The organism is Actinacidiphila glaucinigra (assembly GCF_900188405.1).
GTDB lineage: Bacteria > Actinomycetota > Actinomycetes > Streptomycetales > Streptomycetaceae > Actinacidiphila > Actinacidiphila glaucinigra.
In genome coordinates this window covers 450,141-507,811 of the sequence record NZ_FZOF01000005.1, presented here as the reverse complement: position 1 = coordinate 507,811, position 57,671 = coordinate 450,141, and the positions used below count along the sequence as shown (strand labels likewise).

Here is a 57,671-nt window from a genome sequence, read left to right as displayed (position 1 = left end):
CGCGCAGACGCGCGGCGGTCCACGAGGCCTGCCGGGCCGAACGCATCTCCTTCAACTCACTCCCCTCCCTGCCGGCGCAGCGCGCGGACCGGATCGGCCGTGCGCAGCGCCGCCACGGCCACCGCCAGCAGCGGCAGCACCGCGACCGCGGCCAGCAGTTCCAGCAGCGGCACGGCCGGCAACTCCACCCGCACCGCGGGCACCGGGCTGTCGGCCCGCGCCGTCAGCACGATCAGCGGCACGATCGAGCGGGTCAGCAGCCCGCCCAGCAGCGCCCCCACCCCGACGGCCGTGAGCACCAGCAGCCCCTGCTCCGCCGCGATGACCCGGGCCAGCGACTTCCGCGGCGCCCCCAGCGCCCGCAGCACCGCGAACTCCTCCGAGCGCTCCCGTACCGCACCCGCCGCGGCGACCGCGAAACCCACGGCGGCCAGCACCGCGGCCGCCACCACCGCCGCGGGCAGGGCCGACAGCGGACCCGCGCCCAGCGGATCACGCCGCAGCTCCGCCCGCGCCTCGTCACGGACCACGATCGTGGCGGCGTCCCCCCGGGCCCGCAGCGCCGAGGCCACCCGGGGCGCGCCGTCCGGCCCCGCGGCCAGCCACCACTCGGTGGGTTCCAGCGGACGCTGTTCCTGGAAGACGAGCGCGCGGTCGAGGCTCGCCAGGTCCAGCAGGACGGCGCCGCCACCGGTGCCGGTGGAGCCGTCCCGGCCGGTGGTGGGCAGCGCGTGGACCGACCCCGTGATGCGCAGCGACAGCCGTGTGCCGCTCAGTTCGACCGGGACGGTGCTGCCGGGCTTCGCGTCGACCGCGTCCAGGAAGGCGTCGGTGACGACCGCGGGAAGCACCGCGGGCGGCGGAGGCCCGGCCCGCAGGGTGAGGGAGGCCGCGTCGGCGCCGCCCGGTGTGTCCTTCTGGAAGGGCTCCTCGCCCGTGTCGTAGCGGACGGTCAGCGGGGCGCCGGCCGCCGAGCGCGGCGTGCCGGCGTGCGAGGGGCGGTAGCCGAGGCCGGGTGCCTCGGGGAAGTCGGGGTTGTCGATCTGCGTGCGGGCGGACCAGGTCGTCGTGGTGGGGGCGGTCACCTCGCGCGGGCCGCCGCCGGTCACCGCGCGTACGCCGGTGACGGTCAGGCTGTGCCGCTCGTTGCGCCGGGGCACCGGGTACTCGGCCCGCAGGCCCGTCAGACGCAGCGGCCCGGCCGGGCCCGCGCCGCGCGCGCGGCCGGTCACGTATCCGAAGTCGGCCTCCAGCACGTGCTGTTCGCCGTCGGCCCGGACCTCGCCCAGGGCGAGCGTGTACGGGACGCCGTACCGGTCGGTCAGCGTCGCGTACAGCTGGTCGGTGACGGTGCCCGCGACGGTGCGGTCCCCGGCCCCCAGGGACCGGAGACGGACCGCCATGCGGAGGCGGTCCGTTCCCTCGGGCAGCACGAAACCGGCGCCGCGGGCGGCGGGGCCGCCGTCCGCCCGCAGCGGACGCAAGAGGTCGGCGAGGGGCTCGGCGGACAGGTCGTCGCGCAGTCGCAGGACACGGGCGGCCGAGGTGGTGTCCACGGCCACGACGGTCGCGTCACGGTCGCGGGGCAGGGACACCGTGTCGCGGACGGCCGGGGTGACGGCCGCGATGCCGGGTACGTCGTCGTAGACGCCGCCCTGTCCGAACGCGGGCGTGGCGGAGCCGGACACGCGCAGGTCGGCGCCGACCGCGAAGTCCGCCTGGTCGGCCTGCGAGCGCGTCCAGGTGCCGTTCTCGCCGATCGCGAACATGCTGATCGACACGGCGAAGACCAGCAGCAGGGCGGGCCCCGCCCCGCGTCCCGGACGACGGGCCAGCTGCCAGCCCACCAGGGACGCCGGCAGCCCGCGGGCCTTCGCCGCGCGGCGCTCGCCGAGCCGGGCCGCCAGCGGCAGCAGCCGCAGCGCCAGCACCGCGCCCGCCAGCAGGCACAGCGCGGGCGCCCCGACCAGGACCGGGTCCAGCCCCAGCCGCCCGGAGGTGTCCGTGCTCAGCGCTCCGCTGCCCGCCTCGCGGCGGGACAACTGCCAGAAGGCCAGACCGGCCACGAGCACCAGGCCCGCGTCCGCGCCGGCCTGCGCGGCGGCGGGCAGTGCCCGCCGGCGCCGCCGTGCCGTGTACTGCTGCGCGTACGTCCCCGAGCGCCGCAGTACGGGCCCGACGACGGCGAGGGCGCAGGCGAACGCGGTGAGCGCCGCCACCCACCAGGCGGTCACCGGCGAGGGGTCCAGCCGTACCCCCGCTCTGGACAGCGCCCCGTGACCGGCGAGCAGCCGCACGAGCGGCCCGGCCAGCAGTGGGGCCAGCACCGCGGCCGGTACGGTCAGCAGCAGGGCCTCGGCCGCGGCGAGGCCGGTCATCTGGGCGCGCGAGCCGCCGCGGGCCCGCAACTGCGCGGTCTCGCCGGAACGTTCCTCCGCGAGCAGCCCGGCGACCAGGAGCAGCGACAGCGCGGCCAGCAGCATCAGCTGCAGCACGCTGATCAGCAGGGTCGACCGGCTGACCAGCAGGGTGCCGCGCAACTCGGCGAGCAGGTCGGGGAGTTCGCTGTCCGCCACGACGGAGTTCGCGGCCCGCAGGGTGTCCAGCCGCTGCACGGTCCGCCGGACACTCCCGCTGAGGTCGTCGGCGCGGGCCGTGGTCATCGCCGCGAAGTCCCCGCGCGTCTGCCACGCCATCTCCACCGCGGGGACGCCGCCGGGGCCGAAGGCCGCCGGGTCGGCGAGCATCGGCCCGTACGTGGTGAAGGAGAGGGTGCGCACGCCGCGGCCCTCCAGCGGGTCGAGCCGCCAGTACAGGGCGTACCGGTCGACCGGCCGGTACGTCCCGGTCACGCGCACCCGCAGCGTGCCGCGGTGCAGGCGGTCGGTCAGGGGGATCACCTGCCCGGTGCGCACCTTCAGCGTCGCGGAGGCCGCCTCGGGCAGTGCCACCGGGACGGGGCCCCCGTCCGCGGGCGGACCGGGCAGGGTGCCCTCGGCCATGGTCACCCGCGCCCGGTCCAGCGTCGACAGCACCGTCAGGTCCGGGTCCACGGTGCGCGGGGCACCCGGCGGGCGGAGCGCCGCCGGCAGCCCGTACGGGCCGGATCGGGTGACCCCGGCGACGGAGACCGGCAGGCCGTCGTAGGCGCCGGTCAACGTCCCGCGCACGGCCTCGTCCGCCGCGCCCGGGTCCTTGCCGTCGACGTCGGCGGTGATCTCGACCAGCGTCCGTGCGGCCGATTGCTCCTGCAGCGCCCGGCGCAGTCCTGCGTCCCCCACGGCCGAGCTGAACGCGGCGAGCGCCGCGACCGCGCAGGTGGTGAGGAGCACGGAGAGCACCGCGGCGCCGAGCAGCAGACGATGCGCGCGCAGACGCAGGAACACGAACGCCGACACCACGCCCCCCGTTCTTCATGGCCCGTGCAATGAGATGGCACAGACTAACGCCCACCCGGCGCCGGGGAGAGGGCTCGTCCGGCACCGGTTGCGGGCCCAACGCGCCCGGTCCCGGACGCCGTTGGACGAACGCCGCGAACGGCGCCTCCCGGCGGCGGCCGGGAGGCGCCGTGCGGCCGGCGCCGGCCGCTCAGCGGGTGGCGCGCCCGGCGCGCTCGTAGAGCGGCCCGGTGACGGCGGAGGTGAACTGCGGGCCCACGAGGTGGCGGGTGCAGTCCGGGGCCGGTTCCCAGGGGTCGCAGGCGTTGCCCCCGGCGTCGAGCCGGCTGCCCTCGGAGTTGTCGCCGACGACGGTGCCCACACCGGACTCCGGGTCGAGACCGGCGATCCGCGGGCCGCCGCTGGAGCCGCCGCCCATGACGCACTCGGCCCCCCACAGGCCCTTCGCGGCGGGGAACTCGGCTGTGCCGAGGACCTGTTGGGCACGGCCGATGCAGTAGGCGAGCCGCTCGCCGGTGTACTCGGGCAGGCCCTCGCGGTCCGGGTCCGAGGCCGAACGGGGGTAACCGAACTGGTGGACCGTCCGACCCCCGGGCCGGTCGAAGCCGATCCTCTGCGCCGCGCCGGCCGCGGCCTGCACGGTCCGGCCCCGCGCGTCCGTGTTGAGGACGACGAACGCCTGGTCGTAGGCGCCGTACACCTCACCGTGCTGCTGGTCGTTCTCCAGCCAGGTCGGGGCGACGACACCCAGCCGGCCGGTGAACTTCCCGTAGGGCGCACGTCCGTCGCGGTAGCCGGGCACGAACAGCACGTTCCGCGTCCACTGGTTGTCCTCACCGATGAGGTCGGTGTTGTTCACGCAGTGCCCCGCGGTGACCACGGTGCTGCCGTTGGCGCTGTCGACGACGGTGGCGGTGCAACTGGCGTCCTCGCCGTGGTCGGTGAAGAACAGCCGGCCCACCGTACGGGCGAGGGCGTTCCTCCCCGTCCACGGGGCGCCGTCGGGGCCGCTCCTGGGCGGGTTGCCGGACGACGGCTGGGTCAGCGCGGCGATCCGCTCCGGCGTCCAGTAGTCGAGCACCGCCCGCCGCTCGGCCCCGGTGACCGCCTGGTCGTGGGTGGCCACGGCGGCCGCTGCCTGCGGGACGGCCCCGGAGGCGTTTGCCGCCGGGGCCGTGACGAGCACGGCCGCGGCGGCGAGGGCGGCCGCCAGGAGCGGCCGGTGGAAGGGGGTGGAACGGGGTGGCTGATATGACGGCATGCTGCTCCTCGGGGACGCCGATCGCACGCCCGGGAGGCCCGTGCCGGGTGGCACGGGCCCTCCGGGCGGAAGGACGTGCGATACAGACGTCCGGGAGGGGCGGTCGGTTGGACGGATCGCGGGGGCGCCCGAGGCGGGCCGCGCCTCAGGCCTTCGGCTGCGTGAAGCGGATGCTGTTGCCGAAGGGGTCGCGCAGACCGCAGTCGATCCCGTACGGCCGCTCGGTCGGCTCCTCCGTGAACTCGACGCCGAGGTCGCGGAGCGTCTCGTACGTCTTGCGGCAGTCCTCCGTGCTGAAGATCAGGTGGCCGCCCATGGCGCCCTTGGTGACCAGCTCGCGGACCTGCTGCGCGATCTCCTCGGACAGCGCCGGCGGGCCCGGCTTCTCCAGCAGGATCTGGCGCTCCGGGTGGCCGGGGACGCTCACGGTGAGCCAGCGCATGAAGCCCAGGTCGACGTCGGCGTTCACCTCCAGGCCGAGCTTGCCGACGTAGAAGTCGAGGGCCTCGTCCTGGTCGAGGACGTAGATCTGCGAGTGCGTGATGGCGTTGAACATGGACATCACGCTACTGGCCGGGCCGGAGGAAAACTTATCCAAAACTGCTCGGTCCGCCGGGTCCGCCGGGTCCGCCGGGTCCGCCGGGTCCCGCCTCCGCCGGCGATCAGGCCCTCGGCCGCATCCAGGCCTTGGCGAAGCAGGTCGGCACGTCCACCGCCGTCGTCTGCTTGCGGTACGCGCGCGGTGACGTGCCCACGATGTCCCGGAAGGTGCGGCTGAAGGTCCCCGGGCTGCCGAAGCCGACCTCGAAGCAGATGTCGGTCACGCTGCGGCCGCTCTCCCGCAGCAGGAACATCGCCCGCTCCACCCGGCGGCGCTGCAGGTAGCGGTGCGGCGTCTCGCCGAAGGTGGCCCGGAAGGTGCGCGTGAAGTGCGCCTCCGACACATGGGCGATCCGCGCCAGCGCCGGTACGTCCAGCGGCTGCGCGTACGCGCGGTCCATCGCGTCCCGTGCCCGGAGCATCCGGCGGTTGGTCTCTTCTGCGGCGCGGCTCACGCAGCCCATGAGACCACAGGCGCCCGGCGGCCCGGACGGCGCGGTGGACGGCGTGCGCGACGGCCGCCCTCACACCGGATTCACCAGGACCGGCACCGGCCGGGCGAGCCGGACGGCCGAGCGGCCTGGTCGATCGCCGGGACCGATCGACGGGACGGGCAGTCGTGCGAGCCCGCCGGACGTTTCTGGCCGTCCCGGCACGGGTCGGTGCCGTAGGCGCAGTACTCGGCGGGGGTCACCGTGAGCGTCGCCTCGGCGTTCGAGGCGAAGCAGTTGACGTTGCCGTTGTACGCGGCCGTGATCGTGTGTGTCCCGCTGCTCGCGAACCTGGCCACGTAGCTGGCGAACCCGTTGGCCACGACCGGCTGCGTCGCCAGGATGTCCCCACCGTCGAAGAATGTCACGCCGAGGCCGATGCCACCGCCGGGCTCCCCGGGGCAGAACACCCTTGCGGTCAGCTGCACGGGTGACCCGGCGACGGCTGTCGTGGGGGAGACCAGGAGCGTCGTCGTCGACTGGTCGGCCGCCGCCGCCGGCGAGGTGACACCCACGACCGCGGCTATCGCGGCGAAGGCTGCGGCCGTCCATGTCTTTCGCGTATCCCAGGGCTTCACGAGACAGGCTCCTTGTTCGACTGTGAGCGGGATGTCACAGTTGGTCATGGAGCGTCACGTTACGTCGCCGCACCGGGTCCCGCACGTGGAGCGAGCCGGCCTCCGCCCTCCCGACCTGCGGTCTCCGCCTAGATCTGCGGAGCCGCGACACGCGTGTAGGGGAGCGAGTTGCTCGTACCGCCGGGTGTGGTGACGTCGACCGCGACGGTGCCCGGGGCGCCCGCCGGGGCGACGGTGGCGACGGCGGTGTCGGACAGCACGGTGAACGCCGCGGATGCGGCGCCGAAGTGCACGGCGGTCGTGGTGGTCAGCCCCGTGCCGGTGAGGGTGACGCCGCTTCCGGCGCCGGTCGGTCCCAGCGAGGGGGTGAGGAGGGTGAGGACCGGGGACCCCACATAGCTGTAGCCGACGGCGTTGCTGGTGCCGCCCGGTGTGGTGACGGTGACCGGGACGGTTCCCGTTCCTGCCGGGGCGACCGCGGTGATCTGCGTGGGGGAGTCGACGGTGAAGCCGGTCGCGGGCGTCGCGCCGAAGCCGACCGCCGTGGCCCCGCTGAGGTTCGTGCCGGTGAGGGTGACCGGCGTCCCGCCGGCACTCGGCCCCTGAGCCGGCGAGACGGAGACGAGGACGGGTGCGCTCAGATAGAAGAAGAAGACGGCGTTGCTGGTGCCGCCGGGTGTGGTGACGGTGACGGGGACGGCTCCGGTACCCGCCGGGGCGAGCGCGGTGATCTGGGTGGCCGAGTTGACCGTGTACGACGTCGCGGCGGTGGTGCCGAACCTGACGGCGGTGGCTCCGGTGAACCCGGAACCCGTCAGGGTGACCGTCGTGCCGCCGGCGGCCGGCCCCTGGCTCGGTGAGACGGAGACGAGAACGGGCTGCGCCGTGTAGGTGTACGTCACCGGGTTGCTGGTGCCGCCCGGTGTGGTGACGGTGACCGCGACGGTTTCCGTTCCTGCCGGGGCGACCGCGGTGATCTGGGTGGCCGAGTTGACCGTGTAGCCCACCGCGGCGGTGGTGCCGAACTTGACGGCGGTGGCTCCGGTGAAGCCGCTGCCGCCCAGGACGACGTTGTTGTTGCCCGCCGCGGGGCCGGTGTTGGGGACGGCCGAGGTGAGGACGGGGGCGGCGGCGACGGCGGACGGGTGTGCCGCTGCCGGGCGTGCTGTGTCTTTCACGGGATCTCCGTACGATGTCGGACCGGCCGGGGGCCTGTCGATAGTCCTTGCCCGGGGCCCGCACGGGCCGGGTGGCCGGGCCCGTGCGGGTCGTCCGGGCCGGGGCCGGGGAGGCGCGAGCGGGGTCAGATGCCCGGACCCGCGAGGTAGGTGAACGCGCCCACCACGGTGGCGGCGCCGCCGTCGGTGGTCACGGCGACGTCGACGGCACCGACTGTCCCTGGAGGAGCGATCACGGAGACCACGTTGCCGTTGATCACCGTGAAGGGCACCGGGCTGCCGTCGAAGGTGACCGCGCCGGTGCTGCTCAGTGCCGTGCCGATCAGGGTCACGGAGGTGCCGCCGGAGGCCGGGCCCTGTGCCGGGGTGACGGTCGTCAGCGTGGGGGCGTCGACGTAGGTGTACGAGAACCCGTTGTTGGTGCCGCCGGCGGTGGTGACGCTGACGCTCACCGTCCCGGCCGTACCGGGCGGTGCGAGGACCGTGATCTGACCGTCGGACACCACGGTCGGCACCGCGGTGTCGGCGCCGAAGGCGACGCCGGTCGCGGTGTACAGCCCGGTGCCGTTGATGGTGACCGTCTGCCCGCCCGCCGACGGTCCGACGGTCGGACTGAGGCTCTGCTTGAACGGCGCCCCGATGTAGTAGAACGGGAGCGGGTTGCTCGTCCCGCCCGCGGTGGTGACGGTGACGCCGACCGCCCCGCTGCCGGAGGGCGAGACGACGCTGACGCTCGTCGGGGTGTTGGCGGTGATGGTCGCGAGCCGCGTTCCGAAGTGCACGGCGGTGGCGCCCGCGAGGTTGACGCCGGTGATGGTGACCAACGTGCCGCCACCGCTTGATCCTTGGTTCGGGCTGATGGGCATGGGCTTCCTCCTCGCTGGGGAATGCGCTGCATTCCCCAGCGGCGATGAGGGCTTTCGGTCCGCACACGTACCCGGTGGTGCGAGCCGGCTCCCGAGGAGAACGACCTGTCAGGTGTGAGTTGCCGCCTGAACAGGGGCTTGCCCACGTCCGTCTGCAAAGTCGAATGCCGCTGGTACGGACACTCGAAGTAACCCATAAGGGTGATTGGACGACAAGACGTCAGTCGCGATGTCCACCTTTCAGGTGAGCGCCACGGCGTGAAGAGAGGCGCCTTTTCGGCGTATTCGCGATTGTCTTTTCATGTGCCAATCGGTTGGGACGGGAAATGGTCAGCGCCCGGCCGCCGGTGAGCCGCCCATCATGCGCAGCATGCGGCGGCCGCCCGTGGCGAGGAAGCGGCCCAGCAGGACGGCGGCGAGCGCGAGGAAGGCGATGTTGAGCCACGTCGTGTAGTCCCAGTGGACGCCACCGCTCGGGACGTGGGCGCTCGACCGGTCGGGGATCAGGCCGAGCGCGCCGAAGAGGAGCTCGACGACGTATCCGGCGACGGCCATGGCGACGTAGAAGGTGCCCAGGAGCAGCAGCGCCGTGCGGCGGCCGTAGTACTTCCGGTAGATGTTCAGGATCGGCAGGATCAGCAGGTCGGCGAAGATGAACGACACCACGCCGCCGAAGCTGATGCCCCCGGTCCACAGGACCACCGCGAGGGGCACGTTGCCGACGGAGCAGACGAACGAGGCGATGGCGACGAGCGGACCGATCAGCGGGCCCCACAGCTTCGCCGCGAGCGGATGCCCCTCGAAGAAGAAGGCCCGCCAGAAGGAGTCCGGCACCCAGGCCGCGACGGCGCCGGCGATGAGCAGCCCGAGCACGAGGTCGCGGAGGATAGCCGCCCACTCCATCACGAAGACGTGCGAGGTGGCCGTGAAGCCCTCCGGGGACAGCAGGCGCCGCAGGAACGGGCCCTCGCGGCGCACGGACATGTCCATCGCCGCGTGGCCCTCCATCGACCCGGCGAGCCCGCGGTCGGCCTGCGCGCGGGCCTCGCGCAGCAGGTCCGGCCGCAGCAGGCGCCGGAGGAGCAGGGCGAGGACGACGATCATGACGGGCCCGCCGACGAACTCCGCCACCGTGAACTGCCAGCCCATGAGCAGGGCGAGCAGGACGCCGAGTTCGACCACGAGGTTGGTGGAGGCGATCTCGAAGGCCATCGCCGCCGGGAAGCTCGCGCCCTTGCGGAAGAGCGAGCGGGCGAGGGCGACGGCGGCGTAGGAGCAGGACGAGGACGCGGCGCCCAGGCCCGCGGCGATCACCAGCGTCCGGGGCCGGTCGTCGCCGAGCAGGCCGACGACGCCCTGCTTGCGGGCCACGGCCTGGACGACCGCGGACAGCGCGAAGCCGAGGATCAGCGCCCAGGTGATGTCCCAGGCCATGGCGCCCGTGATGGACAGGGCGTGCAGCAGGATGTCCATGCCGTCAGACCGCGACCGGGTCCGGTGCGCAGGCCTCCATCAGGTGCGACGCGGTGTCCGGGGCGAAGAGCGCGGCCGCGGCCGGGGAGGGGGTGCGGTGCTCGTGGCGCGGACGGGTGAGGCCGTCCAGGAGGTCGATCAGCGTCCACGGGTCGGGGGCGAAGCGGGTCAGCCCGAGCGCGGCCATCTGGTGCGCCCCGGCCTTGCCGTGGCCCGGGATGGGGCGGTAGCCGACGACGGGCAGTCCCATGGCCAGCGCCTCCAGCGCGGTCTGCCCGGCGGCGTTGTCCACCAGTGCGTCCGCCGCGCTCATCAGCGCGGGCATGTCCCGTTCCCAGCCCAGCGCGAGCGTCCCGGGGACGCGGGAGAGGCGGGCCCGCAGCCGCCGGTTCTCGCCGCACAGCGCCACCGGCAGGAAACCGGCCCGGGCGAGCAGGGCGGCGGTGTCCGCCAGATGTGTGCCGGCTCCCCAGGCACCGGCGGAGAGCAGGACGACCGGCCGCTCCGGCGCCCGGGCGCGGAACACCCGCTGCCAGGGCCCGGCGTCCGGGGCGGGCGCCAGGAAGCGGGATGCCACCAGGGGACCGGTCGCCGCGGCCGGGCGGCCGGTGGCCTCCCGCACCCGGCGGGCGGCGCTCTCCGTGAGACAGCAGTACAGGTCGTTGCCGGGGTGCAGCCACTGGCTGTGCACGTCGAAGTCCGTGACGACCACCGCGCTCGGCACCGGGAGGGATCCACGGGCCCGCATCCCGCCGGTGAGCTGGGCGGCCAGATGGAACACCGGGACGACCAGTCCCGGCCGCTCGCGCCGGACGAGTTCGGCGAGTCCGCGCTCGGCGAGCCCGGCGAGCCCGCCGGGGCCGGGGGTGCGGCGTGCACCGCCCGGGCGCAGGAACGTCGCGTAGATGCCCGCGTAGAGCAGCGGGAGGTGCAGGACGGTGGCGCGGTAGAACCCGCGCAGCGCCGCGCCGGCGTGCGCGGGGAGGAGGTCCAGGACATCGGCCCGGCGGGCCTGTCCGCCGCGGGCGGTGAGCCGCGCGACGAGCTCGTCGGCGACCGCGTCGTGACCGGCGCCCATGGCGGCGCTGAGCACGAGGAAACGCCGGGGCGCACGGTCCGCACGCCCGGTGTGCGTCACCGCGGCACCACGTCCTGCCGGGAGGAAGCGGGCGGGGCAGCTGCGAGCACATCCGGCACGTGATCACCTCGTACACCAGTCGCGGACTACTCGGGTCTAACCGATTTGCCCCGTCTTGAAACGAAGCGCCCCTACCACCGCCCGCACGACGGCCGAGGCGCCCACCGCGGCTCCCGGGCGGGGTCGCCCACAGAGCCGGTCCGGCGATCGGACGGTTTACTGAGACCGGAGGGGGACGTGCCCCCGGGGAGCCGTACCGGCCGCCCCGGGCGGCAGCTGCAGCGGCGGCAGGGACAGAAAGCGGTGCCATGACCTCTCACCCTCCCCAAGCGGTCCCCGGCGGCAAGACGGTGCACGGCGAGCCCGTGCGCGGCCCGGCGGACGCGGCCGGCGGACCGGCCCCGGTCGCGCTGGTCACCGGCGCGTCCTCGGGCATCGGCGCCGCGATCGCCGACCGACTCGCCGCCGAGGGATGGCGGTTGCTGGTCAGCGGCCGCGACCACGAGCGCCTGCGGGCGGTGGCCGAGCGCACCTCGGCGACCGCGCTGCCGGCCGACCTGGGGGACCCCGGAGGCGCCGGCCGGCTGGTGCGCGACGCCGCGCTCGTGACGGGCGGCCGGGTCGACCTGCTGGTGGCCGGGGCGGGCGTCGGCTGGGCCGGCCCCTTCGCCTCGATGCCGCAGGGCGTCATCGAACGGATCTTCACGGTCGACGTCGTCTCGGCGATGGAGCTGGTCCGCCGGGTGCTGCCGGGCATGCTGGCCCGGCGCAGCGGCCACATCGTGCTGATCGGCTCCTTCGCGGGCAGCGTCGGCGTCCGCGAGGAGGCCGTCTACTCCGCGGCCAAGGCGGCGCTGGGCGCCTTCGCAGACTCGCTCCGCTACGAGCTGGCCGGCAGCGGGGTGCGGATGACCCACGTCGTCCCGGGCGTCGTCGACACCCCGTTCTTCGCGACGCGGGGCGTGGCGTACACCCGCTCCAGGCCCCGCCCGATGCCCGCCGAGCGGGTCGCGGGGGTGGTGACCGACGCGATCCGCCGCGGACGGGACGAGGTGTACGTCCCCCGCTGGCTGCGCATCCCGGTGGCGGTGCGCGGCGTGATGCCGTGGGTCTACCGGCGCCTCGCGGGCAAGTACGGATGACGCGGTGCCCGTCCTGACGGTCGTGCTGGCACTGCTGGCGGCCCTCGCGAACGGCGCGGCCTCCGCACTGCAGCGGCGTGCCGCCCTGCAGCAGGAGGAGGAAGAGTGCGCGGGCCACGGCCTGCGCGGGCGGCTGCGGCACCTGCTGGAACTGGTCCGGCGCCCGTTCTGGGCGGCCGGCATGGCGGCGCTCGTGGTCTCCGGGGCCCTGCAGGCCAGTGCCCTGGCGGTGGGAGCGCTGTCGGTCGTGCAGCCGCTGATGGCGACCGAGCTGCTGTTCACCCTGATGGCGGGAAGCCTCGCGTTCGCCCGGCGGCCCGACGCCGGGACCTGGCTGTGGTTCCTCGCGCTGGCCGGGGGACTGGCCCTGTTCCTCGGCACCGCGAGGCCCTCCGGAGGCGAGGCGCAGGCCCTGCCGGGCACCTGGCCGCGTACCGCCGTGCCGCTGGCGCTGCTGGTGCTCGTCCTGTGGCTCGTCGGGCGGGCGCTGAGCGGTGGTGCGCGGGCCTGCGTCCTGGGGTGCGCCACGGCCGTGTGTTTCGCCTGCACGGCGGCGCTGATCAAGGACGTCACCGGGCTCGTCCCGGACGGCCTGCCCCGGGTGTTCGCCTCCTGGCAGTTGTACGCGGCGGGCGCCGTCGGGCTGCTCAGCCTGCTGCTGCTCCAGGTGACCCTGCGGGCCGGCAGTCTCGCGGCGTCCCAGCCGGCGCTCACCATCGGGGACGCGGTGGTGAGTGTGGCGCTGGGCTGGGTGCTCTTCGAGGAACGGATCGCGCTCGGTGCACACGTGGTGCCCGAGGCGGCGGGCGTCGTCCTGATGGCCGCGGGGGCCGTCGGGCTGTCGCGCTCGCCCGCCGTGGCCGGCGGCTGGGACGTGCCGAGGGGGCACGGCCCGGGCACGGCGCGGGACCGTCACCGTCCCGTCCACGGCGGGCCGCGATGAGGCGCGGCGGCGACGCCCGTCGGGCCGCGCTGGCGGGGGGCGTCCTGGCGGCCGGCCACATCGTCCCGGCCGCCACCTGGCTCCCCGGACTGCGCCGCCGGGCCTTCCCCGCCCTGGCCGGCCTCGGGCGCCCCGACCATGTGGCCCTCACCTTCGACGACGGGCCGGATCCGGTCTCCACACCGCGCTTCCTGGACGCCCTCGACGAACTGTCGGTCCGGGCCACCTTCTTCGTCCTGGGCGCGCGGGTGGACGGACATCCCCGCGTCGTGCGCGAGGCCGTCCGGCGCGGCCACGAGATCGCCGTCCACGGCTGGACCCACGACCGCCCCTGGCTGCCGGATGCCGCGCGCGAGCGGGCCGGCCTGGCCCGCGCCGTCCGGGCGGTCCGCGAGACCTGCGGCACCGCGCCGCTGTGGTACCGGCCCCCGTACGGCATCCTCACCGGCGGCCGCTGGGCGGCGGCCCGCCGCGCCGGCCTGACCCCGGTCCTGTGGAGCGCCTGGGGACGCGACTGGACGCCCGGCGCCACCGCCCAGTCGGTGCTGGCGACCCTCCGCCCCGATCTGCGCGCGGGCGCCACCGTCCTGCTCCACGACAGCGACCACGCCTCCGCCCCGGGGTCCTGGCGCGCGACGCTCGCGGCGCTCCCCGCGCTGGTCACGGCCTGCCGGGAGGCCGGTCTGACGGTAGGCCCCCTCGTGGAGCACGGGGTCGGCGCGGGCGTTTGACGCTCGGCGGGAGCCGACGGAGACTCGATTGATAGGTGCCCGATACATATCACTCGGAGTGACATTCGCGCCGCGGAGCCGGCCAGGGCCAACCCGATCCGTGACGCAGCGGACGACGGTCGGGCACAGCTAGAGCCCGGAGGCATACGCATGTGCGGAATCGCCGGATGGATCTCGTTCCGCAGGGACCTGCGGAACGAGCAGGCAACAGTCGACGCGATGACCGAGACGATGGCCTGCCGCGGGCCCGACGACCGCGGCACCTGGGTGGACGGGCCCGCCGCGCTCGGACACCGAAGGCTCGCGATCATCGACCTGCCGGGCGGCAGGCAGCCGATGAGCGCCGAGGCACCCGAGGGCGGCGCGGTGGCGATGGTGTACTCGGGCGAGGCCTACAACTTCGCCGAACTGCGCGAGGAACTGACCGCGCGCGGCCACCGCTTCACCACCACCTCCGACACCGAAGTGGTGCTCCGCGGCTACCTGGAGTGGGGTGAGGGCGTCGCCGAACGGCTCAACGGCATGTACGCCTTCGCCATCTGGGACAGCCGTGAGCAGAAGCTCGTGATGATCCGCGACCGGATGGGGATCAAGCCGTTCTACTTCTACCCGACCGACGACGGCGTGCTGTTCGGGTCCGAGCCCAAGGCGATCCTGGCCAACCCCCTCGTCCCGCGCCGCGTCACCCTGGACGGGCTGCGGGAGCTCTTCGCCTTCGTCAAGACGCCCGGTCACGCGGTCTGGGACGGCATGCGCGAGGTCGAGCCCGGCACGGTGGTCACCGTCGGGCGCAACGGCATCCGCACCCACGTCTACTGGTCGCTGCGGACCGAGCCGCACACCGACGACAAGGAGACCTCGATCGCCCGCGTGCGCGAGCTGCTCGAGGACATCGTGCGCCGCCAGCTCGTCTCCGACGTGCCGCGCTGCACCCTGCTCTCCGGCGGCCTGGACTCCTCGGCGATGACCGCGCTCGCGGCGCGGCAGCTCGGCGAACAGGGCGAGAGGGTGCGCAGTTTCGCGGTCGACTTCGTCGGCCAGACCGAGCACTTCGTCCCCGACAGCCTGCGCGGTACGCCCGACACCCCGTTCGTCCACGACGTCGCCGAGCTGTGCGGGACCGAGCACCAGGACATCGTCCTCGACTCCGACCAGCTCGCCGATCCCGAGGTGCGGGCGAGGGTGATCCGCGCCCGCGACATCCCGGCCGGGCTCGGGGACATGGACTCCTCGCTCTACCTGCTCTTCAAGGCCATCCGGCAGCACTCCACCGTCGCGCTTTCCGGCGAGTCCGCGGACGAGGTCTTCGGCGGCTACCGCCAGTTCTTCGACGAGGAGGCCCGCAGGGCCGACACCTTCCCCTGGCTGGTGCGGTTCTCGACCGAGTTCGGCGACGACGGCAACATCCTCACCGACCAGGTGTCCAAGGCCCTGGACCTGGAGGGCTACGTCCACGACGGCTACCGGCGCGCGGTCGCCGGGGTCGACCGCCTCGACGGCGAGAGCGACTTCGAGTACCGGATGCGCGTCATCAGCCACCTGCACCTCACCCGCTTCGTGCGCATCCTCCTCGACCGCAAGGACCGGGCGAGCATGGCCAACGGGCTGGAGGTCAGGGTCCCGTTCTGCGACCACCGACTGGTCCAGTACGTCTACAACGCGCCCTGGTCGCTGAAGTCCTTCGACGGCAGGGAGAAGAGCCTGCTGCGCGAGGCCACCGCCGACGTGCTGCCCCGTTCGGTCTACGACCGGGTCAAGAGCCCCTACCCCTCCACCCAGGACCCGAAGTACTTCGTCGCGCTCCAGGAGAACGCCAAGGACCTGCTGGCCAAGCCCACGCACCCGGTGTTCGACCTGGTCAGCCGGACCTGGCTGGAGGACGCGGTGCGGACCGACACCCCGGTCAGCACCCACGCCGCCCGGCACGGCCTGGAACGCGCCCTCGACCTGGCGCTGTGGATGGACCTGTACTCGCCGACGATCGGAATTCCCTGACCCGACGCGGACGAAGCGAGGGGGCGGACGATGGCGGCGGTCGGCGAGGACGACGCCCTGGAATTCGTGGTCTCCCTGCACCGCCTGGTGCGGCTGCTGCGCCGGGCCCGCCCCGAGCCGCGGGTACAGCCGACCCCGCTCATCGTCCTCGCCCTGCTCAACCAGTACGGCCCCTGCCGGGTCGGCGTCCTCGCCGAGCGGGCCGCGTGCACCCAGCCCACCGTCACCGCCGCAGTGGGCCAGCTGGAGGCGGGCGGGCTGGTCCGCCGCGAACCCGACCCGGCCGACGGCCGTGCCACCCGGGTGGTCATGACCGCGCCGGGGAGGCGGGAACTCGTCCGGATGGCCTGCGGCGAGGCGGAGGCCCTCGCCGCGCGCCTCGCCACCCTGCCGCCGGAGGACGTCCGCAAGGTCCTCGAGGCGGGCCGCCTGCTGCGCCGCCTCACGGACTGCGAGTGACACCGGGACGCCACGGCCCGCGCCACCGACCGGACCGGTCACCGCGGGTGACGGGCGACGGGCCCGGAGCACCCGCGCGGCGGGGGCGGGCTCCACCGCAGCCGACGGCGCGATGGGGAGGCCCCGTGACCGGTACGGACCCGCCGGCGCGCCGACGCGCTCCGCAACCGGGAGCACATCCCGCGGGTGGCCCAGGACGCGTTCGCCGAATCGGGCACCGCCTCCCTCAACGCCATCGCCGAGCGGGCAGTCGTCGGCGCGGGCACGCTGCACTGGCACCTCCCGGCCCGCGAGGCCCTCGTCCAGGCCGTCCACCGGGACGACGTCCAGTCTGATCGGCTCCGTCGACGGCGGACGGCACAGCGTCCGCCCTGGGCTCGCCCCGCAGGACGTGCCGCTCCTGAGGGGCTTCCTCCGGCGCGTCGGCGGCGACGCCCTCGGCGGGGACCGGGACCGCCGCGTCAGCGACCTCGTGGTCAACGGTCCGCGGACCGGGGGCGGTTGACGAGGCGGCGCGCGGTGCGCGCGCCCGTTCTGCGATTACGGGCCCGCCCGGTCGGCTCCATGATCGGCCGAGGCTAGTCTGTGCGCGTGCGGATGCCAGGGGTGGGGAGTCGGGTGTGGCCGAGATGACGGACCGTCGACGACGGGCGGCGGCGGTGGTGCTGTTCGGGGTCGCCGGGCTGCTGATCCTCGGCGCGTGGACCGGGCGGCGGGAGCGGCGCCGCTCGGGCGGGCTGCTGGTCGCGGCCCAACTCCTGGACCATCCCATGGTGTTCGCCGTTGCGGTGGGAGCGACCCTGACCGCGGCGCTGCTCCTCGCGGTGCGGGGCGCCATCCTGCGTTCCCTGATCCTGGTGGCGGGCGTCTTCGGCACGCTCGTGGTGACGTTGGCGGCCGGCCTGTTCGGCTCTCCCGGCGGGCAGGAGACCCTGCGCGCCGGGGCGCCCGACCGCCCCGACCGGCACCTGGTGGTCGAGGAGGGAGCGGCCATGATCGACCCGCTGTGGTGGGTCTACGTCGACGAGGGGTCAGGACTGACGACGCGCCGCTGGCACGTCGGTCTCGTCAACGGCGACCACTACGCCCTGCGCGCGGCGGAGTGGGACGGACCGGACCGGGTCCGCCTGACGGTGGACACCGGCGAACGGGACGAGGTCCACGTGGTCGAACTCTCCCCGTCCGACGGCAGGCCTCAGCGCATGGTGGACAGGGGCTGACGAGCCCGCGGCTCAGACCCACTGCCCGGTCGCCGTCCCCGCGGGGGACAGCGCCGTGCGCAGCTGCCGCCGCCCGGAGACGCCGAGCTTGGTGAAGACGTTGCCGAGGTGCCACTCCACCGTGCGCGGACTGATGAACAGCTGGGCGGCGATCTCGGAGTTGGTGTGCCCCTCCCTCGCCAGGACCGCGATCTGGGCCTCCTGGCTGGTCAGCCGGTACCGGTCCGCTGTGCCGAGTGCCCGCTTGCGTACGGTCTCGCCGGTCGCCAGCAGTTCGCGGTGGGCGCGTTCGGCGAAGCCGTCGGCCTTGATGCGGCTGAACACCTCGTGGGCGGCGCGCAGTTGGGCGCGGGCTTCCTGGCGGCGGTTGCGTCGGCGCAGCCACTCGCCGTACAGCAGGCGGGCGCGGGCCAGCTGGACGGCGATGCGGCAGCGTTCGAGGTGCTCGATCGCATCCTGGTAGAGGGCGTCGGCCGCGTGGTCGTCGCCGCTCAGCAGCGCGCGGGCGCAGGCCTCCGTGCCCAGGGCCCACTCGGTGCCGCAGGCTCGGGTGCGTTCGGCGAGCCGTTCCAGCGCCGTGGCGGCGGCCTCCGGCCGCCCGCTGCGGGCGGCCGCCTCGATCAGCTCGGACAGCGTCCAGCCGAGGAAGCCCAGGTCCTCGTACCGGCAGGCGCGCGCCGCCGCCTGCAGCGCGGCGTCGTAGCGGCCGAGTCCGTTGTAGAGCACGGCGGTCGAGTACTCGGCGAGACCGAGGGCGCGGCCCTCCCCGCGGTCGCCCACCTCCCGGATGTGGTGCTCGATCAGCTCCAGCGCCCGGGACTCCTCGCCCCGCCAGGCGGCCAGTAGGAGCGAGGTGTACATCATCGGCACGCTGCCCGTCGCCTCCGAGATCGCGGCCGCCTCGTCGATCAGGGCCTGCGCGGTGTCGAACTCTCCGGCGTGCACGTGGAAGCACGCCTGGTAGCTCAGCGCCATCGGGAGGACGGCGAGGGATCCCCCCGCGCGGGCGATGCACACCGCGCCGGACGCCAGTTCGCACCATGCGTCGTCGTTCCACAGCTCCAGCGCGAGGGGCTCGGGCGTCACCGGGCAGGCCAGCCAGAGCCAGCGCCGGTCGCCGTCCGCGCCGGCGGCGCCGGAGCGCAGTTCCTGGCGTACGCGGAACAGCGCGTCCCCGAGGGCGTCCACGCTCGCCGCGAAGCCGTCGAGGACCAGAGCGGCCACACTGTCCAGGAGTGCGTCGAGCGTCCGCGGCACGGGTGGCGCGGGCGCCGCGCGGGCCTCCTGCGCGACCTCGCGCAGGCCGGGCCCCTCACTGAGGCCGCCCGCGAAGATCGCCGCGCCGACAGCCTCGAGCAGGGTGTCACGGGCGAGCGAGACGTCGAGCGGTGCCAGCCGCCGTGCTGCGTCGAGCAGCAGCCGGGGCGCGTCGCTGCCGCGTACCTGGGAGAACTCCAGGCGGGCCCGCAGCCGTTCGGCTCGGGCGCGCTGCAGTGCGTCGAGCGGGCCGGTTTCTGCGGTCGCCAGCAGAGTGCGGGCGCGGTCGACCCCGCCGGCGTCGATGGCGGCCTGGGCGGCGGCCAGGGCACGGCCGGCGCGGCGCGCGGGATCGGGGGTGAGCTCGACCGCCTGGCGCAGGAACGCGGCAGCGGCGGCGGCCCCTCCCCGGCCCTGCGCCCGGCACGCCGAGCGTTCCAGGTCGAGGGCGACGCTCTCGTCGGGCCGCGCGGCGGCGTGGGCGCGGTGCCACGCCCGGCGATCGGGATCGAGGCGGGGATCGGTGGCCTCGGCCAGCGCGTGGTGCGCCGCCCGGCGCTCCGGCGCCGGCGTCCGCCGGTAGACGGCCGAGCGGGCCAGGGGGTGGGGGAAACGCACCGTGGCGCCGAACTCGACCAGCTCCGAGGCCTCGGCCGGACACGCGGCGTCCGCCGGTATGCCCTGCGCGGCGGCCGCGCGCCACAGCAGCGCCACGTCGCCGGTCGGCTCGGCCGCGGCGGTCAGCAGCAGCCGGCGACTGTCCCGCGGCAGCGTCAGGAACCGCTGGTGGAACGCGCTCTCCACGTGGCCCGCCGCCGCGCGCCTGCCCGGGAGCCAGAAGCCGCCCGCCAGTTCGGACGGGGTGAGCGTGCTCGGCAGGTGCAGCAGGACCATCGGGTTGCCGTGGGCTTCGGCGACGATCCGGTCCCGCACCACAGGGTCCAGCGGCACGCGCACGGCCGAGGCCAGCAGGGCGCGTGCGTCGGGTTCGCTCAGCCCCTTCACGGCCAGCTCGGGGAGCCCGGCCAGCTCCCGGTCGTCGTCGGGCTCGCGTACGGCCAGGACCAGGGCCACCGCCTCGGCCATCAGCCGCCTGGCGACGAAGGCCAGCACCTGCCGGGAGCCGCCGTCCAGCCACTGGGCGTCGTCCACGAAACAGGCCAGCGGCCGTTCCTCCGCGGCCCCGGCCAGCAGGCTCAGTACGGCCAGGCCCACGAGGAACCGGTTGGGTGCGGCGCCCTCCCGCAGCCCGAACGCGACGGACAGGGCGTCCCGCTGAGGTCCGGGCAGCCCGTCGATCCGGCACAGCAGAGGTGCGCACAACTGGTGGAGGCTGGCGAAGGGCAGCTCCATCTCCGCCTCGACGCCCGCGACGGCGGTGGTGCGGAATCCGGTGGCCCGGGCCGCCGTGTGGTCGAGGAGCGCGGTCTTGCCGATACCCGCCTCGCCGCGCAGGACCAGGACAGCGCTGGTGCCCGACCGTGCCGTGGCCAGGACCCGCTCCAGCGCGGCCAGCTCCTGCTCCCGGCCCCGCAGCCCGAGCTGTGCGTCGATCGCGGGCACACCCATGGGTCGATCTTCCTGATCGCGCGCCTGACGTGGTCATTTTAGTTCATTCGCGCCTTTTGGGTGAGTTGTTTCACCTTGCGACCCCCGGGGGATGGCCGTCGTCCCCGGGGTGCGGCCCCGGGGTGATCCCCGTGGTTTTCCCTGGGGCGATGCCGACCCCTTTCGGGCCACTTTGAGTGAGCCGGCGACGCAGTGTCGTCGCACATGACAAGGAGACGCCCAGATGTCCTTCACTCCGCAGCACCCGGAGATCCGTCCGTTCACGTTCGAGTTCTCCGACGCGGAACTCGCGGACCTGCGCGCGCGCATCGAGGCGGCGCGCTTCCCCGAGAAGGAGACCGTCGGCGACCAGTCGCAGGGCACCCAGCTCGCCACGATCAAGGAACTCGCCCGCTACTGGGCGAAGGAGTACGACTGGCGCAAGGTCGAGGCGAAGCTGAAGGCCCTGCCGCACTTCATCACCGAGATCGACGGGCTGGACATCCACTTCATCCACGTGCGCTCGAAGCACGCGGACGCCCTTCCGGTGATCGTGACGCACGGCTGGCCGGGCTCGATCGTCGAGCAGCTGAAGATCGTCGAGCCGCTCACCGACCCGACGGCCCACGGCGGCGACGCCTCCGACGCCTTCCACGTGGTGATCCCCTCGATGCCGGGCTACGGCTTCTCCGGCAAGCCCACCGCCAAGGGCTGGGGCCCGGAGCGCATAGCCGCCGCATGGGGCGAGCTGATGAAGCGCCTGGGCTACACCAGGTACGTCGCGCAGGGCGGCGACTGGGGCGCGGTCGTCACCGACCTCATGGGTGTGCAGGAGCCCGAGGGCCTGGTCGGCATCCACACCAACATGCCGAAGGTGATCCCGCCCGCCATCGAGGAGGCGATCGTGGCCGGCAACCCGCTGCCGTCCGACGTCGTCCTCGCCAACGACGAGGAGAAGGCCGCCGTCGAGCAGCTCGACTTCGTGTACCGGCACGTCTACTACGCGTACATCATGGGCTCGCGCCCGCAGTCGCTGACGGCCCTGGCGGACTCCCCGGTGGGTCTGGCGGCCTTCATGCTCGACCACGACAAGGCCAGCCTGGAGCTGATCACCAGGGCTTTCAACGGCGTGAGCGAGGGCCTGTCCCGCGACGACGTGCTGGACAACATCACCCTGTTCTGGCTGACCAACACCGCCGTCTCCGCGGCACGCCTGTACGGGGAGAACACGACCCCGTTCTTCGGTGCGAAGGGCGTCAAGCTCCCCGTCGCCGTCAGCGTCTTCCCGGACGAGCTCTACCAGGCCCCCAGGAGCTGGGCCGAGCAGGCCTATCCGAACCTGGTCCACTACAACCGGCTCCCCAAGGGCGGGCACTTCGCCGCCTGGGAGCAGCCGGAGCTCTTCGTGAACGAGGTCCGCACGGGCTTCCGCCCGATGCGGTAGCCGCCCCGGGTTGCGGAATCCCACCGTCCGCGCGGACGGTGGGATTCCGGGCCACATCACAGAGGAGGTTCCGCCATGGACGTCACGACCCTGGCCGGGCTCCTGCACGAGACCGAGGACCGCCACGGCGCGTACGAGGCGACCGCACCGGAGCACCACTGGTGGGACTGGTACGCCGCCTACCTGTTCGCCCGTGAGCAGGGCCGCACCCCGGACGAGGCCGCCCGCGAAGCCGCGGCCCACATGGAGGCGCTGCTGAAGTAGGCGGCCGCCGTCCCGGCTCAGGACGTGAGCGCCTCGGCCCAGTCCCGGAACAACTTCCGGGGCCGCAGCCCGGCGATCCCGTGCCGGCCGGAGACCCAGGTGGGCGTGAAGTGGACGCCGTACCGGGCGGCGAGCGACTTCGACGCGGCCAGCGCTCCGGTCATCGCCGGGGAGTCCCATGCCGTGCGCAGTCCGTCCGCGTCGCCGCCGGCCTCGGCCGCGAGGGAGAGCAGCAGCTCCCGGGACTCGATGTCGAGGCCGTCGGCGAAGTTCGCCGCGAAAACCGCGGCGGCGAAGCGGCCGGCGGCCTCCGGCGAGGTGGCCGCGAGCCATTCGTGGGCCGCCAGCGCCGGGCGGGAGCAGCCGATGCGGTCCGTCCAGCGCAGCGGCAGGCCGGCGGCCTCGGCCTCCCGGGCGAGGAACACGTAGCCCGGACCGGTGCGCGGGGCGGCCGGTATGCCGCCGGGCCCGATCTCGGGGTGGATCTGCAGCGCGTGCCCGACCACGTGCACCCCGTGCTCCCGGAGGATCCGGGAGCGGTCCTGGGCGACGTAGCAGTAGGGGCAGACGAAGTCGAACCAGTGCTCGGCGGTCGCGATGCGCGGCGGCGAGCCGGTCCCGGGGGCGAGAGCGACACACATCCGGTTCTCCTCGATGGGTTTTCATTACGACTCACAACTGTAACGAAACTCTCACCCGTGTTCTTCCCGGACCGGACCGCGACTGCGTGCGGAGGTCAGGAGGCGACGAGCGTGCGCAGTGCCGTCGCGACGAGTTCCGGGTCCTCCTCCGCCATGAAGTGGCCGCAGCCGACCGTGGTGTGCGTCAGGTCCGGCGCCCAGGCCTGCCAGAGGGCGCGTGCGTCGTAGCCGAGGGCGGCACCCCAGTCCTGCTGGAGGACCGCGACCGGCATCCGCAGCCGCCGCCCCGCGGCCCGGTCGGCGCGGTCGTGGTCGATGTCGACCGTCGCCGAGGCGCGGTAGTCGGCCACGATCGAGGGGACGGCCGCGCGGCACGCGTCGAGGTACGCGGCGCGCACCGCGGGCGGGACGGCGTCCGGGGACGGGTTCCAGACGTCGAGGAAGTGGCCGAAGAAGGCGTCGGGGGCGGCGCCGATCAACTCCTCGGGCAGGCCCGGCGGCTGGGCCATCAGATAGAGGTGGAAGGCGACGGCCGCGTCCGCGCCGCGCAGGACGTCCCACATGTCCAGGGTCGGCAGCACGTCGAGACAGGCCAGCCGGCTGACCGCGTCGGGATGGTCGAGCCCGGCGCGGAAGGCGACCAGGGCGCCGCGGTCGTGGCCGGCGAGCGCAAAGCGGTCGTGACCGAGGGCGCGGGCCAGCGCGACGACGTCCGCGGCCATGGTGCGCTTGGCGTACGTGGCGGGTCCCGCCGCGGCCGGCTTGTCGCTGGCGCCGTAACCCCGCAGGTCGGGGCAGATCACGGTGTGGTCGGCGGCCAGGTCGGCGGCGACGTGCCGCCACATGAGATGGGTCTGCGGGAAGCCGTGCAGCAGCACGAGGGGGCTGCCCGAGCCGCCGACGGCGACGTTGAGGGCGACCCCGTCGGCGACGGGGACGCGGTGGTGGGTGAAGCCGGGGACGAACGGTGTCATGGTGCGTTCTCTCGTTCCGTGGTCGTGGAGTCGGCTGCCCGCCGGGGCGGACGTCCCGAGCCTCCCGCCCGCCGATCAGCAACCGGTCAGCGCGTACCGTGGCAGCGGGGACGACGACCGGAGAGGTGGGCAGGGTGCGGGTCGCGTTCGGTGTGCTCGGGCCGGTCGTCGCCTGGGACGGCGACGGTCGCGCGCTCGCGCTCGGGGGACCGCGGCACCGGGAGGTGCTGGCGCGGCTGGTCGTGGCACGCCGCCGTGTCGTACCGGTGAACCGCCTGGTGGCGGATCTGTGGGACGAGCCGCCGGCCGGTGCCGTCGGGGCCGTGCAGACCTTCGTCGGCGCGCTGCGCCGCGGGCTGGAACCGGGGCGGCGGCCGCGGGCACCCACGCGGCTCCTGGTCACCGCGGGCACCGGGTACGCGCTGCGGGCGGACCCGGACAGCGTGGACGCCTGGCGGTTCGAGGCCGCCGTCGACGCCGCCGCGGCTCTGCCGCCCGCGCCGGCGCTGGCGCGGCTCGGCGAGGCCCTGGAACTGTGGCGCGGCCCCTCGTACGGCGAGTACGCCCACCGGGAGTGGGCCCGCGGCGAGCGCTCCCGCCTCGCCGAACTGCGGTTGCGGGCCGTCGAGCGGCGCGCCGAGGCCCGGCTGCGACTCGGCCTGGCCGCCGAGGCGGTACCCGACCTGGACGCGCACCTGACCGAGCACCCGTGGCGTGAGGACGCCTGGCGGCTCCTGGCGCTCGCGCTGTACCGCTCGGGCCGCCAGGGGGACGCGCTCGCCGTGCTGCGCAGGGCCCGGGCGATGCTGGCCCAGGGCCTGGGGCTCGACCCCGGACCGGCGCTGCGCCGCCTGGAGGCGGACGTACTCGCCCAGGACCCGCGCCTGGACCCGCAGGCGCCCCCGCCCGCCGACCCGGGCGACGCGGCCGCCCGTGTGTGGACGCGGGCGGCCGAGGCGTACGACCGCACCGTCGCCGCCGGGGCCCGCGCCCGGCTGGAGTCGACGGTCGGCCTGCTGCGCAATCTCGCGCTGACCGGGGGCGGCGGCCTGGAAGCCGCCCGCGAACACCGCCTCGCCGCCGTCACCGCGGCGGAGGAGACCGGCGACCCGGAGCTGACCGCCCGGGTGATCGGCGCGTACGACGTGCCGGCGATCTGGACCCGCGGCGACGACCCGGAACAGGCCCGGCGCGTCGTCGCCGCGGCCGAGCGCACCCTGGCCGCACTTCCCGCCGGCGCCGCGCACGAGACGGCCCGCTGCCGGCTGCTGGCCACGATCGCGGTGGAGACCCGCGGCATCCGCACCCCGCGCGGACCGCAGGCGGCGCGGCAGGCCGAGGAGGCGGCCCGCCGGCTCGACGACCCGGCTCTCCTCGCGTTCGCCCTCAACGGGGTGTTCATGCAGACGTGCACCCGGGCGGGCCTCGCCCCGCGCAGGGACGCGGTCGGCGCCGAACTGGTGGCGCTCGCCCGGCGGCACGGCCTGACGACGTACGAGGTGCTCGGGCACCTGATCCGTCTCCAGGCCCGCAGCGCCCTCGCCGACTTCCCCGCGGCCGACCTGCACGCCGCCGCGGTCGACGTACTCGCAGAACGTCACGAACTGCCCCTGGCGGGCGTCTTCACCCAGTGGTACCGCGCGCTGCGCACGGCCGCCTCCGGCGGCGGGGGCGCCTCGCGGGCCGAAGCCGCCTACCGGGCCGCCGCGGCGCGGCTGGAGGGCGCCGGGATGCCGGGCGTCGAACGGGGCCTGCTGCCGCTGTCGCTGCTCTGCCTCGACCTGGCCGACGGCCCCGTCCCGGCGGCGCGGCTCGCCGAGCGCGTGGACCCGGCCGCGGACTGGGGGCCGTACCGGCCGTGGGCGGAACCCTTCGCCCTGCTGCGCGCCGGCCGTCGCGCCGAGGCCCTGGCGGCGCTGCGGGCGCTGCCCGAGCCACCCCCCGACCTGCTGTACGAGGCGCTGTGCTGTCTGCAGGGCGTGCTCGCCGTCGAGCTCGGCGATCGCGAGGTCCTCGAGGAACTCCACGCCCGCCTGCTCCCCGCCGCCGGCCAACTCGCGGGAGCCGGCAGCGGTCTGCTCACCGCGGGCCCGGTGGACCGCCACCTCTGCGCCGTCGCGGCGGCGCTCGCCCGGTAGGCCCGGCGCCCGCGCCCCAAAGAGGAAGGGCCGGCACCCCGAGAGGTGCCGGCCCCTTGCATCCCCGGTGGATCAGATGGGGAGGATGTTCTCCGCCTGCGGGCCCTTCTGGCCCTGCGTGACGTCGAAGCTCACCTTCTGGCCCTCCTGGAGCTCACGGAAGCCCGAGGTGGCGATGTTGGAGTAGTGAGCGAAGACGTCGGCGCCGCCGCCGTCCTGCTCGATGAAGCCGAAGCCCTTTTCCGAGTTGAACCACTTCACGGTGCCGGTCGCCATGGGAATCTCCTTTGGGAGCAGTACACGAAGGCCGCACTTTGCGACCTCCCGTCGCCGCATTGACCCCTCCGGAAAGACCGGAAAACAAAAGTGCACCTGTCGGTTACATCCCGGCAGGTGCACGTAAAGTTCATGGGTACCAAAACTGCAACGCGCTTAACGTAGCACAGGTGTCACCACGCGATCCTGGAGGCCGGGTCCGCCGTCTGTACGTGGCGGACCCGGCCCCGTGGGCCCGCGGTCAGTAGGTGAACCGCTGGAGCCCGTTGGCCCAGGGGTTCACCAGGAAGACCGTGCGCGTGCCGGGGTCGAGGAACAGCCCGCGCCGGCTGGTGAAGTCGAAGTTGCTGGTGCTGAGCGTGGAGTTGACGAGGTTGGCGACGGGGTGCCGGGCGAGCACCCTGCCCGTGTCGGGGTCGACGACGGTGATCTCGCTCAGGGCGTTGTTGTCGCCCGTGGTGGCCTCCTCGTAGAGATGGGCGACGAGCGCGACGTGGTGCCGGGTGTCGAGCACCGGCCACATGACGCCGCGGGTGCCCAGGTCGGCCGGGGCGGCGGTGGCCAGGGACTTCTGGTCGGCCGAACGCCAGCTGCTGGTGGGGAACTCGCCCGTGGTGTAGCTGGGGGTGGCCGGGCCGGCTGCGACGTAGACCCGGTCGCCCCTGCCGTCGGGCAGGAGCCCGGCGGTGCAGGCGGGCATGGTCGTCAGCGGCGACACCTCGCGGGTGCCGGCGTCGACCGACACGGCCCAGTAGGGGACGCGTCCGGACAGGCAGGGCCCCATGGTCCCGGTGGTGGCGGCGAAGAACGTCCCGGTCGACGCGTCGACGGAGACGTTGCCGAAGGTTCGCCCCGGACTGTCCGCGTTGAGCGGGATCGGCGCGGAGACCTTGCCGGTGGCCATGTCGACGGTCCACAGCGAGGCCACGCCCGAGACCCCGTCGAAGGTCGTCACGGCCGCCCGGTGACGGGCCGGGTCGACGACCCCGCCCTGGAAGTAGACCGATGTCGAGCCCGTGCCCGGGTCGAGTGTGCTGAGCTTCACGCGCTCACCGGTCGCGGTGTCGCGCAGGTCGACCTCGGGGAGCACGCCGCCGTCGAACGGCCGGTGGCCGATGAGGGTGTGTCCCGTGCCGGGGTCGGCCCCCAGCACCTCCTGCATCATCGAGGTGCCGGTCTCACGGGACACCGTGGTGCCGAGGGTGCCCTCGGAGAGCGAGTACGCGGTGGTGGCGGAGCCCTCCAGGTGGATCCAGCCGTCGTCGCCCTCGGCGAAGTCGTCGGTGGAGAGCAGAGCCTTGCCGCCGCTGACCTCGATGTTCTCCAGGGTACCGGAGACGGTGTCGCCGTCGAGGTACTGCACGAACGACGTGGGCGACGCCTGCCCCACGGGCTTTCCGGCCCGGGTGGGGAGGATCCGGACCGGGTACTGCAGTCCGGTCGGCAGACCGAGTGCCCTCAGGTCGAGCACGGTCCGGCCCTTCACCGAGGGCAGCGGCCGGAAGAGGGTGGAGGCGTGGTCGACGCCGTTGTCGTCGCGGCCGCTGCCGTTCTGGTTGGTGGCGGTGTTGAGCGCCCCGTACAGGGTGGGGGCCGGGGTGAGGAACTCGATGGCCGCGCCGTCGGCGTGCCGCACCGAGGAGGCGTCCCAGGCGACCGTCAACTTCGGTTCCGGGCGGCTCAGCTCGACGGTGTGGGCCGTGGCGGACCTCCCCAGCCCCAGCAGCGGTGCCTGCGGCCGCTGGTCCGCGCCGGGCCCGACGCGCAGGGCGCGGAAGTCCCCGAAGACCTGGCCGTCGTAGAGCGTGACGCCGATGCCGTAGAGCCCGGCGCCACCTGGTCCGAAGGCGGAGGCGGGGATGGTCACCGTGCCCTTGGTGCCGGTGAGCGGGGTGCGCCACTGGGCACGCCACTTGTCGCTGGTGGTGAAGGGCGTCCAGTGGCCGACCGAGGAGAGCACCAGCTCGGGTGCGGTCGCGTCCCGCAGGCCGGTGAGGTCGTAGTGCACGGTGACGGGCTTGCCCAGCGGGGACGAGCCGGGCGCGGTCGGAGCCTTGGGCTGCACATATGTGCCGTCGGCGGCGCCGAAGGTGAGCCGCCGGCCGGTCGAGGCCACCACCTTGCTCCCGGAGAGCGCCTCGAACGTCACCTGCAGGGTGCGCGGTTCGCCGGAGGCGAGGGGCAGGCCGGCTGCGGCCAGCAGCTCGCGGGGCAGGACGCGCAGGCTGGGGCCCGCGGACGGGATCGTGCCCTTGTCGCCCACGCGCAGACGGTACGTCAGTTTCTGGTGGGCGCCCGTGAGGTCGAGGCCGAACGTGAGGGGCGAGACCGCGTTCTGCCCGGACGGGTTGCCCCAGGCGTCGGCGGGGCCCGCCAAATCGATGGCGGAGGGGTCGGTGGCCTCGACGAAGGCGGTGGTCGGGCTCACCGACAGCAACTGGCGCTCGGCGACGGACAGCCGCACCGCGGCCGGGGTGAGGTCGTGGCGCTCGGCGAGCACCCTCTCCACCGCCGCGGTCACGTCCAGCTGCGGGCCCATGCGCAGTTCCCGGTCGGCCTGCGGGGGCTGGGCGATCGGGCGGCCGGTGTCGACCAGCAGCTTCCTGACCTCACGCGGGCTGAGCTTCTGCCCGGTCGCCTCGGCGGCCGCCAGTACGTTGGCCGCCGCGGCGGCGATCATCGGGGCGGAGGCCGAGGTGCCGCCGTTGAGCACCACGCCCGGTCCGTCCGGGGTGTGGATCAGCGAGGGCAGGTTGTCGCCGGGCGCCGCCAGGTCGATCCGGCTGCCGAACCCCGAGGAGTAGCCGGCGGACCCGTTGTAGCGGGTCGTCGGGTAGACGGCGGTGCGTACGTCGTCCGAGCTCAGGGTGTCGTCGACGGTGGTGCCGCCGGCGGCGATCACCCCGGTGTCGCGGACCAGGGTGGGGGTGGTGGTGGGCGCGACGTCGTCGATGAACGTCTGCGCGCGGCTGCTCGACGTCAGGTCGGTCGGGGTGCTGCCGCCGTCGGGGCCGACCGACACCGGCAGGCCGAGGCGGGTGCCGTCGTTGGACGAGACGACCACGACGATCCCCGAGTCCACGATCGAGCGCAGGGTGTCCCTGATCTCCGGGTCGTCCTCCAGCCACCGCGAGGGGAAGCCGATCGAGCCGTCCGTGCCGAATCCGAGGCTCGCGGTGATGACGTCCGGCCGGGGCTTCTGGGCGGCAGCGGCCCGCAGCGCGGCCGCGATGCCCACGGCGGAGGGCTCCTCGGGGATCACCAGCCGGTACTGCGCGCCGGGCGCGATGCCCAGCAGGTCGGTGGCGCCGCTGCCGGTGGCCTCCGGGCGCTGCCGGTCGTGCGGCAGCGGGGCCATCATCGAGAAGTCCAGGAGTACTTCGGCGAGGTTGGGGTCCTGGCCCTCGATGGCGCCGGCCGGGTCGAGGCGGCCCTTGTTGTCGCTGGTGTAGGTCGGTATCAGCGGCAGGGAGGGGAAGTCCAGGTAGCGCTTGCCGTCGCGGAGCACCGTGGTCGGGCCGTTGAGGCGCACGTACTCGTCGCCAGCGTCGGCCATGCCCTGGTCGGTGAGGTCGCCCAGCGACACGTTGGTGACGATCTGGCCCTCGCCGGGCAGCGCGCGCAGATATGTGGCGGTGTCCTGGAAGGCACCGACCGCGTTGACGCCGCCCGCGTTGAGGTACGACTGGAAGGACGTCGTCAGGCCCTCGTTGGCGGGCAGGTCCTTGGCGGCCGCGGCGGGAGCCGCGGTGCGGGCCGCGGCCCGGTCGCCGATGCCGTCGACGGCCGCGAGGACCTTCTTCGGGAGCGGCACGGCACCGGAGTTCATCGTGCGGGGCCGGACCGCGGAGCCGGGGCCGGTGGACGCGCCCACGCTGTACGGCGTCAGCGCGGCGGCGTCGGCCCGGCGCCGGAGGATCTCGGCCGAGGGGGTCAGCGGGTCGCCGAACGCGCTGCGGCCCTTGCCGGCCGCCACGGGGAAGGCCCGGGTGGTGCCGTCCTTGCGGGTCAGGGTGCCTGAGCCGTCGTCGGACCAGCGCAGCACCGAGCCGTCGGCGAGGGTGAGGGAGTGAGCCGCGGGGGCCGCGTGGGCCGCGGACCGGGACGCAGGGGCGTCCGGGTCCGCGGCGTGGGCGACGGAAGGCACGGCGATGGTGGACAACAGGGCGGCGAGCGCCGTGAAGCGTGCTCGTCTGAAGCGGTGGGACATGCAACGCCCTTCGTGATCGGGTGAGGAACGTGCAGAGGGCCGGCGGGTCTTCGGGACGGGCGGACGGAGCTCACCTTGACGGTGTCACGTCACACCGGACAAGCTCCGGCAGCTGCGGGTTTGTGCAGTTGCCCACATGCGCGGGGCGTGCCGCGGCCCGGCCGGGCGGTCACGCGCCGTCCCGCTCCGCGAGGCGGACCAGGTGCACGGCCGAGCTGGCCCAGTCCCCCGGCGGCAGGTCGAGCGAGAGTCCGTACCCGTCGAGCACCGTCGCGTGGTGCACGGTCCCCGTGCGCGTGTCGCGGTAGCGGGCCCCCGGCGTGAGACCGCCCAGCCGCACCGGTCCCCGCGGGCCGCCGTGCCGCTGCACGCGCTGCCAGGCGAGCACCAGCGCCTCGCTCCCGTCGTGCGCGGCGTACTCCACCACGGTCGGGCCCTCGTCCCCGGGGCCGCGCAGGCGGTGCAGCGCGCCGTGCTGGACGAGGTGCCGGACCCGCTTGTACCCGGCCACCAGCTCGGCGCCTTCGGCCAGTTCCTCCTCGGGCCAGCGGGTGAGGTCACCGCCGATGCCCAGCAGCCCGGCCATCGCGACGTGGAAGCGGAAGCGCAGCGGCACCGTGCGGTGCGTCAGCTGGTTCGGCACGTCGGTCACCCAGGCGGCCATCGTGCGCGCGGGGTAGACCTGGCCGTAGCCGTGCTGGATGGCCACGCGGTCGGCGGCGTCGGTGTTGTCCGAGGGCCACGCCTGGTCGGTGCGGGAGAGGATGCCGAGGTCCACCCGGCCCCCGCCGCCGCTGCAGGACTCGATCCGCAACTGCGGGTGGTCGGCGCGGAGCCGGTCGATCACCCCGTAGAGGTTGTGCACGTACCGCGTCCACAGCCGGTCCGCGCCGTCGTCGCGGCCGGGCCAGCCGGCCTCGCTGAAGGCGCGGTTCATGTCCCACTTGAGGAAGTCCACGCCGTTCTTCGCGACGAGCCGGGTGAGCCAGTCGTACGCCCAGTCGGCGACGTCCTGCCGCGCGAAGTTGAGGACCAGCTGGTTGCGCAGCTCGGTCCGGGTCCGGTCCGGCACATGCAGCACCCAGTCCGGGTGCTCGCGGTAGAGGTCGCTGTCGGGGTTGACCATCTCCGGTTCCACCCACAGGCCGAAGCGCATCCCGAGCCGGTGCACCTCGTCGGAGAGGGGTGCGAGCCCTGAGGGGAAGCGGTCGGCGGCCGGGGCCCAGTCGCCCAGTCCCGCACGGTCGTGGCGCCGTGCCCCGAACCATCCGTCGTCGACGACGTACAGCTCCACGCCGAGCGTGGCGGCCCGGGCGGCGAGCGCCCTCTGGCCGGGCTCGTCGACGTCGAAGCCGGTGGCCTCCCAGGAGTTGTAGAGCACCGGCGCCGTCTCCCACGGGTGCGGCAGGACATGGGCCAGGGTGTGGGCGTGCCACGCGCGGCTCGCGGCACCGAAGCCGCCGTCGGTGCACACGGCGGCGAAGCCCGGCGTGGTGAACTCCTCGCCGGGGGCCAGCGGCACGCTCGTCCCGTCGTGCCCGGCGCCCCCGGTGAACCCGGCCCGGCCGTCGGGGGTCCGCTGCGCGGTGATCCGCCAACTGCCGCTCCACGCCAGGGCGGCGCTCCACACCCGGCCGTGGGTCTCGGTGGCGTCGCCCGCGTCGAGCATCACCCAGGGGTTCGCGTGGTGACTGGTGATGCCGCGACGGCTGGTCAGCACGGTCTCGCCGTACGGCAGCCGGTCCCGGCGCAGTTGGCTCTCCGCGGACCACTGGCCGGTCACGTGGCTGAGCCGGTAGTCGGGCAGCGGCGGCAGGCTCCACGCGGCGGAGTCGGCCCGGAGCACGGTGATGCCTCGGTCGCCCGCGTTGCGCAGGACGGTGTGCCGCTCGATGACGTCGCTGTCCTCGTGCACGCGGTACCGCAGGGTGACTTCCAGCGGGTGGACGCGGTCGCGGAACCGCAGCGACAACTCGGCTGCGCCGGGGGCGGGTTCGTGTACGTCGTGTCCTACGGGCCGCCACTCGAAGGCCCGGGTCCCGTCGGCGAAGCGGACCTGGAGCGACGGCGGCCCGAAGCGGGCGCCGCCGTCGACGGGGAGCTCCTCGCCCACCGGGGGCCGGCCCTCGAAGCTGCTCGCGTCCGGCCCCGCGGGGACGGCGAGTTCGGCCGCCTCCTCGAGGGTCAGCCGCGGACCCCAGGCGATGTGGCAGGGGGCACCGGTGGCGTCGATGCGCAGCGCGTACGACGTGCGCGGGGTGCTCAGCAGCCAGATCCCGGTGTCCGGGGCATGGGAGATCACGGGCATGGGTCCTCACGTTCTGGTGGTGCCAGGGGACAGGCGGCAGCCAATCCTTACCTTGGATCGGATGTCAACACCCACCCTGGTCCGGGGTTTTCCAGTTGACGTGACCTCACAGGGGCAACTTCCGAGGAACCTTGATTCTTTTATTGACAGCAGAAAAGAACCCCCCTAGGTTCCCGGCCATGCGCTCGATCCTGCCGGGGGAGGCGTTCCCGGCCCACACGCCGGCCGCCTCCCAGATCTTCACCACCGTCCTCTGCCACGGTCCGCTCACCCGCACCGAGGTCGCCAAGCGTGCCGGGCTGTCCGCGGCCGCGGTCACCAAGGCGGTCCGGCCGCTGATCGAGGCCGGTTACCTCGTCGAGGACGTGGACGAGGAGGCGCGCCCCTCCCTGGGGCGGCCGGCCAACCCCGTGCGGGTGGACGGCGGCCGGGCGCTGTTCATCGGCCTCAAGATCACCGGGGACGAGATCATCGGCGTGCTCACCGACCTGTGCTGCCGGATCCGTACCTCCCGCCACGTACCGCTGGCGGCCCCCGGCCCCCGGGCCGTCCTGGAGTCGGCGGCGGCCCTGGTGCACGAACTGCTCGCGGAGGCCGACGGTTTCGGCGTCCCCGTCAGCGGCCTGGGCATCGCGGTCTCCGGCGACGTGGACCGGGCCGGCGGCGTGGTGCGCTACTCGCCGTTCCTCGACTGGCGCGACATCCCGCTGGCGGAGCTGGCGGAGATGACCACGGGCCTGCCCGTCACCGTCGACAACGACGTCAGGGCGCTCACCGTCGCCGAGCAGTGGTTCGGCGCCGGGGTGGGCCTGTCCGACTTCGCCGTGGTGACGGTCGGCGCGGGCATCGGCTGCGGTCTGGTCGTGCACGGACGGGTGGTCTCGGGCGCGTACGGCGTGGCCGGTGAGATCGGGCATCTGTCCATCGACCCGGCCGGACCGCCTTGCCACTGCGGCAACCGCGGCTGCGTGGAGGCGATCGCGGCGGACCCCGCCATCGTCCGCGCCGTCCGCGAGGCGACGGGCATCCCCGTGGCCGACGCCGCCGAGGCGCTGAGGCTGGCCCACGGGGGCGACCCGGGGGCCAGGGAGGTGTACGCGCGGGCCGGTGCGGCGATCGGCCGTGCCATCGGTTCGGTGGCCAACCTCTTCGGCCCCGAGCGAGTGATCATCTCGGGCGAGGGCCTGGTGGCCCACGACCTGTTCGCCGACCAGATCCTCGAGGCGTTCGCCGCCTCCGCCTTCGGCACCGCCGGGCAGTGCGACCTGCGGACGCGGCCGCTGCCCTTCGAGGAGTGGGCGCGCGGGGCCGCGGCCACCGCGATCCAGTCCTTCATCAGATCAGACACGTACTAGGAGTAGCGATGACGCTGCAGAGCCGCACCGTCCTGACCGCGCCTCAGCCCAGCCGCCGCACCGTGGTCGGCGGGCTGTTCGGGCTCGGCGCCGCGGCGCTTGCCGCCCCCCTCCTCACCGCCTGCGGCGGCGGGGCGGCGGCCGACCCCAAGACGGTGACCTTCGGGTCCAACGGGGCCGACGCCACGCCCAAGTCCGCCTACGCGGCCGTGACCAAGGCCTTCGCCAAGGAGAGCGGCCTGACGGTCAAGACCAACACCGTCGACCACGACAGCTTCCAGAAGAGCATCTCCAGCTATCTGCAGGGCACCCCGGACGACGTCTTCACCTGGTTCGCCGGCTACCGCATGCAGTACTTCGCCAAGAAGGGCCTCGCCACCCCCCTCGACGACGTGTGGGAGAAGATAGGCGGCGGCTTCAGCGAGGCCACCAAGCAGCTGTCCCAGGGCGAGGACGGCAAGTTCTACTTCGTCCCGCTGTACAACTACCCCTGGGGCGTCTTCTACCGGAAGAGCCTCTTCCAGGAGCGCGGCTACACCGTCCCGCGCACCTGGTCCGAGTTCACCGCGCTCGCCAAGCGGATGAAGAAGGACGGCCTCTCCCCGATCGCCTCCGGGTACGGCGGCGGCGACGCCTGGAGCATCCTCGGCGCCTTCGACTACCTCAACCTGCGGGCCAACGGCTACGAGTTCCACATGTCCCTGATGCGCGGCGAGGTCTCCTGGACCGACAAGCGCGCCGCCACCACCCTCGACCTGTGGCGCGAGATCAGCCCGTACTACCAGCAGGGCGCCGGCGGACGCTCGTGGCAGGACGCGGCCCAGTCCCTGCTGGACAAGAAGTCCGGCATGGCGGTCATCGGCCTCTTCCTCGGCCAGCAGGTCTCCGACGAGGCGCTCCGCGCCGACATCGACTTCTTCCCCTTCCCCGAGATCGACCCGGCCAACGGGCAGGACGCCGTCGAGGCGCCCACGGACGGCTTCATGCTCAGCCGTCGCCCCAAGAACGAGAAGGGCGCCAAGAAGCTCCTGGAGTTCCTGGGCAGCGCCAAGGCCGAGGGCCTGTACATGGGCGTCGACCCCAGCAACGTGGCCGTCCACGCGCAGGCCGACACCGGCTCCTACAACCCGCTGCAGAAGAAGTCCGCCGAACTCATCGCCTCCGCCAAGCACATCACCCAGTTCGCCGACCGCGACAGCGACCCCGGGTTCATCTCCACGGTCGTCCTGCCCGGACTCACCCAGTGGCTCGGCCACCCGGACGACGGTGCCGCCCTGCTGAAGCGCATCGAGTCGCAGCGCTCGCGCTTCTTCACCTCCTGACCGGACCGGGAAGGTTCACCGTGCCCTCCGCGTCCCCCACCGCTCCCCCCGCACCCGCGCCGCAGGCCCCCGCCACCGGGGCGTCCCGCCGCCGCCCCCGCCGGCTCGGTCCCGGTGACCGGCTCTTCCTGGCCGTCGTCATCGGGGTGCCGCTGCTCGCCCTGCTGGTCTTCGTCTGGCTGCCGGCCCTGGCCTCCATGGGCCTGTCCTTCACCAGCTGGGACGGCATCTACCTGTCCGACATCCACTGGGTCGGGCTCGACAACTACCACCAGATCCTCACCAACTACCCGCCGTTCTGGCCCGCGGTGCGGCACAACGTCATCTGGCTGCTCTTCACCGCGCTGCTGCCCACCCCGTTCGGGATCTTCCTCGCCTACCAGCTCGACCGGAAGCTCCGCTTCACCCGGGTCTACCAGACGGCGATCTTCCTGCCGATGGTGCTCTCGCTGGCCGTGGTCGGTCTCATCTGGGAGATCATCTACAACCCCGACACGGGCCTGCTGGACGGCATCCTGAACGCGGCGGCCCCCGGCCACCACGTCGACTGGCTGGGCGACCCCGACCTCAACCTGTGGGCCGTCCTGGTCGCCTCGGCCTGGCGGCACACCGGCTACATCATGATCCTCTACCTGGCCGGGCTGAAGGGCGTCGACCCGGCCCTGAAGGAGGCCGCCGCCCTCGACGGCGCCAACGGCCGCCAGACCTTCCTGAAGGTGGTCTTCCCCGCCCTCAAGCCGGTCAACGTCATCATCCTGGTCGTCACCGTCATGGAGTCCCTGCGGGCCTTCGACGTCGTCTACGTGCTCGGCGGCGGCGTCGGCAGCAAGCCCGGCATGGAACTGCTGTCCCTGCTGATCACCGACAACATCATCGGTGAGTCCAGCCACATCGGTTACGGCTCCGCCCTCGCGGTCGTCCTGCTCCTGGTCTCCCTCGCCGCCATCGGGACCTTCCTCGTCCAGAACTTCCGGAAGGAGGACCGGTGACCACGACCGCCACCGCGCCCGTCAGCCCGGCCCGCCCCCGCGACGAACCGCCGTACGGCGGCGCCGTGTCCAAGCCCCCGCGGCAGACCGGCCGGCACCTGATGCTCGCCACGATCGCGCTGCTGTGGCTGCTGCCGCTGCTGTGGGCCGTCTACACCTCGCTGCGCCCCTACGCGGACACCAGCAAGCACGGCTACCTGTCCTGGCCCCGCGGCATCAGCCTGCAGAACTACACCGACGCCTGGAACCAGTCCGGCATGCCGCACTTCTTCTGGAACTCGGTCCTCATCACCGTCCCGTCCGTGCTGGGCACCCTGCTGTTCTCCGCGGCCGTCGCCTTCTTCGTCTCCCGCTTCGACTTCCGCTGGAACATCGCGCTGCTGATGCTCTTCACCGCGGGCAACCTGCTGCCCGCGCAGGTGCTCATCACCCCGCTCTACCGGCTCTACCTGCTGGTCCCGCTGCCGGCGTGGATGAGCGACTCGCTGCTCCTGTACAACTCGACGTGGGGCATCATCGCCATCCACATCGCCTACCAGTGCGGCTTCTGCACCTTCGTGCTGAGCAACTACATGAAGACCATCCCGGGGGAGATCTCCGAGGCGGCCCTCGTCGACGGCGCCCAGGTGTGGCGGCAGTTCTTCCAGATCATCCTGCCGCTGTGCCGGCCCGCCTTCGCCGCGCTGGCCACCCTGGAGTCGATCTGGATCTACAACGACTTCTTCTGGCCGCTCGCCCTCATCGAGACGGGTGACAAGCGCCCCATCACCTCCGCCCTGGCCAACCTGCAGGGCCAGTACTTCACCAACCCCAACCTCATCGCCGCCGGCGCGCTGATGACCGCCGTCCCCACGCTGCTCGTGTACTTCGCGCTCCAGCGGCAGTTCATCAGCGGCCTGACCATCGGCTCGGGCAAGGGCTGACCTCGCCAGGCCCGGCACACCCGCACCGCACCCGCCGTACCCCCACCCCCAGGAGGCCCGACCCATGCGGTCACCCTCGCGCTCCACCCTGCCCTCGACCGCCGCCAGGACCCTGCTCGTCCTGGCCCTCACCGCCGGAGTGTCGGCGGCCGTCCCCGCGGCCGGGGCGACCGGCCCGGACACCGCGCCCACCGCGACCGCGGCCACCGCGCACCACGCCGCCGCCAAGCCCTACATGGGCTGGTCGAGCTGGAGCATGCAGTCCTCGAAGTACCCCGGACTCAACCCCACCGGCGACTACAGCTACCTGACGGAGGCGAACGTCCTCAAGCAGGCCGACGCCATGGCCGCCAAGCTGAAGAAGTACGGCTACGACTACGTCAACCTGGACGCCGGCTGGTGGCGCGACCAGTCCTGGAAGCCCGAGTTCGACGCGTACGGCCGGCAGACCCCCGACCCCGAGCGCTTCCCGCGCGGCATGAAGGCGGTCGCCGACCACGTCCACGCCAAGGGCCTCAAGGCCGGCATCTACCTGCCCGTCGGCCTGGAGAAGGAGGGGTACGGCGACGGCAAGGTGCCGATCTGGAACACCACCGACTGCACCACCGCCGACATCGTCTACGACGACCTGCGCACCACCAACGGCTGGGACAGCTCCTACAAGATCGACTTCTCGAACCCCTGCGCGCAGAAGTACGTCGACTCCCAGGCGCGGATGATCGCCGACTGGGGCTACGACTTCCTGAAGATCGACGGCGTCGGCCCCGGCTCCTTCAAGAGCGGCGACAACTACGACAACCGCGCCGACATCGCCGCCTGGCAGAAGGCCATCGCCGCCACCGGCCGTCCCATCCACCTCGAACTGTCCTGGTCGCTGGACATCGGCCACGTCGCCGACTGGAAGAAGTACTCCGACGGCTGGCGCATCGACACCGACGTCGAGTGCTACTGCGACACCCTCGTCAGCTGGGAGAACTCGGTCGACGACCGCTTCGACGACGCCGCCGCCTGGAGCCGGCACGGCGGCCCCGGCGGCTGGAACGACCTGGACTCCCTCGACGTCGGCAACGGCGAGATGGACGGCCTCACCAAGGCCGAGCGGCAGACCTACATGACGCTGTGGGCCATCGCCAAGTCCCCGCTGTACACCGGTGACGACCTCACCCGCCTCGACGACTACGGGCTCTCCCTGCTGACCAACCGCGAGGTCATCGCCCTCAACCAGTCGAGCACCCCGCCGGCCCGCCCCGTCACCCCCGCCGACGACCAGCAGGTCTGGGCGGCGAAGAACGCCGACGGCAGCTACACCGTCGCGCTGTTCAACCTCGCCGCCACCCCCGCGGCCGTGACCGCCGACTGGACCTCGCTCGGCTTCTCCGGCCGCGCCTCCGTCCGCGACGTGTGGAGCCACGAGGACCTCGGCTCGTACCGGGACAAGGTCACCAAGTCCCTCCCGGCGCACGGATCGCGCCTGTTCACCGTCACCCCGCACGGACCCGCCCAGCGCACCACCGGCTACGAGGCGGAGGCCGCCGGCAACACCCTGGCGGGCAACGCCTCCCTCGCCGACTGCTCCGCCTGCTCCGGCGGCCGCAAGGCCGGCAACCTCTACCTCGGGGGCGCGCTCACCTTCAACGACGTCGTGGTGAAGAAGGCCGGCACCTACCTGGTCAAGGTCGCCTACGTGAGCGGTGACGTCCGCACCGTCCAGGTCTCCGCCAACGGCGACGCCGCCACGGGGCACCGGTTCCCCTCCACGGGCGACTGGGGCACCGTCGAGACGGTGAGTGTCCCCGTCACGCTCGAGGCGGGTGCCAACACCGTCACCTTCGGCAGCGGCACCTCGTACGCCCCGGACATCGACCGGATCGACGTGCCCAAGCTGTCCTGACGCCCCGTGGGGCCCGGCACGCGCCGGGCCCCACGGCGGCCGGAAGGCAGGACGGGCCGGCAGACACGGACGGGGGAGCGCGTATCTGCCGACCCACGGTCACCATAGGGCCCCTCGGGGGGCGGCCGCCCGCCCATCGCGGATGTCCGCCGGTTTCGGCCACGAACCCGGCGGGAACGGCCGCCCCCTTCGCTCACCCCCGTCGGCCGGGCCCCGCGTGCCTCACACGCGGGCGGCGGAGCGCAGGTCGTGGTCGAAGGCGCGGATGTCCTCCGTCGTGAGGGTGGTGCGGGTGCGGGCGACGGCCTGCAGATAGTCCTCGGTGCGGTGCGTCAGGTCCGCGGTGGCGCGGGGGTCCGTCGCCAGGTGCCGCTCGAAGGCGGTCTGCGCGGCGGCCTGGGCCGCGTACTCGATGTCCGCCGGCGTGAAGCGGTCGCTGGCCTCGACCAGGGCGTCCAGGTCGATGTCCGCCACCCGGTCCGGGCCGATGTAGCGGACCCAGATGGCCCTTCGGGCCGCGGGGTCCGGCGGGCCGACCGGGATCAGGAAGTCGAAACGGCCGGGCCGCAGGAAGGCCGGGTCCAGCGAGCGCACCGCGTTGGTCGCGCAGATCAGCAGCCGGCGCTCGCCGCGCCGGAACTGCGGGATGAGCTTGAGGAGCTCGTTGGTCACCCGGTGGGCCAGGGTGGAGGGGTCCTGCCGCTCCGAGGCGATCTCCTCCGCCTCGTCGAAGAAGAGCACCACCTGCTCCAGGTGCTCGACCCGGGCGAAGAGCCGCCGCAGCCCGTCCGCCACGCCGTGCGCGTCCTCGGCCAGCTGGTACGGGAGCACCTCGATGAACGGCCACGCCAGCCGGGACGCCACGGCCTTGGCGAACGTCGTCTTGCCCGTGCCCGGCGGACCGAAGAGGACCACGGCACGCGGCGGCACCAGGTGGTAGCGCTCCGCGACCCCCGGGTTCTCCAGCGGAAGCACCAGCCGCCGCTCGATGAGCGCCTTCTCCGCGGCCATGCCCGCGATGCGGTCCCACAGCCCCTCCTCGGGGACCGCGCCACCGAGCTGGTCGAGCAGCGTGGCCTCCGCGGAGTCGGCGGACAGCAGCTTCTCGAAGTAGCCCAGCCCCGGGCGGAAGGAGTACCCGGAATTGCGGAACGCCTGCTCCCCGACCTCGCCCGCCGGCAGCAGCGCCCCGATCCTGCGCACCCCCGTCCGGCCGAGGCCGTCCTCCAGGGCGGCCAGCAGCGCCGAGCCCATCCCGTGGTGCCGCCACTGCCGGGCGATGGCGAGCCGCAGCACCCAGGCCCGTTCCTGGGCCGTCGAGGACACCGCGGCCCCCACGACCCGGTCGCCGACCATCGCCACCACGGCGGGCGCCCCCACGCGCAGCGCCCCGACGACCTCCGCGAGGGTCACCGCGGGATCCTCGGCCGTGTCGCGCGACTCCTCCCAGATCCGCACGACCTGGTCGAGGTCGCCTTCCTCCAGATCACGAACCCGCCAAGGCGTCATGGCGCTCACCTCCCGACCATTCTGGCCCAGCCGGCGCCGGAACGCTCAGCCGGCGGGGTGGCTGACGTGCTCGTCCGTGTGCGCGGGCGGGGCGTCGGCCTGGCGGAGTTCCGCGAGCAGCTCGGTCTGGCCCGCGAGGAGTTCGGTGAGGATGCGGCGGGCCGCGCGCAGGAGTTCGGCGACGTCACCGCCGGCGAGGGCGTAGCTGACGGTGGAGCCCTCGCGAATCGACACCACGATGCCGGACCGGCGCAGCACCGCGAGCTGCTGGGACAGGTTCGACGGCTCGATCTCGATCTCGTTCAGCAGGTCCCGCACCGGCACCGGGCCGTTCTGGAGCAGCTCCAGGACCCTGATCCGCACGGGGTGCCCGAGCATGCGGAAGAACTCCGCCTTGGCCTGGTACAGGGGTACCTGCATCGTCTGATCGCTCCTGCCCGGATTCCGACGGCCCTTCCCGCACCCGCCGGCGGCGGCTCCCGCTGCCACCGGCGCGACGTTGCGTCCAATCCTTCCCCCTCCGGGGCCCGTGCACCGCCGTGCTTGTGCGGATCAGGATGTGCCGAATTGAAGGAATCTTCAATTCCCGGGCGCACGGAACCCCGAGGAAGGACCGGCGGCTACAACTCGAGGTCCGCCTCGATACGCCTGAGGCGGTGCCGGGCCATCGCCAGGTTGGCGTTGCGCCGGTCGAGCACCAGGTAGAGGAACAGACCGTTGCCGTCACGGCTCTTGAGCAGCCGGATCAGGTGGTACTGCGTGCCCATGGTGATCAGGACGTCCTCGATCTCCTCCTTGAGGCCCAGTTCCTTCATCGTCCGGGCCTTGGCCCGGATCACGTCGGTGTTGCCGGCGGCCGCGACGGTCAGGTCGAGGTCCTTGCCACCACCGATCGTGCCCAGCGCCATGCCGCTGGTGTAGTCGACCAGGGCAGCACCCACGCTGCCCTCGATCGACGTCATCGTCTCCTTGAGGGAGGTCTCCACATTCGCCATCGGCGTCCGCTCCTTGCCGTCGCTCTCCAGGCGTCCGCGCGTCCGCGCGCCGCCACCCCGGTTGGTGACGGTGACGCTACTGAAGGTGACGAGGCCGGTGGGGGAATCGCCGATGCCGGCGAGCGGCCCGGCGGCCCCGGGTAGGATGCGCCACCCCCGTCGGGTCAGCGCGCCCCGTCGGCGAGTAGCTCGCCGAGGACGTGCCGCGCGATCGACGCCATGCGCTCGTGGGTGCCCCGGTGGTGCCGCAGCTCCATCAACGCGATCGACAGCGCCCAGCCGCGACCGCGTGCCCAGGTCGCGTCGTCGCTGCCCAGCGCCGCGCGGAACACACCGCGGGCCGCGGCGGGCAGCACGTACCACGCGGCGATCGTGTCCACTGCGGGGTCGCCGAGGCCCGTGCAGCCGAAGTCGATGACCGCGGACAGGCGACCGTCCGCCACCAGGAGGTTGCCCGGCTGCAGATCCGCGTGCACCCACACCGGCGGCCCCTGGGGGTCCGGAGCCGTCAGCGCGGCCTCCCACACCGCGCCGGCCGCCGCCGTGTCCACCTCCGTGCGCAGCGCGTCGATCGCGGAGCGCGTCGCGCGGTCGCGGGCGGCGAGGGGCTCGCTGCGGTACGCGGGCGGGGCGCCGGCGGGGTCGACGCGCTGCAGGGCGGTGACGAACGCCGCCAAGTCGCCCGCGAGCGCGGCGGGTTCGGCGAGACGGCCCGGGGCCGGGTTCTCGCCCTCCAGCCAGCCGTACACCGACCACGCCCAGGGGTAGCCGTCGACGGGAGCCCCCTTGCCCAGGGGCGCGGGGACGGACGCGGGGAGCCCCGGCGCGAGCCGCGGCAGCCAGCGGTGCTCCTTGTCGACGTCGCCCGCGGCACTCGCGGTCATGGGCAGCCGCACGACCATGTCCGTTCCCAGCCGGTACATGGCGTTGGAGGTGCCGGCCGACCCGGTGGGGGCGAGCGGGAGGTCCGACCAGTGGGGGAACTGCGCGTGCAGCAGCCGGCGTACCAGGGCCGTGCCGGTCCCGGGCCCGTCGCCGTTCGGGGTGCGTGGGGGCATGTCCGCCTTCCGAAGTGGTTCCGCCGGACCATGATGAGCGGACAGGGGGTGCGCGCGGCAATGGATTTCCGCGTGCCCGGAGCCCCGGGTGCGGCGCTGCCGGGGCCATGGGCTTGGATGTGCGCGTGACCGTTCACGACGTGGCCCCGCTTCTGCCCTCCATCGCCGAACTGCGCGACCACTGCCGCGCCCTGGCGATGCTCGACGCGATCCTCAGCCCCGACTGGGAGATGCGCCACCACTCCTTCGACGCCGCGTGGGACACCGGCGAGGAGATGGCCTCCCTGCGCAACGGCTCGGGCGACGAGTACGCGATCGTGTTCTCCGCCGCCGGGGCCTTCGTCCGCGGCTTCGACCACGAGTCCCCGGTGAGCCCCTACGGGTCGGAGGACCACGAGCCCTGGCCGGGTGTCGTCGACGAGGTCCCCGAGGCGTTCCGTCCGTATGTCGAGGAGCCGGCGTTCTGTGACGAGGACGGCGTGCCGGTCGCGACCGTCTGCCTGTGGCGTGGCGCGGGGGACGACGCGTGGCGGCACGGCTCCGTCGACCTGCCCGAGGGCCGTGAGGACGCCGACGGCGCGTCGTACCTGTTCAGCCTGCTGACCGACCGTTCCCCCGAGGCCTTCCGCGCCTTCGCCGAGGACTACTACGAGGTGCCGGTCGACCTGGACGCCGTACGCCATGTCCACGCGCTGCGCCCGCTCACCCCGGAGGTCGTCGCGAGGCTGAACCCGGAGGTGAGGCTCGAGGCGCTGGCCGAGGACCTCGCGGGCATCGGCTATCCGCGGGACGCCGCCTGACGGGCCATCAGGAAACGGCGGGGCCCCGCGGCGCCCCGCGCGACGTCCCGCAGTGCGTCGAGCAGCCCCCGCACCGGGGGCTGCCGCAGCGACGCCTCCCGCACGGCCGCGTGGACCGCCCGTACGGGCTCCGGGCCGCGCACCTTCCGCACGACCACCCCGGGATGGTGGTGCGCCAGGGCGGCCCGCGGCAGCAGGCTCACCCCGAGGCCGGCGGCCACGAACCCCTGGGCGGTGGCGTAGTCCTCGCTCTGCACCACGACGTCGGGGCTGAAGCCGGCCGCGGCGCACGCCTGGAGGATCAGCTCCAGGCACGAGCCGTCCGGGGACTCGCTGCCCACCCATGGCTCACCGGCGAGGTCGTTGAGGTCGAGCACCCGCTTCGCGGCGAGGCGGTGGCCCTTGGGGAGGACCGCCCGGTAGGGGTCGTCCCGCAGATGCACCAGACGCAGTCCCTCACGGGCCTGACCGCGCGGCCGCACCACGATCGCCAGGTCCGCGCGGCCCTTCTCCACCTCCGGCAGCGGATCGCCGGGGTCGACCAGGCCGAGCTCGATCCGTACCCCCGGGTGCTCGCGGCGCAGCCGCGCGACCGCGGGGGCCACCAGATCGGCTCCGGCCGTCGGGAAATAACGCACCGTCAGCGTGCCCGTACGGCCCGCGCGCAGATCGGCCAGCGCCGTCTCGGCCTCGGCGACCTCCCTGCCGATGCGGCCGGCGTACTCGGTGAGCAGCAGCCCGGCCGGCGTCGGCTGCACCCCGCGCCCGACCCGTTCGAGCAGCGGGATCCCGGCCTGTCTCTCCAGGACGGCGATCTGCTGGCTGACGGCCGAGGGTGTGTAACCGAGGTGGGTGGCGGCGGCGGTGACCGACCCGCTGGTGACCACCGCCCGGAGGACCTGCATGCGGCGCACGTCGAGCATGTAGCTCAGCTTAACGGTAGATGTGTGAACCTTCGCTTGTGGTACCAGGATGCCGTGGGGGAGCGTCGGGAGGACGGTGACGCGCGACGAGGGGAGACCGGGGTGTCCGTGGTGTCCGGTGGTGGGAGCGGTGCGAGGGCGCTGCTGCGCCTGGGAGTGCTGGCGCTGCTGTGGGGGTCGACCTTCCTGTGGATCAAGATCGCGCTGGAGGGTCTGCCGCCCGCCTGGGTCACCTTCCTGCGCTGCGCTTTCGGTGCGGCCCTGCTGCTCGTACTCGCCCTGCGCGCGGGCCTGCGCCTGCCGCGGGGGCGGGTGTTGTGGGGCCGCCTCACAGTGGCGGCCTTCCTGTGCAACGCCGCGCCCTTCCTGCTCTTCAGCGTCGGCGAGCAGAGCGTCGACTCCGGCGTCGCGGGCGTCCTCAACGCCACGACGCCGCTGTGGTCGCTGCTCATCGGTCTGGCCCTGGGCACGGAACGGGGCATCCGAGGACCCCGCCTCGGCGGCCTCCTCGCCGGTTTCGCGGGCGTCCTCCTGATCTTCGCCCCCTGGCACCGCTCGGGCCTCGTGAGCTGGGGCGCCCTGGCACTCGTGGGCGCGGCGGCGAGCTACGCGCTCGCCTTCTCCTACATGGGGCGCAGGCTCGCCGGCACGGGTACGGGCACGCTCCCGCTCGCCGCCGCGCAGTTGACCGCCGCGACCGCGCTGAGCGCGCCCGCCCTGTTCGTCACCGGCACGGGCGGGATCGCGGTGACGCCGCGTTCCTCCGTGGCGGTCCTCGTCCTCGGTCTCCTGTGCACGGGTGTCACCTTCCACCTGACGGTGCGCATCATCGCCGACGAGGGACCGACCGACGCGGCCACCGCCGGCTACCTGCTCCCGGTCGTGTCGGTGGGGCTCGGCGCCCTCGTGCTCGGCGAGTCGGTGGGCGGAAGGGTGGTGGCCGGCATGCTGGTCGTCCTCGCCGGGGTCGGGCTCACGCGGTCGCGGGGACCACGGCTACGACGGTGGCGGCATGCCGACCGCGCGGGCGAGCGCGCCGACGATCGCGGGGGCGTGCTCGGGCAGACGTACGGCGGCCCAGTCGGCGGCGGCACCGAGGAACCCCGCCAGATCCCGCTCGGCGCCGGCGACCCCGCGGCGCAGCACGTCGGCGGCCACCTCGAACGCCGGGCTGTCGTCCCGCCCGGCGTCGACGCTCAACCGGACGACGTCGCCGCGCCGTTCGGCGAGCGGCCAGGGGTTGTGGCCGAGCCACGTGTCACCGGTACCGTCGAGGACGCCGAGCCAGGTCTCCCGCCAGTCCTCCATGCCGCAGCAGCAGCCGGGAAGCAGCACGGCCCCGCCTACGGGGTCGGTGACCCGCAAGCCGCCGGAGGACCGGAGGTCCTCCTCGGACAGCAGCCCCAGGAGGAAGGCCTCCACCGGATCCCCTGACCGGCCGGGGAGGTCCGCATCGTCCGCCTCCATGCCGTTGTACGCCGCGACGGTCATCACGGCCGTACCGATCTCGGCCGCCGACAGCCCGCCGTGCAGCGGCATTAAGGTGAACGGCACCCACTCGGCCACCGGCCAGAGGGTGAAGCCGTCCGTGGTTCCTGTCTCCAGTACGGGCTGCACGACGATCACCGCCCGAGTCTGCACCGGCGCGAGGCCGGGCCGCCTCCTGTTTTCCGGCGCCCCGCGCGGCGGACGTCACTTCGCGGGGGCGAAGACCCGCTGTGCGGCGACGGCCGCGCCGCCGCGCGCCCACTCCTCGAAGGGCAGCGGACGCACGACGAGGTCGCAGTCGGCCGCGGCGCCGAAGGCGTGGTCGGCGAAGGTCTGCCGGATCTGGTCGGCGAACAGGTCGTAGGAGGCCGCGCCCTCGCCGGAGATGATGATGCGCTCCGGGCCGATGAGGTTGGCCACCGAGGCCATCGCCAGTCCCATCACGTGCCCGGCGCGTGAGAAGACCGCGCGGACGGCCGCGTTGTCGGCGTGGGCCAGCCGCACCGCCTCCTCCATCGTGAGCGCGGGGTCGCCGGTGGCCTGCCGGGCCTGCTCGGTGATGGCGTGCGTGGAGGCGACGGTCTCCACGCACCCGGTGTTGCCGCAGGTGCAGGTGCGGTCGGTGCCGCCCACCGGCAGATGCCCCACCTCGCCGGACACCCCGTGGGCCCCGGACACCACCCGGCCGCCGATGGACAGCCCGCAGCCGATGCCCGCGCCGACCGTGACCAGGGCGAACGAGGACAGCCCCACCCCGGCGCCGAACCACTGCTCGGCGACGGTCAGCGCGCGCACGTCGTTCTCGATCACGGTCGGGATGCCGGACGCCGACTCCACCAGCTGCGCGAGCGGCACCCGGCGCCAGTCGAGGAACGGCGAGTACTGCACGGTGCCGGTCTGCCCGTCCACGTCCCCGGAGATCGTGACGCCGACGCTGTGGACGGCGTCGTCCCCCTCCGCGCCCGCGGCGGCGCGCAGTTGCCCGATGAGCCGGGCGATCGCCAGTACTACGGTCCCGACGTCTCGGGAGTCCAGTGCGGCGCGCCGGGAGGCCAGCGGCCGGGCGGTCAGGTCGGTGAGCACGCCGATGAGTTCGTCACCGGTCACCTTCACGCCGACGAACCGCGCGCGGTCGGCGCGTACGGCCATCGGGGTCGCGGGGCGGCCGCTGGCCCGCTCGCCGGCCGGTCTGCCGAGTTCGGTGATCCAGCCGTCCGCCAGCAGGGGAGTGGCGGCCTTGGTCACCGCGCCCGCCGACAGACCCGTGCGCCGCCCGATCTCGGCACGGGTGAGGGAGCCGTGGACGAGCAGGGTCTGGAAGACCAGGACGGCGGCGGGGGGCTGGTCGGCGAGGCTCATGCCCGGGACCATACCTTTCCAAGGGAAAGTAAGGAAGAGGCCTACTCATCCCATCTTTCGGCGAGAACACAGGGGTTCCGAGGCGGATTCTCCGGCCAGGGCTGTGATCCGGCGGATCAGACATCCGATTTTTGCCGCGGAATATGTTGACGCTGGAAGGAAAGCCTGGCTACATTCGCCGCACTCCTCGCCCGGAGCGGACGAAGTGCCCCCCGGCGAGGAGCGCGACCGGAGCCTCCCCCGGTCGCGGCACGCCCGCCCTCGGTGGTGTTCCGGGACGACCGCCACCGGGGGACCCCCCTGCCGTACCCCCTGCCCACTCGAAGCGGACGCCGTCGCGCCGGGATGGAGTGCCCCCATGGCCCGTTCAGCTGTACTCGCACGTCTCAGATGGCCCGTGGCACGCAGGCGCGGCGGCATGCGCAAGGCCGCCGTGCCCGCGCTCGTCGCCACCGCGCTCGCCACGGCCCTCGCCGTACCCGCCGCGGCGTCGCCCGCCGCACCCGCGTCCTCCGCATCCGCGTCCTCCGTGCCGCGGGCGGCGGCCGCCGTTTCGGAGACCGCCCCCGTGGTCGGCGCCAAGCCCTACATGGGCTGGAGCAGCTGGAGCCTGGAGTCCACCAACTTCCCCGGCTACGGCGGCTCCTGGCTCACCGAGCCGCACGTGCTGCAGCAGGCCGACATCCTCGCGTCCAAGCTGAAGCGGCACGGCTACGAGTACGTCAACATCGACGCCGGCTGGAACGTCGGCAGCGAGACGAACAAGAGCCTTTCCGACGAGTACGGCCGGCCCGTCGCGGACCCCGTCAAGTTCCCGCACGGCATGAAGTGGCTCGGCGACCGACTGCACGCCAAGGGCCTGAAGTTCGGGCTCTACCTGGCGGTCGGCCTGTACATCGACACGTACAACGACGGCAGGACGCCGATCCACGGGGCGCCGGGGTGCACGACCAAGGACATCGTCTACCCCGACCTGCGCAAGACCAGCGGCTGGGACAACGTCTCCTACCAGCTGAACTTCGCCAGCCCGTGCACCGAGAAGTACATCCAGTCCGTGGCCGACCAACTGGCCGGCTGGGGAGTGGACTTCCTGAAGATCGACGGTGTCGGCCCCGGCTCCAACCAGGGTGACGCGGCACACGACAACGTCCCCGACATCAAGACCTGGCACGCCGCGCTGGAGCGGACCGGCCGGCCCATCCAGTTCGTTCTGTCCTGGTCGCTCAGCCACGACAAGGTGGACGTCTGGAAGGAGAACTCCAACGGCTGGCGCGTGGACACCGACGTCGAGTGCTACTGCGACACCCTGGTGACCTGGAACAACTCGGTCAAGCAGCGGTGGAACGACGTCGTCCCGTGGATCGACGACGCCGGGCCGGGGCACTGGAACAACCTCGACTCCCTCGACGTCGGCGCGGGCCCGCTCGACGGCCTCAACGAGGTCGAGCGGCAGAGCTACATGACGCTGTGGGCCATCGAGAGCGCCCCGCTGTACATCGGCGACGACCTCACCAAGCTCGACGCGTACGGCCTGTCGCTGCTCACCAACGACGAGGTCATCGCCGTCGACCAGGCCGGCAACCCCGCCAGGCCGCTCAGCCAGGACACCCCGCAGCAGGTCTGGTACGCCCGCAACGCCGACGGCAGCTACACGGTCGCCCTGTTCAACCTCGGCAAGGGCTACTCCGACGTGACCGCCGACTGGAGCGAGCTGGGCATCAGCGGCAGGCCCGCCGTCCGCGACCTGTGGAGCCGCAAGAACCTCGGCACGGTCGGTGACGGCTTCACCGACAACCTGCCGCCGCACGGCTCCCGGCTGCTGCGCGTCACCCCGGCGAAGACGACCGGAAAGCCCGGAGTCCCGCTCGGCGTGCGCGCCACCGCCGCCACGGCCGGCAGCGTCTCGCTCGCCTGGGACGCGGTGAACACCGGCACCGCCACCACCGGTTACGAGGTGTACGCCGGCGGCGCCAAGGTCGCCACGGTTGACGGCACCTCCGCCACCGTCACCGGCCTGGACGCCGCCACCGGCTACGTGTTCACCGTCGTCGCCCACGACGCCAGGGGCCGTACGTCCGCACCGGGCAACGCCGTCTCCCTGACCACCCCCGCCGCCGAAGGGCGCACCGCCTACGAGGCCGAGGCGTCGGGGAACCCCCGCACCGGCAACGCGAGCATCAGCGACTGCTCCCGCTGCTCCGGCGGCAAGAAGGTCGGCAACCTGGGCGTCGACGCCTCCGTGACGATCAAGGACGTGACGGCGCCGAAGGACGGCACCTACCTGATGACGGTGGACTTCACCGACGGATCCTCGGGCCGTACGGCCGTGGTCACCGTCAACGGCACCGCCTTCCAGCTGCCGCTGCACGGCGGCAACGACAACGACTGGGGCCGCCCGCGGTCGGTCACCGTGCCCGTCCACCTCAAGGCCGGGGCCAACACGATCGCCTTCGGCAACCCGTCCGACTACGTGTCCGACGTCGACCGGATCACCGTCTGACCGACGGCCGGCCCGGCAGCGGGCCGCCGTCCCACCCGTTCGGCCCGACGCACGAGAAGGCCCGACGCACGAGAAGGAGAGTGCCGTGGTGGTCACATCGCAGGGCAGCCACACGACGCCGGTGGCACCGCCGTCCGGCGCAGCCGGTACGGGGGCCACCACGGCCTCTTCCAGCCCGAAGACCCGCGAGACCCGCGGACCCCTGAAGGTCCGCAAGAACACCGGCGGCCGCCGGCCCGGGCGCGTGACCGCGACCCGGTCCGCGGCGGCCCGGCGGCGGGACCTGCCGGTCGCGCTGCTGCTGATCCTGCCCGCCGTGGTCGGGTTCGCGATCTTCTACGCCTACCCGACCCTGCGCGGCATCTACCTGGGCTTCACCGAGTTCCACGTCCTCACCCCGCCGCGCTGGGTGGGACTGGCCAACTTCCGCGAGATGGCCGGTGACGGGGTCTTCTGGCACTCCCTCCTCGTCACCCTCTGGTTCGTGGCCCTCTCCGTCGTCTTCGGCACCCTGATCTCCCTGGTGACCGCGGTGGTGCTGCACCGCGTCACCGACTCCTCGCTGCTGCGCGGCGTGATGCTGTTGCCGTTCCTGATCTCCAACGTGATCGCCGCGCTGGTGTGGCAGTGGATGCTCGACCCGCATCTCGGGGTCGTCAACATCGTGCTCGACCACCTGATCGGCCATCCGGTGCTCTTCCTCGGCAGCGGCCCCTGGGCGATCCCCTCGCTCGCCGCGATCAGCGTCTGGAAGTGGATGGGCTACTACTCCCTGCTGATCTTCGCCGGGCTGCAGACCATCCCGTCCACGATCTACGAGGCCGGGCGGGTGGACGGCGCCAGCGAGTTCCAGATGTTCCGCCGGCTCACCGTGCCGCTGCTGCGGCCGATCCTCGTGATGGTGGTCGTCCTGACGGTGATCAACGCCTTCCAGGTCTTCGACATCGTCGCCGTCACCACCAGGGGCGGCCCCGCCAACGCCTCGAACGTGCTGCAGATGTACATCTACGACAAGGCTTTCCGCCAGTTCGACTTCGGCTACGCGGCGACGATGTCGCTGGCCCTGTTCGCCCTGCTCATCACGGTCACCTTCACCCAGCTCCGGCTCGCTCGGGCCGACGAATCCGACCTGAACTGAAGGAGGCCCCCGATGACGCTCCCCCTCGCACCCCGTACGACGAGCGTGCGGCGCACCCGCACCCGCAAGGCGACCCCCGGCCGGATCGTGGCCTGGGCCTACCTCGGCCTCGTCTCGCTGATCACGCTCTTCCCCTTCTACTGGATCGTGCGCACCGCGCTGTCCAACAACTACCGGCTCGCCACCGACCCCTCCTCGCCGCTGCCCGTCGGGTTCACCTTCGGCGCCTTCAAACGGGCGCTGGGCCTGGCCTCCACCGCCGAGGCCCTGGCCCAGGGCGGCTCGGGCGCGTCCCTCGACATCGCGCTCTACCTGCGCAACTCGGTGATCTACGCATCCGTGCAGACCGTGCTCATCGTGCTTTTCTCCGCCTGCGCGGCCTACGCCTTCTCACGACTGCACTGGCGCGGCCGCAACCTGGTGTTCGGCATCCTCATCAGCGCGCTGATGGTGCCGAGCGTCTTCACGCTGCTGCCGAACTTCGTCCTCATCAAGGACCTCGGCCTCACCAACACCTTCGCCGGACTCATCCTGCCCGGCGGGCTCTTCCAGGCGTTCACGGTGTTCTTCCTGCGCCAGTTCATGCTCGGCCTGAGCAGCGAGATCGAGGAGGCCGCGATCATCGACGGCGCGGGACCGCTGCGGATCCTCTACCGCATCATCCTGCCGATGTCGGCGGCGCCGATCGCGACCGTGTCGCTCCTGATGTTCGTCAACGCCTGGAACGACTACATGTGGCCGCTGCTGGTCACCAACGACGCCGGGGTGCAGCCGCTGACGCTCGCGCTCGGCGTGTTCAAGCAGTCCTCGCCGCAGGCCGCCCCCGACTGGGCGGGGCTGATGGCCGCCGCCCTCATCGCGGCGCTGCCGATGCTGCTGCTCTTCCTCGCCTTCGGCAGGCGGATCGTCAACTCCATCGGCTTCTCCGGGCTCAAGTGACCGCGCACGCGCCCCAGGACGGCACCCCATGAACCCCACCGACCTGCTGCTCCGCTGGCCCGCGCCCGCGGCCGACTGGAACGAGGCGGCACCGGTCGGCAACGGCCGGCTCGGCGCCATGGTCTTCGGCGGCACCCACCGCGCCCGGATCCAGATCAACGACTCCACCGTGTGGTCCGGCACCCCCGGCGGGCCCGCGAAGGCGCTCGCCGACGTCGTCGCCGCCGGCGCCGGCCCGCGGCGGCTCGAGGAGGTCCGCGACGCGCTCCGGGCCGGCGAACCGCACCGGGCCGAGGGACTCCTGATGGCCTTCGAGGGCCCGTACAGCCAGGAGTACCTGCCCTACGCCGACCTGTGGCTGACCGTGCCCGGCGCGCAGGATGCCACGTACCGGGGCCGCACCCTCAACCTCGACAGCGGGATCGCCGAGGACGCCTTCGACCTGCCGTCGGGCGCCTCGGTCACCCGCCGGACCTGGGCCGACGCCGCCACCGGGACGCTGTGCACCGACCTCGCCGCGCGAGGCGGCACCGTCGACGTGCGGCTGGAGGTCACCACCCCCCTCCGGGAGGTGCACCGCTGCGCCGGCCCCGAAGGGGTCGTCATCGGCGTCGAGATCCCCGTCGACGGGGCACCCGCCCACGAACCGGACGTCCCGGAACCACTGCGGTACGCGGACGGCCCCGTCAACGGCTACGACCCCTTCGGGGCGCTCGCCCTGCGCGTGACCACCGACGGAGAGGTCACCGCCGACGGGGGAGCCCTTCGCGTCACCGGCGCCACCCGGCTCCTCGCCGTCGTGGCGAGCTCCACCGAGGCGCTGCGCCACTGGCGGGGACTCGACGCCCCGGCCGGCCGCGCCGCGCATCTCGAAGCCGCCGCCGACAGCGCCGCCCGGGCCGCGGAACACGGCACGGGCGAGCTGCTCAAGGCACACGAGACCGACCAGCGCGCCCTCCTCGGCGGCACCTCGCTGCGCATCGGACCGCGCCGCCCGGGCACCCACGACGTCGCCCGCGACATCCTCTCCGGCGACGACGAACTCCTCACCGCCACCGTGCTGTTCCAGCTCGGCCGCTACCTCCTGGCCGCCGCCTCCCGCCCCCACGCCGGACCGCCCGCCAACCTCCAGGGCATCTGGAACGCCGACCTGCGCCCCGCCTGGTCGTCCAACTACACGATCAACATCAACACACAGATGAACTACTGGGGCGCGGAGGCCGCCGGCCTCGGCCCCTGCCACGAGCCGCTGTTCGACCTCCTCGACCGCGTTGCCGCGCACGGCCGGGACGTCGCCCGGCAGCTGTACGGCGCCCGCGGCTGGGTCGCCCACCACAACACCGACATGTGGGGCTGGGCGCTGCCCGTCGGCATGGGCCGCGGCGCCGCGTCCTGGGCGATCTGGCAGATGGGCGGCGCCTGGCTCGTCCAGCACCTGTGGGATCACTGGGAGTTCACCCAGGACACCGCCTTCCTGCGCGAACGCGCCTGGCCGCTGCTCAGCGGCTGCGCCGAGTTCCTGCTCGACTGGCTGGTGGACGACGGCACGGGGCGGCTGGGCACCCTCCCCTCCACCTCGCCGGAGAACCACTACCTCACCGCCGACGGCTCCATGGCCTCGCTCACCCGCTCCTCCACCATGGACACCGCACTCACCCGGGCCGTCCTCGAACGCACCCGGCGCGCCGCCGCGCTCCTCGGCATCGACACCCCGCTGAGCGGCCGCATCTCCGCAACCCTGCCGCGCCTGCACCCGCCCCGGATCGCCGCGGGCGGCTGGCTCCAGGAATGGGCCGACGACCTCCCCGAGGAGGACCCCCACCACCGTCACCTCTCCCAGCTGGTCACCGTCCACCCGCTCGGCCTGATCGACCCGGACGGCACCCCGGAACTCGCGGCCGCCGCCGCGGCCCTGCTCGACAGACGCGGTCCCGGCGCGATGGGGTGGTCATGGGCCTGGAAGATCGCCCTGCGCGCCCGGTTGCGCGACGCCGCGACGGCCCGCTCGCTCCTCCTCGAGGCGACCCGCCCGTTCGAGGGCGACCCGGACACCGACGCGCCCGTCGACGGCTCGGAGTGGGGCGGCCTGCTCCCCAACCTGTTCTCCACCCACCCGCCGTTCCAGATCGACGGCAACTACGGCCTCATGGCGGCGCTCACCGAGATGGTGCTGCAGAGCCACGACGGCACCGTCCACCTGCTGCCCGCCCTCCCCGCACAGTGGCGCGAGGGCGAGGCCGTCGGCCTGCGCTGCCGCGGCGGCCTGTCGGCCGACTTCGCCTGGCACGACGGCGCCGTCACCTCCGTGACGGTGCGCCGGCTCGCCGGGGACGACACCGCGCCGGTGACCGTCCGCCACCGCGACCGCACCACCCGGGTACGCGTCGCCACCGGAGCCGCCGTCACCCTCGGCGCCGACCTCACCCCGCGCGAGGAGGCCCGGCCGTGCTGACCGAGGACGACGTCCCCGAACTGTGGGCCTACCGCAGCGCATACCGCGAGCCCGCCGACTTCGACGCCTTCTGGAAGGACACCCTGGAGGCCGCCCGCGACCACGAACCTCGGCTCGAACTCACCCCGGTCGACACCGACCTGGAGACCGTGGACGTCTACGACGCGGTCTTCCCCGGATTCGGCGGCCACCCTGTCCACGGCTGGCTGCGGCTGCCGCGCCACCGTAGCGGCCCGCTGCCCGCGGTCGTGCAGTTCCACGGCTACGGCAGCGGACGCGGCGCCCCCGTCGAGGACCTGCTGTGGGCCTCCGCCGGCTACGCCCACCTGCTGGTGGACACCCGCGGCCAGGGCGGCGCCTGGGCGGGCGGCGGCGCCACCGCGGACCCGGTCGGCAGCGGCCCCTCCCACCCCGGGTTCCTCACCCGCGGCATCGAGGACAGGGACACATACGTCTACCGCCGTGTCTTCACCGACGCCGTACGCGCCGTCGAAGCCCTGCGGACCTCGCCGCACGCCGACCCCGACCGGGTCGCGGTGACCGGCCCCAGCCAGGGCGGCGGCATCGCCCTGGCGGTCGCCGGTCTCGTCCCCGGACTGCGCGCCGCGCACTTCCAGGCGCCGTTCCTGTGCGACATCCGGCAGGCCGCCCGGCTCACCGGCGAGCAGCCGTACGCCGAGCTCATCGGCTACCTCGGCGCCCGCCGGGACCGGGTCGAGCAGACCTTCCGGACCCTCGGCTACTTCGACGGGCTCGCCTTCGCCCGCCGCGCCACCGCGCCCGCCTGGTTCTCCGCCGGGCTGCGCGACGAGGTCTGCCCGCCGGCCACCACGCTCGCCGCGTACCACCGTTACGGCGGGCCGAAGCAGATGCGGCTGTGGGAGTTCAACGGCCACGACGCCGGCGGCCCCGAGGACCTGGTCATCGCCCTGAGCGCCTTCCGCGCGCTCCTCAAGACGTCGTCCCATCACCCTCACCAGCAGTCCCGAAAGAAGGAATCATGAGAATGCGCGCAGTCGTCGCCCTCGGGGCCACGCTCACCCTCGCCGCGGTGCTGTCCGCCTGCTCCTCCGGCTCGGACACCGCGGGCGGTTCGCAGACCGTCAACTGGTGGACCTGGGACGACAAGCAGGCCGCCGCGTACAAGACCTGCGCCGCGGACTTCGAGAAGGCCAACCCCGGCACGACCGTCAAGATCTCGCAGTACAACGTCGACGACTACTTCACCAAGCTGACCGCGGGCTTCGTCGCGGGCAGCGCCCCCGACGCCTTCCAGAACAGCGTGCAGTTCTTCCAGGCGTACGCCGGCCAGAACCAGCTGCTGCCGATGGACGACTTCATCGCCAAGGACAAGTTCGACCTGTCCCGGTTCTCCGTCGGCGTGAACGCCTGGAAGTTCACCGACGGCAAGCAGTACGCGCTGCCGCTGGACTGGGCCGCGGCCGGTCTCTACTACGACCAGGACGCCCTGACCAAGGCCGGCTACAGCAAGGCCGACGTCGAGTCCGTGACGTGGAACCCCGACGACGGCGGCGAGTTCGGCAAGATGATCGCCCACCTCACCGTGGATGAGAAGGGGCGCCGCGGCGACGAGCCCGGCTTCGACAAGGGCCACGTCAAGACCTTCGGCTTCGGCCAGATCGCCGCGAAGGACTTCATCGGGCAGACCTCCTGGAGCCCGTTCGCCTCCAGCACCGGGTGGCGGCTCGGCGACAAGGAGAGCTGGCCGACGGTCTTCAACTACGGCGACCCCCGCCTGGTGAAGACGCTGAAGTGGGCGCGCTCCCTGACGGAGAAGGGATACGCCCCCAAGCTCGGCGAGTTCACCTCCAGCGTCAGCGACGTCGACCTGCTCTCCTCCCACCGGGTGGCGATGGAGATCGGCGGTTCCTGGTCCGCCTCCACCTTCGCCAAGATCCCCGGCGTCAAGACCGGCATCGCGGCGCCGCCGTACGGCCCCGACGGCAAGACCCGCGCCGTGATGAGCAACTCCAACGGCAACAACATCTGGGCGGGCACCAAGCACCCCGAACTGACCTGGAAGTGGGTGTCCTACATGGGCTCCGAGGCCTGCCAGTCCAAGGCCTCCCGCACCGGCACGTTCTTCCCGTCCATCCCCGCCTCCATGGACGCCGCGACGAAGGCCCTGGCCGCCGACGGGGTCGACCTGTCGGTCTTCACCAGCATGCTGAAGGACAAGGTCCTGTACCCGTCCCCGGTCTACGGCAACGGCGCCGCGGTGCAGGACGCGCTGAACCCGCTGTTCGAAGGCTACTTCGCCGGCCAGAAGGACGACTCCGTCTTCGCGGACATGGAGAAGCAGAGCAAGACCCTCCTCGCGAAGAACTGAGCCACCGCAAGCGAACCGAGCCCCCGCCGCCGGACGCGCCCCCATCCCGGGCCGTCCGGCGGCGGAGCACACCGAAAGGACCCCCATGGCAGACACCACCGCGCGGATCGTCCCCCTGCGCGCGGCCGGCACCGCGTTCGTCGTCGAACTCACCGAGCCGGTGCCCAGGGTGCTCCACTGGGGGGCCGACCTCGGTCCGCTGTCCGCCGACGACCTGGCCGCCCTCAGCCTGACCGCCGAGCCCGCCGTCCTCAACAACTCCCTCGACGCGCCCCGCCGATTCACCGTCTGGCCCACCGAGGCGGACGGCTGGGCCGGCACCCCCGCGCACCACGGGCACCTCGACGGCGGCGCCGCCGCCCCCCGGCTGACCACCACCGGCACCGCCGTCCGGCAGGACGCCGAGGGCGGCGAACTCGCCGTCTCCCTCACCGACGCCGCGGCGGGGCTCGATATCACGATCACCTACCGGCTGGCGCCCTCCGGGGTGCTCGCCGTCCGCAGCGAGATCACCCGTCAGCCGGACGCGGACCCGGCCCCGTACGACCTCGCGCAGGTCACCGCGCTGCTCCCGCTGCCCCGCCGGGCCGGCGAGATCCTCGACTTCACCGGCAAGTGGAGCCGCGAACGCTCCCCGCAACGCCGCCTCCTCGCGCACGGCACCCACACCCGCGACGTCCGGCGCGGCAAGCCCGGCCTGGACTCGCCGTACCTCGTCGCCGTCGGCGTACCCGGCTTCGGCTTCCGCGAGGGCGAGGTCTGGGGCCTGCACGTCGCCTGGAGCGGCGACCAGCGCTACCTCGTCGAGCAACTGCCCGAGGGCGCGGGCGTCCACGCCGCCGTGCTCGGCGGCGGGGAACTGCTGCGCGCCGGAGAGGTCCGGCTCGCACCCGGCGACACCCACCGCACGCCCGTCTGCCACTACGCCTGGTCCGGGGCCGGCCTGGACGGCCTCGCCGACCGCTTCCACGCCCTGCTCCGCGACCGCCCCGGCCACCCGCGCCGCCCGCGACCGGTCATCCTCAACAGCTGGGAGGCGGTGTACTTCGACCACGACCCGGAACGCCTCCTGCGGCTCGCCGACCGTGCGGCCGAGGTCGGAGTGGAGCGCTTCGTCCTGGACGACGGCTGGTTCCGCGGCCGCCGC

General features: G+C 73.4%; 45 protein-coding genes and 1 pseudogene (2 of these 46 cut by a window edge). 24 read left to right on the top strand and 22 right to left on the bottom strand.

Annotated features, from left to right (window positions below; translation table 11 throughout):
- The 10 genes from CHF15_RS13475 to CHF15_RS13430 all read right to left on the bottom strand — a co-directional run.
- Positions 1 to 46 carry the 5' portion of an FtsX-like permease family protein gene (locus tag CHF15_RS13475; RefSeq protein WP_322975679.1) on the bottom strand. 2,711 nt of this gene lie to the left of the window's left edge, so 46 of the gene's 2,757 nt are visible here — the first part of the coding sequence; its start codon is at positions 44 to 46; the stop codon falls past the left edge of the window.
- 10 nt (positions 47 to 56) lie between these two features.
- The gene (locus CHF15_RS13470) at positions 57 to 3,401 is read right to left on the bottom strand and encodes an FtsX-like permease family protein (protein ID WP_089223974.1); all 3,345 of its coding nucleotides are present in this window, start codon (positions 3,399 to 3,401) and stop codon (positions 57 to 59) included.
- A gap of 187 nt (positions 3,402 to 3,588) precedes the next feature.
- Positions 3,589 to 4,659, bottom strand: coding sequence for a trypsin-like serine peptidase (locus CHF15_RS13465; protein WP_089223973.1), 1,071 nt, complete (start codon positions 4,657 to 4,659; stop codon positions 3,589 to 3,591).
- Positions 4,660 to 4,804: 145 nt separating this feature from the next.
- A complete protein-coding gene (locus CHF15_RS13460) occupies positions 4,805 to 5,215 on the bottom strand; it encodes a VOC family protein (protein WP_089223972.1) in 411 nt (136 codons plus the stop codon).
- Positions 5,216 to 5,321: 106 nt separating this feature from the next.
- Positions 5,322 to 5,723 carry a helix-turn-helix domain-containing protein gene (locus tag CHF15_RS13455; protein WP_179279770.1) on the bottom strand — a complete coding sequence of 134 codons (402 nt, stop codon included), beginning with the start codon at positions 5,721 to 5,723 and terminating at the stop codon, positions 5,322 to 5,324.
- A 71-nt stretch (positions 5,724 to 5,794) separates the two neighbouring features.
- Positions 5,795 to 6,328 (bottom strand): Ig-like domain-containing protein, encoded by a 534-nt coding sequence (locus CHF15_RS13450; protein WP_245938811.1) that lies wholly within the window; start codon positions 6,326 to 6,328, stop codon positions 5,795 to 5,797.
- Positions 6,329 to 6,456: 128 nt separating this feature from the next.
- Positions 6,457 to 7,506, bottom strand: a complete 1,050-nt coding sequence (locus tag CHF15_RS13445; RefSeq protein WP_089223969.1) for an IPT/TIG domain-containing protein — start codon at positions 7,504 to 7,506, stop codon at positions 6,457 to 6,459.
- A 125-nt stretch (positions 7,507 to 7,631) separates the two neighbouring features.
- The gene (locus CHF15_RS13440) at positions 7,632 to 8,372 is read right to left on the bottom strand and encodes an IPT/TIG domain-containing protein (RefSeq protein WP_089223968.1); all 741 of its coding nucleotides are present in this window, start codon (positions 8,370 to 8,372) and stop codon (positions 7,632 to 7,634) included.
- Between the two features lie 330 nt (positions 8,373 to 8,702).
- Positions 8,703 to 9,845, bottom strand: a complete 1,143-nt coding sequence (locus CHF15_RS13435) for a permease (RefSeq protein WP_089223967.1) — start codon at positions 9,843 to 9,845, stop codon at positions 8,703 to 8,705.
- A gap of 4 nt (positions 9,846 to 9,849) precedes the next feature.
- A complete protein-coding gene (locus CHF15_RS13430) occupies positions 9,850 to 10,983 on the bottom strand; it encodes an MGDG synthase family glycosyltransferase (protein ID WP_089223966.1) in 1,134 nt (377 codons plus the stop codon).
- A gap of 308 nt (positions 10,984 to 11,291) precedes the next feature.
- Here CHF15_RS13430 and CHF15_RS13425 point away from each other — a divergent pair, with 308 nt between their 5' ends.
- The 7 genes from CHF15_RS13425 (at position 11,292) to CHF15_RS13395 (ending at position 17,473) form a co-directional block, all read left to right on the top strand.
- Positions 11,292 to 12,125, top strand: a complete 834-nt coding sequence (locus tag CHF15_RS13425) for an SDR family NAD(P)-dependent oxidoreductase (RefSeq protein WP_089223965.1) — start codon at positions 11,292 to 11,294, stop codon at positions 12,123 to 12,125.
- Between the two features lie 4 nt (positions 12,126 to 12,129).
- Complete coding sequence (locus tag CHF15_RS13420) at positions 12,130 to 13,068, top strand: DMT family transporter (RefSeq protein WP_089223964.1); 939 nt, start codon at positions 12,130 to 12,132, stop codon at positions 13,066 to 13,068.
- Positions 13,065 to 13,799 (top strand): polysaccharide deacetylase family protein, encoded by a 735-nt coding sequence (locus CHF15_RS13415; RefSeq protein WP_089223963.1) that lies wholly within the window; start codon positions 13,065 to 13,067, stop codon positions 13,797 to 13,799. The genes CHF15_RS13420 and CHF15_RS13415 overlap by 4 nt, the downstream gene beginning before the upstream one ends.
- Positions 13,800 to 13,949: 150 nt before the next feature.
- Entirely contained in the window at positions 13,950 to 15,794 is a 1,845-nt protein-coding gene (gene asnB / locus CHF15_RS13410; protein WP_089223962.1) for an asparagine synthase (glutamine-hydrolyzing), read from the top strand.
- Positions 15,795 to 15,824: 30 nt separating this feature from the next.
- Entirely contained in the window at positions 15,825 to 16,253 is a 429-nt protein-coding gene (locus CHF15_RS13405; protein ID WP_089223961.1) for a MarR family winged helix-turn-helix transcriptional regulator, read from the top strand.
- Between the two features lie 186 nt (positions 16,254 to 16,439).
- A complete protein-coding gene (locus CHF15_RS13400; RefSeq protein ID WP_245938810.1) occupies positions 16,440 to 16,835 on the top strand; it encodes a TetR family transcriptional regulator in 396 nt (131 codons plus the stop codon).
- A 38-nt stretch (positions 16,836 to 16,873) separates the two neighbouring features.
- Positions 16,874 to 17,473: a hypothetical protein gene (locus CHF15_RS13395; protein WP_089223959.1), complete on the top strand. Its 600-nt coding sequence runs from the start codon at positions 16,874 to 16,876 to the stop codon at positions 17,471 to 17,473.
- Positions 17,474 to 17,485: 12 nt separating this feature from the next.
- Here CHF15_RS13395 and CHF15_RS13390 read toward each other — a convergent pair whose 3' ends face one another.
- Positions 17,486 to 20,299: a helix-turn-helix transcriptional regulator gene (locus CHF15_RS13390; protein ID WP_089223958.1), complete on the bottom strand. Its 2,814-nt coding sequence runs from the start codon at positions 20,297 to 20,299 to the stop codon at positions 17,486 to 17,488.
- Positions 20,300 to 20,522: 223 nt separating this feature from the next.
- Between CHF15_RS13390 and CHF15_RS13385 the strand changes: the two genes are divergently transcribed.
- Positions 20,523 to 21,722, top strand: a complete 1,200-nt coding sequence (locus tag CHF15_RS13385) for an epoxide hydrolase family protein (protein WP_089223957.1) — start codon at positions 20,523 to 20,525, stop codon at positions 21,720 to 21,722.
- A gap of 75 nt (positions 21,723 to 21,797) precedes the next feature.
- Entirely contained in the window at positions 21,798 to 21,986 is a 189-nt protein-coding gene (locus CHF15_RS13380) for a bleomycin resistance protein (protein WP_089223956.1), read from the top strand.
- A 17-nt stretch (positions 21,987 to 22,003) separates the two neighbouring features.
- On the opposite strand, the gene CHF15_RS13375 is transcribed toward CHF15_RS13380, so the two are convergent.
- Together CHF15_RS13375 and CHF15_RS13370 are read right to left on the bottom strand one after the other, a co-directional pair.
- Positions 22,004 to 22,627: a DsbA family oxidoreductase gene (locus CHF15_RS13375; protein ID WP_089223955.1), complete on the bottom strand. Its 624-nt coding sequence runs from the start codon at positions 22,625 to 22,627 to the stop codon at positions 22,004 to 22,006.
- Positions 22,628 to 22,722: 95 nt separating this feature from the next.
- Positions 22,723 to 23,601, bottom strand: a complete 879-nt coding sequence (locus tag CHF15_RS13370) for an alpha/beta fold hydrolase (RefSeq protein WP_089223954.1) — start codon at positions 23,599 to 23,601, stop codon at positions 22,723 to 22,725.
- A 134-nt stretch (positions 23,602 to 23,735) separates the two neighbouring features.
- Between CHF15_RS13370 and CHF15_RS13365 the strand changes: the two genes are divergently transcribed.
- Positions 23,736 to 25,739 carry a BTAD domain-containing putative transcriptional regulator gene (locus CHF15_RS13365; RefSeq protein WP_089223953.1) on the top strand — a complete coding sequence of 668 codons (2,004 nt, stop codon included), beginning with the start codon at positions 23,736 to 23,738 and terminating at the stop codon, positions 25,737 to 25,739.
- Between the two features lie 72 nt (positions 25,740 to 25,811).
- Here the strand turns inward: CHF15_RS13365 and CHF15_RS13360 are convergent, their stop codons facing one another.
- The 3 genes from CHF15_RS13360 to CHF15_RS13350 form a co-directional block, all read right to left on the bottom strand.
- The gene (locus CHF15_RS13360) at positions 25,812 to 26,015 is read right to left on the bottom strand and encodes a cold-shock protein (RefSeq protein ID WP_018563672.1); all 204 of its coding nucleotides are present in this window, start codon (positions 26,013 to 26,015) and stop codon (positions 25,812 to 25,814) included.
- 241 nt (positions 26,016 to 26,256) lie between these two features.
- On the bottom strand, positions 26,257 to 30,225 hold the full coding sequence (locus CHF15_RS13355; RefSeq protein ID WP_089223952.1) for a S8 family serine peptidase: 3,969 nt from the start codon (positions 30,223 to 30,225) through the stop codon (positions 26,257 to 26,259).
- A 169-nt stretch (positions 30,226 to 30,394) separates the two neighbouring features.
- Positions 30,395 to 32,533 (bottom strand): alpha-galactosidase, encoded by a 2,139-nt coding sequence (locus tag CHF15_RS13350; protein WP_089223951.1) that lies wholly within the window; start codon positions 32,531 to 32,533, stop codon positions 30,395 to 30,397.
- 179 nt (positions 32,534 to 32,712) lie between these two features.
- Between CHF15_RS13350 and CHF15_RS13345 the strand changes: the two genes are divergently transcribed.
- The 5 genes from CHF15_RS13345 (at position 32,713) to CHF15_RS13325 (ending at position 39,013) form a co-directional block, all read left to right on the top strand.
- Positions 32,713 to 33,888: an ROK family transcriptional regulator gene (locus CHF15_RS13345; RefSeq protein WP_089223950.1), complete on the top strand. Its 1,176-nt coding sequence runs from the start codon at positions 32,713 to 32,715 to the stop codon at positions 33,886 to 33,888.
- A gap of 8 nt (positions 33,889 to 33,896) precedes the next feature.
- Positions 33,897 to 35,210 carry an ABC transporter substrate-binding protein gene (locus CHF15_RS13340; protein ID WP_089223949.1) on the top strand — a complete coding sequence of 438 codons (1,314 nt, stop codon included), beginning with the start codon at positions 33,897 to 33,899 and terminating at the stop codon, positions 35,208 to 35,210.
- Between the two features lie 20 nt (positions 35,211 to 35,230).
- On the top strand, positions 35,231 to 36,199 hold the full coding sequence (locus tag CHF15_RS13335) for a carbohydrate ABC transporter permease (protein ID WP_089223948.1): 969 nt from the start codon (positions 35,231 to 35,233) through the stop codon (positions 36,197 to 36,199).
- Positions 36,196 to 37,122, top strand: coding sequence for a carbohydrate ABC transporter permease (locus CHF15_RS13330; protein WP_089223947.1), 927 nt, complete (start codon positions 36,196 to 36,198; stop codon positions 37,120 to 37,122). The genes CHF15_RS13335 and CHF15_RS13330 overlap by 4 nt, the downstream gene beginning before the upstream one ends.
- Before the next feature lie 64 nt (positions 37,123 to 37,186).
- The gene (locus CHF15_RS13325; protein WP_089223946.1) at positions 37,187 to 39,013 is read left to right on the top strand and encodes an alpha-galactosidase D; all 1,827 of its coding nucleotides are present in this window, start codon (positions 37,187 to 37,189) and stop codon (positions 39,011 to 39,013) included.
- Between the two features lie 222 nt (positions 39,014 to 39,235).
- Here the strand turns inward: CHF15_RS13325 and CHF15_RS13320 are convergent, their stop codons facing one another.
- The 4 genes from CHF15_RS13320 to CHF15_RS13305 form a co-directional block, all read right to left on the bottom strand.
- On the bottom strand, positions 39,236 to 40,522 hold the full coding sequence (locus tag CHF15_RS13320; protein WP_089223945.1) for an ATP-binding protein: 1,287 nt from the start codon (positions 40,520 to 40,522) through the stop codon (positions 39,236 to 39,238).
- Between the two features lie 45 nt (positions 40,523 to 40,567).
- Positions 40,568 to 40,942: an ArsR/SmtB family transcription factor gene (locus CHF15_RS13315; RefSeq protein WP_089223944.1), complete on the bottom strand. Its 375-nt coding sequence runs from the start codon at positions 40,940 to 40,942 to the stop codon at positions 40,568 to 40,570.
- A gap of 200 nt (positions 40,943 to 41,142) precedes the next feature.
- Positions 41,143 to 41,517, bottom strand: a complete 375-nt coding sequence (locus CHF15_RS13310) for a roadblock/LC7 domain-containing protein (protein ID WP_018563682.1) — start codon at positions 41,515 to 41,517, stop codon at positions 41,143 to 41,145.
- A gap of 164 nt (positions 41,518 to 41,681) precedes the next feature.
- Complete coding sequence (locus CHF15_RS13305; protein ID WP_089223943.1) at positions 41,682 to 42,575, bottom strand: aminoglycoside phosphotransferase family protein; 894 nt, start codon at positions 42,573 to 42,575, stop codon at positions 41,682 to 41,684.
- Positions 42,576 to 42,682: 107 nt separating this feature from the next.
- Between CHF15_RS13305 and CHF15_RS13300 the strand changes: the two genes are divergently transcribed.
- Complete coding sequence (locus tag CHF15_RS13300; protein WP_089223942.1) at positions 42,683 to 43,375, top strand: hypothetical protein; 693 nt, start codon at positions 42,683 to 42,685, stop codon at positions 43,373 to 43,375.
- Here CHF15_RS13300 and CHF15_RS13295 read toward each other — a convergent pair.
- Positions 43,354 to 44,298: a LysR family transcriptional regulator gene (locus CHF15_RS13295; protein ID WP_089223941.1), complete on the bottom strand. Its 945-nt coding sequence runs from the start codon at positions 44,296 to 44,298 to the stop codon at positions 43,354 to 43,356. The genes CHF15_RS13300 and CHF15_RS13295 overlap by 22 nt on opposite strands.
- Before the next feature lie 150 nt (positions 44,299 to 44,448).
- On the opposite strand from CHF15_RS13295, the pseudogene CHF15_RS13290 reads away from it, so the two are divergent.
- Positions 44,449 to 45,279 (top strand): annotated as a pseudogene (locus tag CHF15_RS13290) (DMT family transporter); the annotation flags it as partial.
- A 711-nt stretch (positions 45,280 to 45,990) separates the two neighbouring features.
- Here the strand turns inward: CHF15_RS13290 and CHF15_RS13280 are convergent.
- Complete coding sequence (locus CHF15_RS13280; RefSeq protein WP_089224012.1) at positions 45,991 to 47,145, bottom strand: ROK family transcriptional regulator; 1,155 nt, start codon at positions 47,143 to 47,145, stop codon at positions 45,991 to 45,993.
- A gap of 397 nt (positions 47,146 to 47,542) precedes the next feature.
- Here CHF15_RS13280 and CHF15_RS13275 point away from each other — a divergent pair, with 397 nt between their 5' ends.
- The 7 genes from CHF15_RS13275 to CHF15_RS13245 form a co-directional block, all read left to right on the top strand.
- Entirely contained in the window at positions 47,543 to 49,645 is a 2,103-nt protein-coding gene (locus CHF15_RS13275; RefSeq protein WP_245938809.1) for a fibronectin type III domain-containing protein, read from the top strand.
- Between the two features lie 85 nt (positions 49,646 to 49,730).
- Positions 49,731 to 50,783 carry a carbohydrate ABC transporter permease gene (locus CHF15_RS13270; RefSeq protein ID WP_089223939.1) on the top strand — a complete coding sequence of 351 codons (1,053 nt, stop codon included), beginning with the start codon at positions 49,731 to 49,733 and terminating at the stop codon, positions 50,781 to 50,783.
- Between the two features lie 12 nt (positions 50,784 to 50,795).
- Positions 50,796 to 51,722 carry a carbohydrate ABC transporter permease gene (locus tag CHF15_RS13265; protein WP_089223938.1) on the top strand — a complete coding sequence of 309 codons (927 nt, stop codon included), beginning with the start codon at positions 50,796 to 50,798 and terminating at the stop codon, positions 51,720 to 51,722.
- Positions 51,723 to 51,750: 28 nt separating this feature from the next.
- Positions 51,751 to 54,174: a glycosyl hydrolase family 95 catalytic domain-containing protein gene (locus tag CHF15_RS13260; RefSeq protein WP_089223937.1), complete on the top strand. Its 2,424-nt coding sequence runs from the start codon at positions 51,751 to 51,753 to the stop codon at positions 54,172 to 54,174.
- Positions 54,168 to 55,178 (top strand): acetylxylan esterase, encoded by a 1,011-nt coding sequence (locus tag CHF15_RS13255; RefSeq protein ID WP_089223936.1) that lies wholly within the window; start codon positions 54,168 to 54,170, stop codon positions 55,176 to 55,178. Before CHF15_RS13260 ends, CHF15_RS13255 begins: the two co-directional genes overlap by 7 nt.
- A complete protein-coding gene (locus CHF15_RS13250; RefSeq protein WP_245938808.1) occupies positions 55,175 to 56,524 on the top strand; it encodes an ABC transporter substrate-binding protein in 1,350 nt (449 codons plus the stop codon). The genes CHF15_RS13255 and CHF15_RS13250 overlap by 4 nt, the downstream gene beginning before the upstream one ends.
- An 85-nt stretch (positions 56,525 to 56,609) precedes the next feature.
- Positions 56,610 to 57,671 carry the start of an alpha-galactosidase gene (locus tag CHF15_RS13245; RefSeq protein ID WP_089223934.1) on the top strand. 1,119 nt of this gene lie beyond the right edge of the window, so only the first 1,062 of its 2,181 coding nucleotides appear in the window; the start codon lies at positions 56,610 to 56,612; its stop codon lies beyond the right edge, outside the window.

Excerpts from the sequence above, each read along its gene's own strand:
- CHF15_RS13465 (WP_089223973.1), bottom strand. The coding sequence starts at position 4,659 with ATGCCGTCATATCAGCCACCCCGTTCCACCCCCTTCCACCGGCCGCTC.
- CHF15_RS13460 (WP_089223972.1), bottom strand. The coding sequence starts at position 5,215 with ATGTTCAACGCCATCACGCACTCGCAGATCTACGTCCTCGACCAGGAC.
- CHF15_RS13455 (WP_179279770.1), bottom strand. The coding sequence starts at position 5,723 with ATGGGCTGCGTGAGCCGCGCCGCAGAAGAGACCAACCGCCGGATGCTC.
- CHF15_RS13440 (WP_089223968.1), bottom strand. The coding sequence starts at position 8,372 with ATGCCCATCAGCCCGAACCAAGGATCAAGCGGTGGCGGCACGTTGGTC.
- CHF15_RS13435 (WP_089223967.1), bottom strand. The coding sequence starts at position 9,845 with ATGGACATCCTGCTGCACGCCCTGTCCATCACGGGCGCCATGGCCTGG.
- CHF15_RS13425 (WP_089223965.1), top strand. The coding sequence starts at position 11,292 with ATGACCTCTCACCCTCCCCAAGCGGTCCCCGGCGGCAAGACGGTGCAC.
- CHF15_RS13415 (WP_089223963.1), top strand. The coding sequence starts at position 13,065 with ATGAGGCGCGGCGGCGACGCCCGTCGGGCCGCGCTGGCGGGGGGCGTC.
- asnB (WP_089223962.1), top strand. The coding sequence starts at position 13,950 with ATGTGCGGAATCGCCGGATGGATCTCGTTCCGCAGGGACCTGCGGAAC.
- CHF15_RS13405 (WP_089223961.1), top strand. The coding sequence starts at position 15,825 with ATGGCGGCGGTCGGCGAGGACGACGCCCTGGAATTCGTGGTCTCCCTG.
- CHF15_RS13390 (WP_089223958.1), bottom strand. The coding sequence starts at position 20,299 with ATGGGTGTGCCCGCGATCGACGCACAGCTCGGGCTGCGGGGCCGGGAG.
- CHF15_RS13385 (WP_089223957.1), top strand. The coding sequence starts at position 20,523 with ATGTCCTTCACTCCGCAGCACCCGGAGATCCGTCCGTTCACGTTCGAG.
- CHF15_RS13380 (WP_089223956.1), top strand. The coding sequence starts at position 21,798 with ATGGACGTCACGACCCTGGCCGGGCTCCTGCACGAGACCGAGGACCGC.
- CHF15_RS13375 (WP_089223955.1), bottom strand. The coding sequence starts at position 22,627 with ATGTGTGTCGCTCTCGCCCCCGGGACCGGCTCGCCGCCGCGCATCGCG.
- CHF15_RS13370 (WP_089223954.1), bottom strand. The coding sequence starts at position 23,601 with ATGACACCGTTCGTCCCCGGCTTCACCCACCACCGCGTCCCCGTCGCC.
- CHF15_RS13360 (WP_018563672.1), bottom strand. The coding sequence starts at position 26,015 with ATGGCGACCGGCACCGTGAAGTGGTTCAACTCGGAAAAGGGCTTCGGC.
- CHF15_RS13355 (WP_089223952.1), bottom strand. The coding sequence starts at position 30,225 with ATGTCCCACCGCTTCAGACGAGCACGCTTCACGGCGCTCGCCGCCCTG.
- CHF15_RS13350 (WP_089223951.1), bottom strand. The coding sequence starts at position 32,533 with ATGCCCGTGATCTCCCATGCCCCGGACACCGGGATCTGGCTGCTGAGC.
- CHF15_RS13345 (WP_089223950.1), top strand. The coding sequence starts at position 32,713 with ATGCGCTCGATCCTGCCGGGGGAGGCGTTCCCGGCCCACACGCCGGCC.
- CHF15_RS13340 (WP_089223949.1), top strand. The coding sequence starts at position 33,897 with ATGACGCTGCAGAGCCGCACCGTCCTGACCGCGCCTCAGCCCAGCCGC.
- CHF15_RS13325 (WP_089223946.1), top strand. The coding sequence starts at position 37,187 with ATGCGGTCACCCTCGCGCTCCACCCTGCCCTCGACCGCCGCCAGGACC.
- CHF15_RS13320 (WP_089223945.1), bottom strand. The coding sequence starts at position 40,522 with ATGACGCCTTGGCGGGTTCGTGATCTGGAGGAAGGCGACCTCGACCAG.
- CHF15_RS13315 (WP_089223944.1), bottom strand. The coding sequence starts at position 40,942 with ATGCAGGTACCCCTGTACCAGGCCAAGGCGGAGTTCTTCCGCATGCTC.
- CHF15_RS13310 (WP_018563682.1), bottom strand. The coding sequence starts at position 41,517 with ATGGCGAATGTGGAGACCTCCCTCAAGGAGACGATGACGTCGATCGAG.
- CHF15_RS13305 (WP_089223943.1), bottom strand. The coding sequence starts at position 42,575 with ATGCCCCCACGCACCCCGAACGGCGACGGGCCCGGGACCGGCACGGCC.
- CHF15_RS13300 (WP_089223942.1), top strand. The coding sequence starts at position 42,683 with ATGGGCTTGGATGTGCGCGTGACCGTTCACGACGTGGCCCCGCTTCTG.
- CHF15_RS13295 (WP_089223941.1), bottom strand. The coding sequence starts at position 44,298 with ATGCTCGACGTGCGCCGCATGCAGGTCCTCCGGGCGGTGGTCACCAGC.
- CHF15_RS13280 (WP_089224012.1), bottom strand. The coding sequence starts at position 47,145 with ATGAGCCTCGCCGACCAGCCCCCCGCCGCCGTCCTGGTCTTCCAGACC.
- CHF15_RS13265 (WP_089223938.1), top strand. The coding sequence starts at position 50,796 with ATGACGCTCCCCCTCGCACCCCGTACGACGAGCGTGCGGCGCACCCGC.
- CHF15_RS13260 (WP_089223937.1), top strand. The coding sequence starts at position 51,751 with ATGAACCCCACCGACCTGCTGCTCCGCTGGCCCGCGCCCGCGGCCGAC.
- CHF15_RS13250 (WP_245938808.1), top strand. The coding sequence starts at position 55,175 with ATGAGAATGCGCGCAGTCGTCGCCCTCGGGGCCACGCTCACCCTCGCC.